This window comes from Pedobacter sp. AC402, assembly GCF_979252805.1.
In genome coordinates this window covers 230,687-288,357 of sequence record NZ_CEEDAI010000011.1, presented here as the reverse complement: position 1 = coordinate 288,357, position 57,671 = coordinate 230,687, and the positions used below count along the sequence as shown (strand labels likewise).

Annotated in this window: 49 protein-coding genes, 1 tRNA gene and 1 pseudogene (1 of these 51 cut by a window edge); 41 read left to right on the top strand and 10 right to left on the bottom strand. The window is 37.1% G+C overall.

Features of this window, described 5'->3' with window-relative positions; all coding sequences use genetic code 11:
- The 3 genes from AC0IWE_RS20005 to ruvX all read right to left on the bottom strand — a co-directional run.
- Window positions 1-35: the beginning of a glucosaminidase domain and LysM peptidoglycan-binding domain-containing protein gene (locus AC0IWE_RS20005; RefSeq protein ID WP_471794471.1), read on the bottom strand. 640 nt of this gene lie to the left of the window's left edge; the window shows 35 of its 675 coding nt (coding positions 1-35); its start codon is at window positions 33-35; its stop codon lies beyond the left edge, outside the window.
- An 82-nt stretch (window positions 36-117) separates the two neighbouring features.
- On the bottom strand, window positions 118-753 hold the full coding sequence (locus AC0IWE_RS20000) for an O-methyltransferase (protein ID WP_471794470.1): 636 nt from the start codon (window positions 751-753) through the stop codon (window positions 118-120).
- A gap of 7 nt (window positions 754-760) precedes the next feature.
- Window positions 761-1,177 carry a Holliday junction resolvase RuvX gene (gene ruvX, locus AC0IWE_RS19995; protein ID WP_055914188.1) on the bottom strand — a complete coding sequence of 139 codons (417 nt, stop codon included), beginning with the start codon at window positions 1,175-1,177 and terminating at the stop codon, window positions 761-763.
- A 228-nt stretch (window positions 1,178-1,405) separates the two neighbouring features.
- Between ruvX and AC0IWE_RS19990 the strand changes: the two genes are divergently transcribed.
- The 4 genes from AC0IWE_RS19990 (at window position 1,406) to AC0IWE_RS19975 (ending at window position 7,578) form a co-directional block, all read left to right on the top strand.
- A complete protein-coding gene (locus AC0IWE_RS19990; protein WP_471794469.1) occupies window positions 1,406-2,554 on the top strand; it encodes a DNA polymerase III subunit in 1,149 nt (382 codons plus the stop codon).
- Window position 2,555: 1 nt separating this feature from the next.
- Window positions 2,556-4,106 (top strand): regulatory iron-sulfur-containing complex subunit RicT, encoded by a 1,551-nt coding sequence (ricT, locus tag AC0IWE_RS19985; protein ID WP_471794468.1) that lies wholly within the window; start codon window positions 2,556-2,558, stop codon window positions 4,104-4,106.
- Window positions 4,075-4,566: a gliding motility lipoprotein GldH gene (locus AC0IWE_RS19980; RefSeq protein ID WP_471794467.1), complete on the top strand. Its 492-nt coding sequence runs from the start codon at window positions 4,075-4,077 to the stop codon at window positions 4,564-4,566. Before ricT ends, AC0IWE_RS19980 begins: the two co-directional genes overlap by 32 nt.
- A 153-nt stretch (window positions 4,567-4,719) precedes the next feature.
- Entirely contained in the window at window positions 4,720-7,578 is a 2,859-nt protein-coding gene (locus AC0IWE_RS19975) for a TonB-dependent receptor (protein ID WP_471794466.1), read from the top strand.
- Between the two features lie 140 nt (window positions 7,579-7,718).
- Here AC0IWE_RS19975 and AC0IWE_RS19970 read toward each other — a convergent pair whose 3' ends face one another.
- Complete coding sequence (locus AC0IWE_RS19970; RefSeq protein WP_471794465.1) at window positions 7,719-9,020, bottom strand: UDP-N-acetylmuramoyl-tripeptide--D-alanyl-D-alanine ligase; 1,302 nt, start codon at window positions 9,018-9,020, stop codon at window positions 7,719-7,721.
- A gap of 84 nt (window positions 9,021-9,104) precedes the next feature.
- On the opposite strand from AC0IWE_RS19970, the gene AC0IWE_RS19965 reads away from it, so the two are divergent.
- The 15 genes from AC0IWE_RS19965 (at window position 9,105) to AC0IWE_RS19895 (ending at window position 34,141) form a co-directional block, all read left to right on the top strand.
- Window positions 9,105-11,603, top strand: coding sequence for a M14 family metallopeptidase (locus tag AC0IWE_RS19965; RefSeq protein ID WP_471794464.1), 2,499 nt, complete (start codon window positions 9,105-9,107; stop codon window positions 11,601-11,603).
- 179 nt (window positions 11,604-11,782) lie between these two features.
- Window positions 11,783-15,019, top strand: coding sequence for a SusC/RagA family TonB-linked outer membrane protein (locus tag AC0IWE_RS19960; protein ID WP_471794463.1), 3,237 nt, complete (start codon window positions 11,783-11,785; stop codon window positions 15,017-15,019).
- Between the two features lie 12 nt (window positions 15,020-15,031).
- Complete coding sequence (locus AC0IWE_RS19955) at window positions 15,032-16,471, top strand: SusD/RagB family nutrient-binding outer membrane lipoprotein (protein ID WP_471794462.1); 1,440 nt, start codon at window positions 15,032-15,034, stop codon at window positions 16,469-16,471.
- A 592-nt stretch (window positions 16,472-17,063) separates the two neighbouring features.
- Entirely contained in the window at window positions 17,064-20,201 is a 3,138-nt protein-coding gene (locus AC0IWE_RS19950; RefSeq protein ID WP_471794461.1) for a SusC/RagA family TonB-linked outer membrane protein, read from the top strand.
- Window positions 20,202-20,211: 10 nt separating this feature from the next.
- Window positions 20,212-21,789, top strand: coding sequence for a SusD/RagB family nutrient-binding outer membrane lipoprotein (locus AC0IWE_RS19945; protein WP_471794460.1), 1,578 nt, complete (start codon window positions 20,212-20,214; stop codon window positions 21,787-21,789).
- A 25-nt stretch (window positions 21,790-21,814) separates the two neighbouring features.
- On the top strand, window positions 21,815-22,729 hold the full coding sequence (locus AC0IWE_RS19940; protein ID WP_471794459.1) for a DUF1735 domain-containing protein: 915 nt from the start codon (window positions 21,815-21,817) through the stop codon (window positions 22,727-22,729).
- Window positions 22,730-22,979: 250 nt separating this feature from the next.
- Complete coding sequence (locus tag AC0IWE_RS19935) at window positions 22,980-26,021, top strand: SusC/RagA family TonB-linked outer membrane protein (RefSeq protein ID WP_471794458.1); 3,042 nt, start codon at window positions 22,980-22,982, stop codon at window positions 26,019-26,021.
- Between the two features lie 10 nt (window positions 26,022-26,031).
- A complete protein-coding gene (locus AC0IWE_RS19930) occupies window positions 26,032-27,495 on the top strand; it encodes a RagB/SusD family nutrient uptake outer membrane protein (RefSeq protein WP_471794457.1) in 1,464 nt (487 codons plus the stop codon).
- 10 nt (window positions 27,496-27,505) lie between these two features.
- Window positions 27,506-27,952 carry a hypothetical protein gene (locus tag AC0IWE_RS19925; RefSeq protein WP_471794456.1) on the top strand — a complete coding sequence of 149 codons (447 nt, stop codon included), beginning with the start codon at window positions 27,506-27,508 and terminating at the stop codon, window positions 27,950-27,952.
- Window positions 27,953-28,002: 50 nt separating this feature from the next.
- Complete coding sequence (locus tag AC0IWE_RS19920) at window positions 28,003-28,674, top strand: hypothetical protein (protein WP_471794455.1); 672 nt, start codon at window positions 28,003-28,005, stop codon at window positions 28,672-28,674.
- Window positions 28,675-29,373: 699 nt separating this feature from the next.
- On the top strand, window positions 29,374-29,724 hold the full coding sequence (locus tag AC0IWE_RS19915; protein ID WP_471794454.1) for a carboxypeptidase-like regulatory domain-containing protein: 351 nt from the start codon (window positions 29,374-29,376) through the stop codon (window positions 29,722-29,724).
- 17 nt (window positions 29,725-29,741) lie between these two features.
- Entirely contained in the window at window positions 29,742-31,751 is a 2,010-nt protein-coding gene (locus AC0IWE_RS19910) for a SusC/RagA family TonB-linked outer membrane protein (protein ID WP_471794798.1), read from the top strand.
- A gap of 223 nt (window positions 31,752-31,974) precedes the next feature.
- Complete coding sequence (locus AC0IWE_RS19905; RefSeq protein WP_471794453.1) at window positions 31,975-32,490, top strand: hypothetical protein; 516 nt, start codon at window positions 31,975-31,977, stop codon at window positions 32,488-32,490.
- An 18-nt stretch (window positions 32,491-32,508) separates the two neighbouring features.
- Window positions 32,509-32,718, top strand: coding sequence for a hypothetical protein (locus tag AC0IWE_RS19900; RefSeq protein WP_471794452.1), 210 nt, complete (start codon window positions 32,509-32,511; stop codon window positions 32,716-32,718).
- A complete protein-coding gene (locus AC0IWE_RS19895) occupies window positions 32,684-34,141 on the top strand; it encodes a RagB/SusD family nutrient uptake outer membrane protein (protein WP_471794451.1) in 1,458 nt (485 codons plus the stop codon). The genes AC0IWE_RS19900 and AC0IWE_RS19895 overlap by 35 nt, the downstream gene beginning before the upstream one ends.
- Before the next feature lie 61 nt (window positions 34,142-34,202).
- On the opposite strand, the gene AC0IWE_RS19890 is transcribed toward AC0IWE_RS19895, so the two are convergent.
- From AC0IWE_RS19890 to AC0IWE_RS19880, 3 genes are read right to left on the bottom strand one after another with little or no spacing between them, the layout of a single operon-like run.
- On the bottom strand, window positions 34,203-34,610 hold the full coding sequence (locus AC0IWE_RS19890) for a DoxX family protein (protein WP_471794450.1): 408 nt from the start codon (window positions 34,608-34,610) through the stop codon (window positions 34,203-34,205).
- Between the two features lies 1 nt (window position 34,611).
- On the bottom strand, window positions 34,612-35,121 hold the full coding sequence (locus AC0IWE_RS19885) for a S66 peptidase family protein (protein ID WP_471794449.1): 510 nt from the start codon (window positions 35,119-35,121) through the stop codon (window positions 34,612-34,614).
- Complete coding sequence (locus AC0IWE_RS19880) at window positions 35,105-35,536, bottom strand: LD-carboxypeptidase (protein ID WP_471794448.1); 432 nt, start codon at window positions 35,534-35,536, stop codon at window positions 35,105-35,107. Before AC0IWE_RS19880 ends, AC0IWE_RS19885 begins: the two co-directional genes overlap by 17 nt.
- A gap of 16 nt (window positions 35,537-35,552) precedes the next feature.
- On the opposite strand from AC0IWE_RS19880, the pseudogene metG reads away from it, so the two are divergent.
- Window positions 35,553-37,662 (top strand): annotated as a pseudogene (metG, locus tag AC0IWE_RS19875) (methionine--tRNA ligase).
- 75 nt (window positions 37,663-37,737) lie between these two features.
- Here metG and AC0IWE_RS19870 read toward each other — a convergent pair.
- On the bottom strand, window positions 37,738-38,460 hold the full coding sequence (locus tag AC0IWE_RS19870) for an SDR family oxidoreductase (RefSeq protein ID WP_471794447.1): 723 nt from the start codon (window positions 38,458-38,460) through the stop codon (window positions 37,738-37,740).
- A gap of 213 nt (window positions 38,461-38,673) precedes the next feature.
- Here AC0IWE_RS19870 and AC0IWE_RS19865 point away from each other — a divergent pair.
- From AC0IWE_RS19865 to AC0IWE_RS19845, 5 genes are all read left to right on the top strand, one after another.
- Window positions 38,674-38,745: transfer RNA gene (locus tag AC0IWE_RS19865), tRNA-Arg, on the top strand.
- A 144-nt stretch (window positions 38,746-38,889) separates the two neighbouring features.
- Window positions 38,890-40,149, top strand: coding sequence for a site-specific integrase (locus AC0IWE_RS19860; RefSeq protein WP_471794446.1), 1,260 nt, complete (start codon window positions 38,890-38,892; stop codon window positions 40,147-40,149).
- Between the two features lie 77 nt (window positions 40,150-40,226).
- Window positions 40,227-41,048 (top strand): hypothetical protein, encoded by an 822-nt coding sequence (locus AC0IWE_RS19855; protein WP_471794445.1) that lies wholly within the window; start codon window positions 40,227-40,229, stop codon window positions 41,046-41,048.
- Between the two features lie 92 nt (window positions 41,049-41,140).
- Window positions 41,141-41,752 (top strand): hypothetical protein, encoded by a 612-nt coding sequence (locus AC0IWE_RS19850; RefSeq protein ID WP_471794444.1) that lies wholly within the window; start codon window positions 41,141-41,143, stop codon window positions 41,750-41,752.
- Between the two features lie 29 nt (window positions 41,753-41,781).
- Window positions 41,782-43,755, top strand: a complete 1,974-nt coding sequence (locus tag AC0IWE_RS19845; protein WP_471794443.1) for a hypothetical protein — start codon at window positions 41,782-41,784, stop codon at window positions 43,753-43,755.
- 74 nt (window positions 43,756-43,829) lie between these two features.
- Here AC0IWE_RS19845 and AC0IWE_RS19840 read toward each other — a convergent pair whose 3' ends face one another.
- Complete coding sequence (locus tag AC0IWE_RS19840) at window positions 43,830-44,459, bottom strand: helix-turn-helix domain-containing protein (RefSeq protein WP_471794442.1); 630 nt, start codon at window positions 44,457-44,459, stop codon at window positions 43,830-43,832.
- Between the two features lie 792 nt (window positions 44,460-45,251).
- Between AC0IWE_RS19840 and AC0IWE_RS19835 the strand changes: the two genes are divergently transcribed.
- The 9 genes from AC0IWE_RS19835 (at window position 45,252) to AC0IWE_RS19795 (ending at window position 51,919) form a co-directional block, all read left to right on the top strand.
- Entirely contained in the window at window positions 45,252-45,563 is a 312-nt protein-coding gene (locus AC0IWE_RS19835; RefSeq protein ID WP_471794441.1) for a hypothetical protein, read from the top strand.
- Between the two features lie 319 nt (window positions 45,564-45,882).
- Window positions 45,883-46,377, top strand: coding sequence for a hypothetical protein (locus tag AC0IWE_RS19830; RefSeq protein ID WP_471794440.1), 495 nt, complete (start codon window positions 45,883-45,885; stop codon window positions 46,375-46,377).
- A 119-nt stretch (window positions 46,378-46,496) separates the two neighbouring features.
- Entirely contained in the window at window positions 46,497-47,009 is a 513-nt protein-coding gene (locus AC0IWE_RS19825; RefSeq protein WP_471794439.1) for a hypothetical protein, read from the top strand.
- Between the two features lie 332 nt (window positions 47,010-47,341).
- Window positions 47,342-47,560, top strand: coding sequence for a hypothetical protein (locus AC0IWE_RS19820; protein ID WP_471794438.1), 219 nt, complete (start codon window positions 47,342-47,344; stop codon window positions 47,558-47,560).
- Between the two features lie 6 nt (window positions 47,561-47,566).
- Entirely contained in the window at window positions 47,567-48,007 is a 441-nt protein-coding gene (locus AC0IWE_RS19815; RefSeq protein ID WP_471794437.1) for a hypothetical protein, read from the top strand.
- Between the two features lie 20 nt (window positions 48,008-48,027).
- On the top strand, window positions 48,028-48,360 hold the full coding sequence (locus tag AC0IWE_RS19810) for a hypothetical protein (RefSeq protein ID WP_471794436.1): 333 nt from the start codon (window positions 48,028-48,030) through the stop codon (window positions 48,358-48,360).
- A 98-nt stretch (window positions 48,361-48,458) separates the two neighbouring features.
- Window positions 48,459-49,037: a hypothetical protein gene (locus AC0IWE_RS19805; RefSeq protein WP_471794435.1), complete on the top strand. Its 579-nt coding sequence runs from the start codon at window positions 48,459-48,461 to the stop codon at window positions 49,035-49,037.
- Window positions 49,038-49,565: 528 nt separating this feature from the next.
- The gene (locus AC0IWE_RS19800) at window positions 49,566-50,756 is read left to right on the top strand and encodes an adenine-specific methyltransferase EcoRI family protein (RefSeq protein ID WP_471794434.1); all 1,191 of its coding nucleotides are present in this window, start codon (window positions 49,566-49,568) and stop codon (window positions 50,754-50,756) included.
- A complete protein-coding gene (locus AC0IWE_RS19795; RefSeq protein WP_471794433.1) occupies window positions 50,756-51,919 on the top strand; it encodes an HNH endonuclease family protein in 1,164 nt (387 codons plus the stop codon). The genes AC0IWE_RS19800 and AC0IWE_RS19795 overlap by 1 nt, the downstream gene beginning before the upstream one ends.
- A 318-nt stretch (window positions 51,920-52,237) precedes the next feature.
- Here the strand turns inward: AC0IWE_RS19795 and AC0IWE_RS19790 are convergent, their stop codons facing one another.
- Window positions 52,238-52,363, bottom strand: a complete 126-nt coding sequence (locus AC0IWE_RS19790) for a hypothetical protein (RefSeq protein WP_471794432.1) — start codon at window positions 52,361-52,363, stop codon at window positions 52,238-52,240.
- Between the two features lie 181 nt (window positions 52,364-52,544).
- Between AC0IWE_RS19790 and AC0IWE_RS19785 the strand changes: the two genes are divergently transcribed.
- From AC0IWE_RS19785 to AC0IWE_RS19755, 7 genes are all read left to right on the top strand, one after another.
- Window positions 52,545-53,096 (top strand): DUF6932 family protein, encoded by a 552-nt coding sequence (locus tag AC0IWE_RS19785; protein ID WP_471794431.1) that lies wholly within the window; start codon window positions 52,545-52,547, stop codon window positions 53,094-53,096.
- Between the two features lies 1 nt (window position 53,097).
- The gene (locus AC0IWE_RS19780) at window positions 53,098-54,009 is read left to right on the top strand and encodes a hypothetical protein (protein WP_471794430.1); all 912 of its coding nucleotides are present in this window, start codon (window positions 53,098-53,100) and stop codon (window positions 54,007-54,009) included.
- A 242-nt stretch (window positions 54,010-54,251) separates the two neighbouring features.
- Complete coding sequence (locus tag AC0IWE_RS19775; RefSeq protein WP_471794429.1) at window positions 54,252-55,223, top strand: DUF3644 domain-containing protein; 972 nt, start codon at window positions 54,252-54,254, stop codon at window positions 55,221-55,223.
- Between the two features lie 13 nt (window positions 55,224-55,236).
- Complete coding sequence (locus AC0IWE_RS19770; RefSeq protein ID WP_471794428.1) at window positions 55,237-55,533, top strand: hypothetical protein; 297 nt, start codon at window positions 55,237-55,239, stop codon at window positions 55,531-55,533.
- A gap of 251 nt (window positions 55,534-55,784) precedes the next feature.
- The gene (locus tag AC0IWE_RS19765; RefSeq protein ID WP_471794427.1) at window positions 55,785-56,045 is read left to right on the top strand and encodes a hypothetical protein; all 261 of its coding nucleotides are present in this window, start codon (window positions 55,785-55,787) and stop codon (window positions 56,043-56,045) included.
- A 222-nt stretch (window positions 56,046-56,267) separates the two neighbouring features.
- Window positions 56,268-57,005 (top strand): hypothetical protein, encoded by a 738-nt coding sequence (locus AC0IWE_RS19760; RefSeq protein ID WP_471794426.1) that lies wholly within the window; start codon window positions 56,268-56,270, stop codon window positions 57,003-57,005.
- 191 nt (window positions 57,006-57,196) lie between these two features.
- The gene (locus AC0IWE_RS19755) at window positions 57,197-57,652 is read left to right on the top strand and encodes a JAB domain-containing protein (RefSeq protein ID WP_471794425.1); all 456 of its coding nucleotides are present in this window, start codon (window positions 57,197-57,199) and stop codon (window positions 57,650-57,652) included.
- Window positions 57,653-57,671 lie beyond the last annotated feature (19 nt).

The window sequence follows — 57,671 nt, the reverse complement described above, 5'->3', positions numbered from 1 at the left end:
AAAAGGAAAAGACAAAAAGTAAAGATTTTCTTCATTTCATTTTTGGTTAATAGACCATGGTTTAATAGGTAATAGCCTTGACTTATACGGCCAGGAGCCATTAACTATAGGCCATCATCAGTTCTTTCTAATCACAAACAAACCATCCCGAACGGGCAAAATCAGTTTTTCAACCCGTTCATCTGCAGCTATTTTGTCATTAAAACTAGTAATATTCCTGGTGTCTTTATCTTGTTTCTCTTGAAGTACTTTTCCACTCCACAATACATTATCCACAATGATAATTCCTCCGGGGCGAACACGATCGAAAATTAAATCATAATAAGTGCCATTGTTTTTTTTGTCGGCATCAATAAAAACAATATCAAAACTTTCATCCAGGTCAGCAATGGTAGCAGTGGCATCGCCAAGGATGTATTTAATCTGATCATTGAAGGCAGACTTTTTAAAATTGCTCCGTACCATGTCTTCCAGCTCCTCGTTAATATCCAAAGTATAAAGCAAGCCATCGCTGGATAAGCCTTCTGCTAAACATAAAGTTGCATAACCGGTAAAAGTGCCAATTTCTAAAATGCGTTTGGGCGAAACCATTTTGCTGAGCATACTCAAAACCCTGCCCTGGTAGTGGCCGGATAACATGCGTGGCATTAAAACTTTAAGGTTGGTTTCGCGGTCTATCTGTTGAAGCAGTTCGCTTTCAGGCGCGCAGTAGGAAATTAATAAATCTTGTAAATCGTCGTTTATCAGGCTCATTTGTTGGTTATAAACGGTTACTTTCCATAAAATATTGTAAAATGATGGTTGCGGCAATGGTATCTACCCTGTCTTTATCCCTTCTATCCATTTTTTTTAAACCACTTTGCATAATTGCTTCATGTGCAAGTTTGGAGGTAAAACGTTCATCCACCCAGTGCCTTGGAATATCGGGAAATGATTTTTTTAACAAGGTAGCAAAGCCCTTTACATGTTGTGCCGAATCAGATGGTGAACCATCCATTTGCTTAGGATCGCCGAGTACAAAAGCCTCAACCTGTTCATTAACCATATATTTTTTAACATATTCGATTACATCTTTCGGATGTACGGTATCCAATCCGGTTGCAATTATCTGCAAGGGATCGGTTACTGCAATACCGATGCGTTTTGTGCCATAATCAAATGCGAGGATTCTTGCCATAAATGTTAAGCGTTAGGTGTTGGCGTAAAGCGTTAACCCATCTTTTAATTTTAAAAAGTTCAAAGGTAAGGTTTTTGAAATAATCGATAAACCTCGCAGGTTTTTAAACCTCCGGGGTTTGTTAATGCAATACCGGAGCTTACTTTTCTTAAACCAGATTAACTTGACTTTGGTCAAATCTCAAATCTAATATCTAACTTCTCATATCTATTTCTTATTTTGCACCAAATGCAGTTTAAAGAAATCATCGGACAGGAAAGAGTAAAGCAACAATTGGTGCAAACGGTTAAAGAAAACCGCATTAGCCATGCGCAACTGTTTTTATCGCCGGCTGGTTCGGGTGCTTTGCCTTTGGCTATTGCCTATGCGCAATACATCAACTGCCTTAACAAAGGTGAAAATGATAGCTGTGGCGAATGCTCGAGCTGCAGAAAGTACGAACGTTTAATTCACCCTGATCTTCATTTTTCCTATCCTTTTTTTGCTTCGGCAAGTGTAAAAATTGCTGTAGATGTACTTGAAGAATGGCGCAGCATGGTAATGCATGATCCTTATTTTGATATTGATATCTGGCGGTCTAAACTTGATGCAGCCAATAAACAGGCCAATATCAACATTGCAGAATGCCACGATATTATTAAAAAACTGAGCTACAAAGCTTTTGAGGCCGAAACAAAGGTTTTAATTATGTGGCTGCCCGAATATTTGGATAAAGCCGGTAATGCCCTGTTAAAATTAATTGAAGAACCACCTGCAAATACCCTGTTTATCTTAATTGCGCAAAGCCAAGACCAAATTTTAACTACTATTTTATCGCGTACGCAGATTGTTAAGATTCCGAAATTATCATCAGAAGAGGTAACCGGGTATTTATTAAACGCAAGCGGATTAACCGAGCACCAGGCCATTGATTATTCCTTTTTAGCTGATGGGAATTTAATTGAAGCAAAAGCACTGGCTGCAGATACACAAAGCGATAGCTCGGGTACATTTACAGCCTGGTTAAGAATGGGTTTTGGCAACAAAGTACCCGATTTAGTGGAGTTTACCGATGAGGCGGCAAAGTGGGGAAGAGAAAACCAAAAGAATTTTTTAAAATATGGCGTAAATTATTTGCGCGAATGCTGTTTGATTTTAAGTGGTGCAGAAGAATTGGTAAAACTGCCACCATTAACCTTTGAAACAGCAAAAAAGCTCAGTACGCACGTACTTACACTGCCCATGGCAGAAGCCATAATTGGCGAACTGGAAAAGGCACATTACCACATTGAAAGAAACGCAAACCCGAAAATTCTGTTTTTAGATGTATCTTTACAATTGGTAAAAATTATCAAGTTTAAAACGCTCCCTGCGGGGACTCAATATATATACAATTAATATGGGATGTGGAAGTTGTTCAACAGGTGGTGGTTGCACCCCTAATGGATGCAAAAGTAATGGCTCATGTGGCACCGGTGGTTGCCAAACAATGGAAGTTCACGATTGGCTATCCAATTTGGATATGCCATCTAATTATAAACCTTTTCAGGTTACAGAAATTAAATTTAAAGGTTCGCGTAAGGAGTTTTTTCTTAATAACGACAATATTTATCTCGAAATTGGAGAACTTGTTGCTGTTGAGGGGCCTACAGGTGGCTTTGATGTGGGGCACGTTTCGCTAACAGGCGAATTGGTGCGCATTCAGATGAAACGCCGCAAAACTGCGCTTGATCAGGTAACCAAAAAAATATACCGCAAGGCCACAGAGGCTGATGTGGAAAAGTGGAACGCCGCCAAAGGGATGGAGTGGGAAACCATGCACAAAGCCCGTAAACTGGCACTTGATCTTCGGTTACAGATGAAAATCAGTGATGTTGATTACCAGGCAGATAAAACCAAGGCCACATTCTTTTATACTGCTGATGGCCGTGTCGATTTTCGCGAGCTGATAAAAAAAATGGCCGAAAGTTTCCGCATCAGGATCGAAATGCGTCAGATTGGAATGCGACAGGAAGCAGGCCGTTTAGGCGGAATCGGATCTTGCGGCCGCGAATTATGCTGCTCTACATGGTTAACCAATTTTAAAACCGTTTCTACAGCTGCTGCACGTTATCAAAACCTTTCGTTAAACACTTTAAAGCTTGCTGGCCAGTGCGGCAAATTAAAATGCTGCCTAAACTACGAGTTGGATACCTATTTAGATGCTTTAAAGGATATTCCGGATAGAATCGAAAACTTAGATACCGAAGCAGGTTATGCCCGCCACCAGAAAACAGATATTTTTAAAAAAATAATGTGGTTCATTTACCAGGGTGACGAAAACTGGATTCCGGTTAAAGCTGCCCGTGTAAAAGAAATTATGGCCATGAACAAGGCGGGTAAAAAAGCACCAAATCTTAAAGAAGAAGCGGTTCAAATTGCTGCGCCGGTTGTGATCGAAAAATCTTTCGATTATGAGAATGTGGTTGGTCAGGATAGTTTAACCCGGTTGGATGAACGATCAAGGGGTAAAAACAACCAGAACAAAAACAACAGCCAGAAAAATAACCGCAATAATAACCAGAATAGAAGAGATAGAGTGCCTGCTGGCGATAAAAATGCCGGTCCAAATAACAGGTCTCAACAGCCTGCGCAAGGCGGGCAGAAACCTCAGCAAGGGAACAAACCACAGCCTAACGGGCCGAAACAGCCACAAAATTCTGGGCAAAAGCCTCAGCAACAGGTTGTGCCTAAGCCACAGCATGTTAACGGGCCTAAGCCGCAAAATACCAATAAGCAAAAACCACAGCAGCCCCAGGTACAAAAACCTGTAGTAAAAGCTGAGGGTGAGGCTGGAGCAGATGGTTTAAAACCTGAGCAAAGTAAAAATAAGAGCAGAAATAACCGTAGGAAGAACAATAACCGCCGAAATAATAACAATGGCTCAGAAAATAAACCTGCTACAGAGTAAAAAGCAATTGTTTTTGCTTGGTTTTTTATTGGTGGTTTCGTTGTTTGTTGGCTGCACCACCAGTGTAATTGATAGTAATGTAGAAATTACCGATCGAAGGTGGAGCTACCGCAGGCATATTCTTACCTCGTTTGAAATTAAAGACAATACCAAAGCCTATAATATATACTTTAAACTTAGGCATACCGCTGATTATAAATATGCAAATATTTTTATTCTTGCACATTTTAAGGATGGTAAAAACACGGTAACCAGGCGGTATCAATACAAATTGGCCAAAAACGATGGTGAGTGGCTGGGCAGTGGATCGGGCAATTTATTTACCTATACCCTACCAATGCTTACCAACTATCATTTTCCTAAAACTGGCAAGTTTGAAATAGAAATTGAACAAAATATGCGTGATAATCCACTGTTGGAAGTAAGTGATGCAGGTGTTTTGGTTGATTTGGCTAAATAAACCCTGATTTCAAGAAATTTGCGCCATTAATTAGGCTTTCTGATTCGATTGTTTGCCTATTTTTGTCTTTTACGGAATTTTATTCTGATTTAATTGCTTAAAGCGTAATTATTTGTAATTTAATTGTTATTATTGTTTATAAACCTATGAACTATGATAAGAAAATTACTAAAAAGCGCGTTAATCATTCTCCCCTTTTTAATCTGTACCCAATTGTTTGCTCAAGGCTTGAAGGGTAAAGTTACCGACTCAACCGGCATGGCTATCCCTGGCGCAACCGTTCAGGTGGTAGGCTCGAAAGTGGGCACATCTTCTGACGGAAATGGACTTTATGCCTTAAAATTTCCGGCAGCAGGGCCTTATAAAATCCGCATCTCATTTACGGGTTATCAAACTGCAGAAGTAGCTGTAGAAATTGATAATACTGTAAAAACGATGGATTTTGCCCTGCAGGATACAAAGGAACTATTAAGTGATGTGGTGGTTATCGGATCGAGATCCACACCGCGAACCAATATTGAAAGTGTGGTTCCTGTTGATCTTATTTCTGCAAAAGATGTTAAGGTTTTTGCGCAAACGGATTTAACGCAGATTTTAAACTTCGTAGCACCTTCTTTTAGCTCCAACAGGCAAACAGTATCAGATGGAACAGATCATATTGATCCTGCATCGTTACGTGGTTTGGGGCCTGATCAGGTTTTGGTATTGGTAAACGGCAAACGCAGGCATACTACAGCACTGGTAAATATCAACGGTACTTTCGGTCGCGGATCTGTTGGCACAGATTTAAACTCCATTCCTGTTTCGGCAATTGAACGTATTGAGGTTTTGCGTGATGGTGCTGCGGCACAATATGGATCAGATGCAATTGCAGGCGTAATTAATATTGTATTGAAAAAAGTAACACCCTATAGTTTCTCAACCTCATTTGGGCAGTCTTCATCTAGTGCCTTAGGTCGCGATTTTAGCGATGGAAGAACCTTTCAGGTTGATTTTAGCAAAGGATGGGCATTTAAAAATGATAAAGGTTTTATCAATTTCGCCGCCCAATATCTGCAAAGAGGGTACACCAACCGAGGTGGTTTAGATACCCGGCCATTATTGTATTCTGCAAGCCCTACTAAAGGTGCAACAGAAACAGAAGCTGCTTTTCAGGCCCGTTTTGCAGGTTTAAAAGCTGCTGATGATGCAAGGGCTGCAGCAAATGGTTTAGATAGAAATAATATGCGTGTAGGGAACTCCGATTCCAAAAATGGCGGAGGTTTTTTAAACGGGCAGTTTAATTTCGGGAAAACCACTCAATTGTATTATGCAGCTGGCTTTACCCACAAAACAGGAAGTGCAGCAGGCTTTTATCGCTTGCCAACCCAAACCACTCAGATTGATTTATCCATCTATCCGAACGGGTTTTTGCCTTTTATTGATACCAAAATCAACGATTATTCATTATCTGCTGGTTTAAGAGGTAAAATAGGCACATGGGATTACGATTTGAGTAATACCAGTGGAGAAAATACTATCGAATTTAATATCAACAATACGGTGAATGCTTCTCTTCCTACAGGAACAAGCCCTACATCGTTTTATGCTGGGGAACTGCTTTTCAGACAAAACACCAGCAATCTTGATTTAAGTAAAAAACACATTTTTGATGGTGGGTTTCTAACGTCATTAAATACTGCATTTGGAGCCGAGTTTAGGGTAGATAACTATCAGATTAAGGAAGGTGAATTGCTATCCTACTCAAATGGTGGCAGGTTGATTGGTACTTCGCCAACGGCTTCTGGTGCGCAGGTATTTCCGGGCTTTAAACCTAGTAATGCTTTGGATAAATCGAGGCACAATGTGGGTGCTTATGCCGATTTTGAAGCTGAATTTGGGCCACGGGTAACGTTAGGAGCCGCTGGTCGTTATGAAAATTATAGTGATTTCGGCTCAAATTTTTCCTACAAATTTACGGGTAAGGTTAAGCTTTTTGGCGATGTTTCTTTGCGTGGTGCTTATGCCACCGGCTTTAGGGCTCCATCTTTACATCAACAGTATTTTAATAATGAAAGTACACAGTTTGTTGGCACAAATGCAACCCAGGTATTAACGGTGAATAATGCAAATCCAATTGTTGCACAATTTGGTGTTGGAGCATTAAAACCAGAAATTTCAAAATCGGGCAGTTTGGGTTTAGCGGGTAAAATTGCCAAAACCTTTACGTTTACAATAGATGCATATAACATTGATATCAGCGACAGAATTGTTTTCTCGAGTCAATATGCGCGCGAACGTTCTGGAGGTGTTTTAGTACCCACCGGCGTAGTGAACCAGATTTTAAATACGATAGATCCTTCAGCACAGATTAACAGTGTACAGTTTTTTACCAATGCAATTACCACCAACACTGCGGGTATTGATGTGGTTTTAACCAATAGGTTTAATTTAGGTGCAAAGAGTAGTTTAATATTAAGTGTAGCAGGAAACGTAAACAAAACTGTAGTGAGAAGTATTAAAGGTTCTGATAAAATTGAAAGCGACCCAACATTAAAAGCTAAATTATTCGACCGCTTGGAGCGTTCGCGTTTTGAAAGTTCTGTGCCTAAAAACAAGTTGAATATCACAGCAACCTATAATGTGAATAAATTATCGTTTGTGGCCAGAACAGTTCGTTTTGGTGAGGTTACCTTTTTAAATGCAATCGACCCTAATATTCCTACTAATGGCTTACCAACACAATTGGATCAAACCTTTGCGCCAAAGTGGGTAACCGATTTTTCTGTAAGCTATGCGGCAAATAAAACGTGGTCGGTAACTGTGGGCGCAAATAATATTTTTGATGTTTATCCTGATAAGTTATACATTGATCCCCGCAATAACCAGAATAACCTAAGCGGTGTATCTACTAGCAATTATTCGGGAGGTTTGGACAACACCTCGAACGGGCGATTTCTATATCCGAGGGCTGTGAGTCAGTTTGGTTTTAGCGGCCGCTATGTGTATGGCAAAATTGCCTGTACGTTTTAAGGGAATGTCATCAATTTCAGTATTTTAACCACAGATGCACACAGATAAACACGGATTTTATCTGTGTGCATCCTTTTTATCTGTGGTTAATAAGGTTGCGCTGTATAAAGTTGACGTATTTGGTCTAAGAAATTAATTAACTATAAATATTGCAGCAAACTTTCCAGTTTCATTCCGCGTGATCCTTTTAATAGTACTAAATGATTTTGCACAGGATTTGCTTGCAGATGGTTTGCTGCTTCGGCTGGGCTTTCGAAAAAAATGCCTTTTACATCGTTTTTAAACGTATAAAAATCTTTTCCGATAAAAATAATCTGATTCAGATCACTTTCAGCTGCCTGTTTTGCAATTAATTCATGCTGCGCAAGAGATTCAGGCCCAAGTTCGAACATATCGCCCAAAATAGCCGTTTTTTTATCTGCCGATAATGCCGCAATATTTTTTAAAGCTGCCGACATGCTACTGGGATTTGCATTGTAAAAATCGCAAATAACCGTATTATTTTCTGTTTTAGTAAGTTGTGAGCGGTTGTTTTTAGGTTGATAATTCGATAAACCCTTATTTATTGCTTCAGGGCTCATATCAAAAAAATCACCTATGCATATTGCTGCAAGAATATTTTCGAAATTGTAACTACCCGTTAAATTGGTTTTTACGGTAGACGATACATCATGATTTGTCCACTCCACTTCAATAAAAGGATCGCTGCTTTTTAATGTCCCTTTAATGGTATTGCCATTTTCTGTACCATAATAAATTAACTTACTTAGGCCAGCAACATTACTCATTTCGAGTAAATAAGCATTATCCCTATTAATAAAGGTGTAACCATGCGTTTCTTTTAAATAGGCATAAAGCTCGGCCTTTCCTTTTTTTACCCCTTCAAATCCACCAAAACCATCTAAATGCGCCATGCCTACATTGGTAATAATGCCATGCGTTGGCTGGGCAATGGTACAAAGCAGTTCTATTTCCTTTTGGTGGTTTGCCCCCATTTCAATTACCGCAATCTGAACATCATCATTGATGGATAATATAGATAAGGGAACGCCTATGTGGTTATTTAGGTTGCCAAAAGTAGCAAAGGTTTTATATTGCTCTGCTAAAACAGCATTTACCAGCTCTTTACTGGTTGTTTTTCCATTACTCCCGGTTAAACCGATCACTGGAATATTCAACTGTTTGCGGTGGTGGCGTGCAAGATCCTGTAAAGCAGTCAAAACATCATTTACCAATAGAAAATGCTCGTTTACGGCATATTTTTCTTCATCTACAACGGCAAAAGCTGCGCCTTTTTCAATGGCCTGGGCAGCAAACTCATTGGCGTTAAAAAGATCTCCTTTTAGGGCAAAAAAGATACAACCCGGACTAATATTTCTTGTATCGGTAGAAATAACGCGGCTTTGCAGGTAGTATTGGTATAATTTTTCAGTTGTGATCATGCTTATCGTAAAAAATATGATGTAAAATTAAGCTTTAGCAACAACAAAAAACAAAATTAGTACATTAGGTAAAATTATTTTCCTATGAAGAGACTCTTAACGTTCTGCCTAAGCTTTCTTAGTTCTGTATTATTGGTACATGCCCAGCTAAAATCTCCAGATGATTTTTTAGGCTATGAGCTTGGTTCGCACTTTACTCCTCACCATAAAGTAGCCGATTACTTTAGGCAAACTGCTGCGGCTTCTCCAAAAAACATTAAACTTATTGAGTATGGTAAAACCAATGAAGGAAGGCCTTTAATGGTTGCCATTGTTTCATCAGCAGAAAATATAACTAAGCTAGAGCAGATCAGAAATAACAATATCGTACTGTCAACAGGCACGAATAATAATAATATCGATTTAGCAAATCAACCTGCCATTCTATGGTTAAGCTACAATGTGCATGGGAACGAGGCAAACTCTACCGAAACCGCTATGAAGATGCTTTATACGCTTGTTTCGGGCATTAATAAGCCTGCCAATGAATGGCTAAAAAATACAGTTGTAGTAATTGATCCTTGTTTAAACCCGGATGGAAGAGACCGTTATGTTAATTACTTTAATAGTGTGGTGGGTAAAACGCCTAATTCCGATCCGTCATCAAGGGAGCATATTGAACCTTGGCCAGGTGGCAGACCCAACCATTATTATTTCGATCTGAACCGTGATTGGGCCTGGCAAACACAAATAGAAAGCGTGCAAAGATTGGCCCTCTATAACCAATGGATGCCACAAGTGCATGTAGATTTTCATGAACAGAGCTATAATGAGCCTTATTATTTTGCACCTGCAGCAGAACCTGTACATCAGGATATTACGCCTTGGCAGAAGAGCTTTCAGGTTGTGGTAGGAAAAAATAATGCAAAGTATTTTGATGCCGAAGGGTGGCAATACTTCACTAAAGAGCGTTTTGATTTGCTTTATCCCTCTTATGGCGATACCTATCCTTTATATAACGGATCAATTGGGATGACGTATGAGCAGGGCGGAATAAGGGCTGGATTATCAGTAGTAACAAATGATGGCGATACGCTTACCTTAAAAGACCGTATTGCACACCACTTTACCACAGGAATGTCTACGCTTGAAGTAACTTCCTTAAACCATCAAAAATTATTAGAAGAATATAAAAAATATTTTCAGCAAGAATTAACTACTGCTCCAGGCATTTATAAAAGTTACATCATTAAGCCCACCAATTTATCACGGTTGAAAAAATTGGCTGAGCTATTAACAAAAAACAAAATCGAATTTGCTTATGGAGGAGATAAAACAGGAAAAGCTTACGATTATGATACGCAAAAGGAGGAATCTTTTACGATAGGCCGTAATGATCTCATTGTAAATGTTCAGCAACCGCGTGCCGTTTTGGCTAATGTTTTATTGGAACCGCAAACATTTGTAACCGATTCTAACACATACGACATTACCGCCTGGGCCTTGCCTTATGTATATGGATTAAAAGGTTATGCAAGTAAAGAGAGCATCAGAGGTAAATTCTCATCCTTGGAAGAACCAAAAATTGTTAATAATGAAGTAGATAAACCGTTGGCATGGCTGTTTAGCTGGGGAACCAACGAAGATGCACGTCTTTTAATTGCACTGCAAAAGGAAAATATAAAAGTGCGCCAGGCCGATCAGCCTTTTTCAGTTGGCGGTAAAGATTATCCTGCCGGAACATTGATTGTATTGCGGGCAGAAAATGAGAAATCAACTAAAGGCATAAAGGAAAAAGTGGCTTTAATTACTAAAATGCTCGATAAACCCATTCAGGCAGTAAGCAGCGGTTTTGTAGAAAAAGGAAAGGATTTTGGATCTAATGTTTATCCGCTCCTAAAACAACCAAAAATCGCGATAGTATCTGGCATGGAAGTGTCATCTCTGGCTTTTGGAGAAGCCTGGTTTTATCTGGAGCACGATTTAAACCTTTCACCAAGTATCATTAATGCAAAAGACATCAATAATTTAGATATCAATAAAGTTAATACCCTTATAATGCCCGATGGAAGTTATAGTCCTTTTATTGGGGATGGTTTAACTGCATGGCTGAATAAAGGCGGTAAGCTTATTTTAATGGAAGATGCAATTGAAAGTGTAATGGAGAAAAAAGGCTTTGATATTAAAAAGAAAGAAGCCCCAGTAAAAAAAGATGAAAAACCGGAAGCCAATAAACTGCTTTTTAAGGATAAAGACCGTGACGACTTCGAAACAACTATACCAGGGGCAATTTATAGGATTAACCTCGATGCGAGCCATCCTTTTTCTTATGGCCTTGGTAAAGCCTATTATAGTTTAAAAACCGACCGCAAAATTTACGAACCCTTTGTTAAAGGCTGGAATGTTGGGTTAATTAACGAAAAAAGTTTAATGGCAGGTGTGGTAGGAAAAAAAGCACGGGAAGAACTAAAAGCTGGACTGCTAATTGGCGTACAGGATTTTGGCCGGGGTGAGGTTGTTTACCTGGCTAATGATCCCCTGTTCAGAAATTTTTGGGAAGGTGGAAAAACGCTTTTTGGGAATATTCTGTTCTGTAGTTATTGATTTTCTGTTTGGATTGTCGTATTTAAATTGTTTTTTGTAGTTGTAGTTTTACGTTTAATCAGCTATAAGGAGTGTTTTTAGTGGTTTTTGTTAAAAAATGTTAAAATAAATTTGGTGAAGCATCTAAGTAACTCTATTTTAGATGCATTATTTTAATACATTACTAACTTAAATCTACTATGAAAAAACTTCTACCTAGTTTGTTCATCTGTATGTTTTTTGCTCTAACGGCATTGGCACAAGATCGAACACTCAATGGAACAGTTACGTCTTCAGAAGACAAACTACCAATCCCTGGAGTAAGCGTAAAAATTCAGGGTGCCACAGGGGGCACCTCAACCGATGCAAATGGAAAGTTCTCCATTAAAGTGCCTTCGGATGCCAAAACTCTAATATTTTCATCTATTGGCTTCGCATCTCAGTCTAAGCCAATCGGAAGTTCAGATGTAATTAATGCGGTTTTATCTAGCGATTCGAAAACTCTTGGTGAAGTTGTTGTTACCGCATTGGGTATTCAGCGAAAAAGAAATGAGGTTGCTTATGCAGCTCAATCTCTTGATGGTGCAGCGGTAAGCGAAAACAGATCTCCTAACATCGGAAGTAGTTTATCCGGGAAAGTATCTGGTTTGGAAATCCGTCAGAATAATACCATGGGCGGTTCTACAAATATTGTTGTACGTGGTGTAAAATCAATTACGGGAAACAATCAGGCCTTATTTGTAATTGATGGGGTGCCTGTTGCTAATACGAGTATGAATACTACAGGCCAAACAAGTGGCGTTGGTGGATACGATTACGGTAACCCAGCCTCTGATATTAATCCGGATGATGTAGAGAATATTACAGTGTTAAAAGGGGCAGCAGCTTCCGCGCTATATGGCTCAAGAGGTAGTAATGGCGTAATTTTGATCACTACTAAAAAAGGTAAATCTGGATTGAACATTACAGTTAATGCCGGACTTAACTATTCCATAATTGATAAATCAACTTTTCCAAAATATCAAAAAGCCTATGGCGGTGGTTATGGTCCCTATTATGGTCCAAATGAGGATTCTTATTTTAATTTAGCTGACATTAATGGTGATGGCACGCCGGATTTGGTAGCTCCTTTAACAGAGGATGCATCGTATGGTGGTAAGTTTGATCCTAGTCTATTGGTTTATCAATGGGATGCTTTTGATCCTTCTTCTCCAAATTATAAAAAAGCAACACCATGGGTTGCTGCAGCAAATGATCCAACAAGCTTTTTTGAAAGACCTGTTTCTAATAATCAGAGTATCTTGCTTACAAATAGTTATGATAAAGGGACTTATAAATTAGGTTTCAATAGGGATGATCAGAATGGGATTTTACCTAATTCAAGTATCAAAAAAAATGTATTTAACTTTGGTGCGACTTATAATATTACCAGTAAACTAACAGCAGGTGCCGAAGTTAATTATTTCAATGTTGAAGGTAAGGGCAGATATGGTACAGGTTATAACGGAAACGGTGTTTATAATCCGGCTACAAATTTTAGGCAGTGGTGGCAAACAAACGTAGATGTAAAAGAGCTTGAACAAGCATATTTACGAACAGGAAAAAATGTAACATGGAACTGGTCTGATCTTACAGGAACAAAACCTATTTATTGGGATAACCCATATTTTTCAAGGTATGAAAATTATGAAACGGATGCTCGTAATCGTTATTTGGGGAATGTTAATTTAAATTATAAGGTAACCGACTGGTTAAATTTATTAGGCCGTTATTCAATGGATACCTACAACCAGGTGCAGGAAGAGAGGCAGGCAATTGGAAGTTTGGATGTTCCATTCTATTCTAAATATTTAGAAGATTATAAAGAAAGTAATGTTGATTTCCTTGCAAATTTTGATAAAAATATTTCTACTGATTTGAATTTTAAAGGTCTACTAGGATTAAACATCAGAAAGCAACGGACACAATCTATTTTTGCAATTACAAATGGTGGTTTGGGTATACCGGGTATTTATTCATTAAGTAACTCTTCAAATCCAATAGAAGCGCCAGTAGAGCTTGATCAAAATAGAGAAGTTCATGGTTTATTCGCTGGGGCATCATTCACCTATAAAAATATGCTAACTATTGACGGAACAATCAGAAGAGATGTTTCTTCTACCCTTCCAAAAGGAAATAATGTTTATTATTATCCTTCCGTTTCTTTAGGTTATGTATTTTCAGAAATGCTTAAAGATTATAAATGGCTTTCTTATGGAAAATTAAGAGCGAATTATGCAGAGGTTGGTTCTGATGTTCCTGTATATAGCCTTTTAGATACTTATTCATTAATTACACCAATTGATGGACGTGCGCAAACAGCCGTTCCAACTACAAAAAATAATCCAAACTTAAAGCCTGAGAAAACAAAAAGTAAAGAAATCGGATTGGAAGCATCTTTCCTTAATAACCGTGTTGGAATAGATTTTACCTATTACAATACCAAAACTGTAAATCAGATTATTCCAGTAAGTTTATCAACATCAACCGGTTACAACTCCCAGTATTTAAATTCTGGTAGTGTTGTAAATAAGGGTATAGAACTATCTTTAAATGGTACGCCATTTAAAACCAGTGATTTCGAATGGAAAATTAATGTAAACTTTACTAAGAATAACAATAAAGTAACGGAGCTATTTAAAGATGCAACCGGCAACGAGGCGCAAAATTTATTAATTCAAAGCTTTCAGGGTGGTGTAAGTGTTAATGCTACGCTTGGCCAGCCTTATGGAACCATAAGAGGTAAGAACTTTGTATACCTAAATGGAGAAAAAGTTGTATTGGCAAATGGAAGATATGCACAATCAGAAACCTCAAATGAGGTAATCGGTAATATGAATCCTAAATGGATTGGTGGCATCAATAATAGCTTTAAATACAAAGATTTCAACTTGAGCTTTTTAATTGATATGAGGCATGGTGGAAGTGTTTTTTCTTTAGATCAATATTATGGTTTGGCGACTGGAGGCTATGTTGAAACAGCGGGTTTAAATGATTTAGGCAATCCATCACGTAATGAGATTGCTCAGGGTGGTGGTTTCATTAATCCTGGAGTTCATGCAGATGGAACCCCAAATACAACAAAGGTTACAAATTCAGAATTTGGATCTTACGGCTACAGACGTTTACCAGCCGCGGCATTCGTATATGATGCCAGTTTTATAAAATTGAGAGAAGTCGTTTTAGGATATTCATTACCTAAAACATTTGTAAGTAAACTGGGCCCTGTTAAAGGGGTTGATCTTTCTTTAATTGGAAGGAATTTATGGATTATCCATAAGAATTTGCCAAACGCTGATCCTGAAGATGGATTAAGTTTTGGCAATGTTCAGGGTTATCAGGTAGGTTCTTATCCGAGTGTTAGGAGTTTTGCCTTCAATTTAAAAGTTAGATTTTAATTACAAACAGTTATGAAAAAGATATTATTAACCCTAATCGCAGTGCTACTTGTTGGAGCGTGTAAAAAAGATGTAACCAGTGTTAACATCGATCCTAAGCGTCCTTTGAATGTATCCTCTGCCTCATTATTTACAAATGCTCAGCGAAGATTTGTAAACACAATCACTTCATCTAATGTTAATTTAAATATATTTAGGTTAATTGAGCAACAATGGCAGGAAACAACCTACATAGATGAAAGTCAATACGATCTGCAAACCAGAACAATACCTGATAATTTGTGGAATGCCTTTTACAGGGATGTATTAAAGAATTTTAAAGAATCAAAAAGCATTGCTGCTACAGAAGGGAAGTCAGCTGCAGATCTCAAAAATCAGCTGGCCATCACAGATGTTATGGAGGTATATACCTGGTATTATCTGTTAACTACTTATGGAGATGTACCGTATGCTGAAGCATTGAATATTGATAATGCATTCCCAAAATATGATGACGGATTAACTGCTTTTAAAGATCTGCTGAAACGATTGGATCTTGATATTGCAGCTTTCGATCCATCATCAACTTCATTAGGAGCTGCTGATGCAATTTATAGCGGAAACCCTCAAAACTGGAAAAAGCTTGCTAACTCACTAAAACTCAAAATTGCTTTAACCATTGCTGATGCAGATAATCTTACAGCAAAGGCAGCTGTCGAATCAGCAGTAACTTCTGGCGTTTTTGTATATAATGCAGGAAGCCCCAATGTAGATAATGCCAGATATCCATTTACGACGATTACTCCAAATACAAATCCTATATGGGTTGACCTTGTACAAAGTGGCCGGCTGGATTTTGTTGCCAATAATACCATTACTACCCAAATGAACACCCTTAATGATCCAAGAAGGCCATTTTTCTTTACGCTCGATGCCGATGGTCTTTATTCGGGTGGTAATCCAGGTGAAAGCAGTCCTTATGCAAATTTTTCTGCCCCAGCAGTTAATATTACCAAAGCTGATTTTCCTGGTTCTTTAATTGATATTGCCGAAGTTCAATTTTTGTTAGCAGAAGCGGCAGAAAGGGGATATGCGGTTGGTGGCACAGCAGGTTCATTTTATGCCAATGCGATTACAGCGTCAATATTAGATTGGGGCGGCACATTAACAAGTGCAGCAGCATATTTGGCGCAGCCCTCGGTTGCTTATGCTACTGCAGCAGGCACTTGGAAACAAAAAATTGGTACACAAAAATGGTTAGCCTTGTATAATAGAGGTATAGATGCCTGGATAGAGACTAGAAGATTAGATTATCCTCAATTACCTGAAGCAACTGATGCATTAACTGCTTTTCCTGTACGCTTTACGTACCCGGTTAAAGAACAGAATGTTAATAATGTAAACAGAACTGCAGCTTCGGCAAAAATTGGTGGGGATAAAGTAACCACAAAATTATTTTGGGATAAATTTTAATATATAAACAACACTTTGATATCTAATTTCTCAAAATATGAGTAATTACCATCTAAGAGAATTACTCATATTAATAATTTTGAAAAAAAAGAGGCCAATTGGTCTCTTTTTTTTGTTTATATAAGTTATCATTTACTTATTACCTGATGCTTTCGTCCCTTGCTACTGATAACTCTTAAGATTTCAATAGTATATAGTCCTATAATTTTATGCATTTCGCAAATATTCACTATACTCTATTTTAGCAAATTAGCTATAATGAGATCATTTGAATTTTATTAGGTTGAAAATAAGTGTAAATCAAAAAAATGTTTTTGTTGGTGTATTATGTGTTTTTTGGCATAGTTTTTTTTCTATGAACTCGGCGTTTTTGTGTCATTAATTGCGTAATTTGTAATAAATTTTGACTACAAGTGTGTAATTATTTCACAGTTTGTATATGTTTTTTCTCAAAAAGCCTTTTTAGTCAGACAGCAATATTGTCAAAATAAAGTCATTATGTATTTAGGTTTTGTTAAATTTTGTTAAAGTTTAGCTTATCTCTACTATATTTAGCGTTTCAAAAAATCATTAACTAACCTATTTTCAAATTATGAAAAAACTTCTACAAAGTTTGTTCATACTTATGTTCGTTGCAATTTCTGCATTGGCACAAGAAAGAACAATCACTGGTACAGTTACATCTTCGGACGATAAATTGCCGATTCCTGGTGTAAGTGTAAGAGTAAAAGGCACACAAACAGGTGCCGTAACTGATGCTAACGGAAAGTATTCGGTTAAAGTTCCTTCCGGTACATCTGTTCTGGAATTCTCATTTATTGGTTATACTGCACAAAGCAGAGCAATTGGTTCAGCTAGTTCTTTAAACGTTGCTTTAGAATCTGATTCTAAATCATTAAATGAAGTTGTAGTTTCGGCTGCTGGTTTAACTGCCCGTAAAAAAGAATTAGGTAGTGCTCAAACTACTTTAAAAAATGATCAGTTAACACAGGCAAGACCATCTAATATTGCCTCTGGATTAACTGGTAAAGTTGCCGGTTTAACTATTCAAGGTGTTGGTAGTGGCGTAAATCCTAACTACCGCGTTGTTTTGCGTGGTATGCGCTCATTAACTGGTAATAACCAGGCTTTAATTGTGGTGGATAATGTTATCGTTCCAAACTCTATTCTTGGAAACCTTAATCCAGATGACATTGAAGATTTGACAGTACTTAATGGATCTAGCTCAGCAGCACTTTATGGCTCTGCTGCATCTAACGGGGCCTTAATTATTACAACAAAAAGAGGAAAAAGAGGTGGAGGATTAGATATTAAAATCACCAACACTACAACATTAGAGCAAGTAGCGTTTTTACCTCAAATTCAAAAAGAATTTGGTTCAGGATCAGATAACGATCTTCAAATTTATCTTCCATATGAAAACCAACAATATGGCCCACGTTTTGATGGTGTTGTAAGACCTATTGGACGTAAATTAGCAGATGGTTCAATTCAGTCAGTTCCATATTCTTATACTACTGGTAAAGATGACTTCTGGGATACAGGTGTAACTAACATGACAGATTTCTCTGTTAACTCTGGAAACGAAAGAAGCTCACTTTATGCTGCTGGCCAATATTTGAAAGCTTCTGGTACTACTCCTGGTGATGAATATAACAGAGCAACAGTACGTATTGGTGGAAATCAAAAAGTTTCTGACAAAATAAATTTTAATTATTCTGCGTATTATGCGCAAAACCGTTATGATAGAACAACCCAAACAGGTTCTATTTTAAATAATATATTAAACGCACCAAGTCAGGCTTATCTTCCTGACTATGCTGACTGGAAAAATAATCCCTTCGCTAATCCAAACGGTTATTATAATGCATATTATACCAACCCTTATTTCTCTGCTGATAATTATAGAGAATTAGTAAGAAATGATTATTTCATTGGGACGGCAGAAATTAAGTATAAGCCACTAGAATGGTTAGACTTTACAGGTCGTATTGGTTTAACTACACAAAATAATTCGTCTAAATCATATTCTGATGTTTTCATTTATTCAGATTACACCAAAAGTATTGTAGGATCTAGTGAGTACAAGAATCAGGATATTTTAGGTAATGTAACTGATGGATCAGGGTATAATACTAGTATTGTAACTGATTTTATTGCACATGGCCAGAAAAAAATCGAAGATTTTAAATTTGATTTAACCGTATTGGCTCAACTGAAACAAAATCAGTCTAAATCAGTATCTGCGTCTGTTAATGGCTTGGTAACACCTGGACTTTTCAACTTATCAAACAGTACTAATCCTCCAACTGCTGGTGAAGCAAATTATTTAGCTCGTACAAATGGTTTGTCTGCCAAATTAGATATTGGATTTAAAGATTATTTGTTTTTAACAGCTACTGGAAGAAATGAATGGACTTCAATTTTATCAGCAAAAAACCGTTCATTCTTTTATCCAAGCGTGTCCCTATCATTCGTTGCTACTGATGCTATTGAAGCATTAAAAAACATTCAAGAGATCGATTTTATTAAATTGAGAGGTGGATGGTCTAAAGTTGGACAGGTTAACTTAGGTAATACAACTACTTTTGGCGCGTACTCTTTAGATCCGACATTCGGTCAAGGTGCAGGCTACCCATATAACAGTAAAGGTGGTTTAACTATAAGTAATACTTTAATTTCTCCAGACTTGAAACCGGAAATAACTCAGGGTTTTGAAACGGGTATTGAATTTAGTTTATTAAAATCTAGAATCTCTGGAACTTTCAACTATTACAATACCAAAACTAAAAACCAAACCGTTACAACTGGTATTTCTAATGCCACTGGATTCTCTGGATTTTTAGTTAACTCTGGTCAAACCAGCTCAAAAGGTATTGAGGCTGCTTTAACACTAGTTCCTGTAAGAACTGCAGATTGGGAAGTAACATTTAATGGAACTTATGCACATTACGACAATAAAGTTGATGCAATTGGTTCTGGCCTAACTCAATTAACTCTTGGTGCTTACGGCGGTTCTGTTGGTTCATATGCAGTTGAAGGACAACAATTCCCAGTTATTATGGGTAAAACTCACGTTCGTGATCCTCAGGGAAGAATTATTGTTGATCCAATTACCGGTTATCCTTCAGCAACTCAGGGATTGAGCGTTTTGGGTCAAGCATCTGCACCAGATCAATTGGGATTAAACCTGAATATTAAATATAAAGGAATTAGCCTTTACGGATCTGCTGAATACCGTACTGGTAACGTAATTTTTAATAATGGTGGCGGTACTTTTGATTTCAGTGGTGCTGGTATTAATACTGTAGCTTATAACCGAGATCGTTTTGTGATACCAAATTCATCATATTTATTAAATGGACAGTATGTTGCAAACACAAATATTACTGTCCGTGATGGTGGGCCAGGTTATTGGACGATAGCTGGACCAAGAACAGGTATTGATGAAAATTATGTTACTTCTGGAGCATTCTGGAAAATTAGAGAGTTATCATTGGCATATGATATCCCAGCTTCATTCCTGGCGAAATCGAAATTTGTTAAATCAGCAAGAATCAGCGTACAAGGAAGAAACTTGTGGATTTTCTTGCCAAAAACTAACGTTTATACCGATCCAGAATATAGTGATGGAGATGCTTCAAGCAGTGGTAACGCTATCGGTTTAACGAGTTTGAATCAATCGCCACCGTCAAGATATTACGGAGCTACTTTATCTATAACCCTATAATATTTTAGTCATGAAAAAAAGTTTTAAATATATATTTGGATTATTATTGGTTTCTTCAGTTATTTCGTGTAAGAAAGACTTGGATATTAATGTTAATCCCAATCAGCCATTAGAGGCAACAGTAAATACTGTATTGCCACAAGCAATCGTTGCTACGGCGAATAACATAGCTCAATTTAATTTCTACGGCGGTCAGGTTGCAGGTTACTTTGCAAATGGTGGTGGTGTTAGTGGATGGGGATCTATTGTTTCTTATAATTACCAAAACGATGAGTTTTCTGGGCTTTGGGCTAACACTTATGATATCTTAACTGATGTTAAGTATGTAGCAGATCAGTCAAATGGTGATGCTACTAAGTTAGAATTTAACGCTGCTGCGAAGGTTTTGAAAGCATATAATTTTGAATTATTAGTTGATACCTATAATGACGTTCCTTATTCTGAAGCTAACCTTGGCCTAGCTAATGTACAGCCAAAATATGATAAGGCGACCGATATATATAAAAATTTAGCTGATTTGTGCGATCAAGCAATTACGAGTTTTAAAACTGTTACAAAGGCTTCACCAGCTTTCGTTTCTTCGGATCCACTTTTTGGTGGTAGCGCAACCAAATGGGCTCAATTCGCTAATACAATCAAGTTAAAGTTGGTTTTAAAAGGACGTGGGAAAGTAACTTTTACTAATACAACCTTTGATACTGCGGTTGGTTTTATTGATGCAGATGCATCTGTGCAGCCAGGTTATACTAAAATTGACGGTAAACAAAACCCGGCGTGGAACAGATGGGCTTATGCAGCTTCTGGAACTGCAGTTGGTGCAGCTAGTCAGTATGCCGTTACACCTTGGATTATGAGTTTTTACAACGGTACTAAGCTAAAAGATGCTACACGTGCTAATTTAACTTTTAAATCCGGTGTTACCACTGCAACAAATCAATTGGGTTATCAGTTATCCGACGCTGGACGTGGTGCATCGCCTAGTTCTTGGTACAGAGGTACTGATGCTACAACTTATGAGCACGTTGGGATTTTAAAAGGTCCAGATGCTAGTCAGCCGATTATGTTAGCTGCTGAAAGTTATTTTTTGCAAGCGGAGGCAAACTTATCTGGTCTTGTACCTGGTACTGCAGCAACAAACTTCGATTCTGGAGTAAAAGCATCCTACAGATATTTAGCAACCAATAATGCTGGTACAGTTACTGTAACTGAGCAACAAATTACAGATTGGCTAGCTTCTTATAAAACTTCAAATATTAATGCTGTCACCAATGTAGGAAATCCTTTAGTTGATTTCAGTGTTGCTACAACAGATGAACAAAGACTTGCTGCTATCATCACTCAAAAGTATTTAGCATTTAATATGACTTTTGGGCATGAAGCCTGGAACGAATTTAGGAGAACTGGTTATCCAGCGATTGTAACATCTGGAGCAAATTCAAGCCAAACATTTGTTTCTATTACATCGCAGGCAACTGCTGCAAACAAATTGCCAACAAGAATTCTTTATCCAATAACGGAGTTTAAATATAATGCAGCTAATATTCCTGCTGCTGATAAATATACTTCTAAGATATTTTGGGCTAAATAGGTTGTTAACTATTAATTTATAGAAAATGAAAAAAATTATTAATCTGTTCTTATTAGGATGCTTAGCTACAGGATTGACTTCTTGTTTAAAAGATAAGTCCCTTACATTACCAGACGCAGATGGCGCAATTAAAAATATCATCGAATTTAAAAATGTTGATTATATTTCTTCGCCAGTAAGTAGTCCGTATCCTGTTTACATTAAATCATTTGATATTCTCCCTACAGGTTCGCTTACCATAGAAGTTAACTATGCAGGTGTGGATGCAGCTCCAGAAAATATCAATGTTAAAGTGGCTCTTGATCCAACAATTATAACAAAATACAATGCAAAAATAGTAGCTGACGCAAGAGCTGCCGCTGTTATTTTGGGTCAGGATCCAGATGATGCTGAAGATGATGTGTCTGGTGATTTATTTGAGCCACTAGATCCGGCCCTATATTCAATAGGATCTATGGACTTAACTATTCCGGCTGGTCAAAGATCTGCGTCTTTTACTATTGCACTTAAACCAAATTTGTTTGACTTTGCTAAAAACACAGCATTGGCATTTAAAATATTATCTGCATCTACCGGAACTATTAGTGGGAATTTTGGTAATATCATTGTTAAAATTGGTGCTAAGAACGCTGTTGATGGTCTTTATGATTATACAACTAGTGCTACAACCGCTTTGGTTCCAAACGCATCCTTTACAGATGTGCCATTAGTAACCGCAAGTGCTAATACTGTAACTACCAATTTGTTAAATACATATTCTAATATCATGACATATCGTATTGATTTTGCAACAAATAAAGTTACAGTAGTAAGTGGTTTAGGAACACCTATTACCAATCCTATTAGTAGTTGGGATCCTGCAAAAAAAGTACTTCATGCAGTGTGGACCGCTGGTACTCGTTCTTTTGATGAGACTTATACCTTTAAAAAATCAAGGTAGTTTAATTCAAATTATTTAATGCAGGCTAGCCATATTTATGGCTAGCCTTTTTTATTTAATTATCCCTATCAGGAACATTAATAACTTTTCTCGTTAACTATTTTATTAGTTAAAATAATATTTATAAAAGTAATTTTATTGTCATAATTTAAAATTATGTATGTATTATTTGTATCATTTTGAAGACATAAAGTTTTTTTCTGTAGATTAGTTTTAATTAATCAAACAAATAAACAACTAATTTAAATTCATGAAAAAACTTCTACAAAGTTTGTTCGTGTTGCTGTTTATTGCATTTTCTGCAATGGCACAAAACCGAACAATTACAGGGACAGTTACAAGTAAAGGTGATGGACAGCCCCTTCCTGGTGTTAGCGTAAAGGTGGTTGGCACTGAAGGTGCTACTATAACCGGAGCTAATGGTCAGTTTACCGTTAAGGTAGCAGCAGGTACAAAAACATTATTATTTTCTTCCATTGGATATGCTGCTAAAACAGTCTCCATCGGCGCGTCAAATACTTTAAATGTAGTATTGGACGATGACTCGAAGCTATTGGAAGAAGTTGTAGTAACAGGTTTCGGGTTAAGGCAGGCCAAAAAGGATGTTACAGGTTCTACGAGTACAATTTCTGGAAAGGATATTGAAAACATGCCGGTTCAAAGTGTTGATAGAGCAATGCAAGGAAAACTCGCCGGTGTTCAGGTAACATCAACAAGTGGTATTCCTGGTGCAGCAATCAATGTACGTATCCGGGGTATAGGGTCAATTAATGCAGGAAATAGCCCATTATACGTAGTTGATGGTGTTCAGGTAAACTCAGGTGATTTTACAAGTTCTACTACGAGTGCAAACGCACTTAGCGCACTAAACCCTGACGATATTGAATCTCTAACTGTATTAAAGGATGCTTCTGCAGCGGCAATTTATGGTGCATCTGGTGCAAACGGTGTAGTAATTATTACAACGAAAAGAGGTAAATCTGGTAAAACTCAAATCAATGTAAGTTCTTACGTAGGTTATAACGACTTTATTTCAAAACCTAAATTGCTCAATTCGCCACAGTGGATTCAGCTATCATTGGAGGCCTATGCTAATCGTTACGGAGCAACATCAACACAGTATACAAATTTTTATAATACTTATGTAACACCTTTTGGCTCAATTGATAATGTTCCCACTTATGATTGGCTGGATGCAGTATCTCAGAAAGGCCGTACCCAGAATTATGATGCAAGTGCGCGTGGCGGTAATGAGAAAACGCAATTCTATTTAGGAGGAAATTACAGTACACAAAAGGGCCAAGTAATAGGTACCGATTTCTCGAGAGGAAGTTTAAAGGTTAATCTAGATCATAAAGCTACAGATAGATTGGATTTCTCTACTTCTATGAACCTGAGTACCATTACTCAGAATACAACATCTGGCGGTGGAGCATTTGCAAACATTAGTAGAACAGCTCAGTTACAGTCTCCAAATAATCCAATTTATAATCCAGATGGGACTTACAATACAATTTTACCGGGTGCTTATGATGGATATAATGTGCTTCAAGTAGCCTCTATCAATTTGCAAAAAGCCACAACCAACCAGTTTACAGGAAGTGGTATTGCTAAATATAAAATTTTTAACGATTTAAACTTTAGATCAAGCTATGGTGTTGATTATTTAGAGATTGTTGAAAATACTTTTAATGATCCTCGTTTTGGCGATGGAAGATCTGTTAATGGTTCAGCATCTGCCGGAAATACAAGAAATACCAACTTTCAAACAGATCAAACTTTAAATTACACCAAAACGTTTGATGGCGTACATAATTTAAATGCTATTGTAGGTTTCAATTACCGTAGTGAAGTTCGCACCTACTCTTTGGCTGCATCACAAGGTTTTCCTTCTTATCAATTCACTCAGGTTTCTTCAGGAAGTACACCAACAACAACTTCTGGTACTTATACTACTTTTAGAACTGCAGGGTACTTCGCAAAGGTGGATTACAATTATAAAAGCAAATATTATTTGTCTGGAACGGTAAGGTATGATGGCTCATCCAGATTTGGTAATGAGCATACTTTTGGATGGTTCCCTGCGGGTGCAGTTTCTTATCGTATTTCTCAAGAGGATTTTATGAAGAATGTTAACTTCGTTTCTGATTTAAAATTAAGAGCCAGTTATGGTACTACGGGTAATCAAGCTATTGGAAATTTCGATTCACGCGCACTTTATGCAAAATCCGGAGATTATGTTACTTCAGGTACAGGTTCAACCCTAGGTTCTGGTTTAGCACCTTCTAATTTAGCAAATCCTTCATTGGCATGGGAGCGTGCTACAACATTAGATGTAGCGCTAGAATTTAACTTATTCAGAGATCGTGTTAGTGGTACAATTGGCTATTACAATAAGGTAAACTCTAATTTATTGTTAGATCAACCACTTCCATTAACATCTGGTTTTACTTCTATTCGACAAAATGTGGGTAAAATGCGTAATCGTGGTTTTGAATTCGAGTTGTCTACACTGAATATTAAAACCGACAACTTCTCTTGGAAAACAGATGCAAATATTGCATTAAACAGAAATAAAATAGTTTCATTACTTGATGGTCAGACTTTATTGGGTGGTAACTTTGGTATTGCAGTAGGGCGTCCGATTAACTCTATTTATACTTATACTTCTGCTGGTGTTAACCCTGCTGATGGTAGAGCAATGTGGTACGATGGAAATGGTAACATTACTTATACTCAAAACCCAGCAACTGACAGAAGTTATATTGGTGATCTAAATCCTAAATACACTGGTGGTTTAACGAATACAATTAATTATAAAGGTATTTCACTAAGTGCTTTCTTTCAATTTAGTTATGGAAATTTAGTGTTAAATCAAGATAAGTTCTTCTTTGAACGTGCAGGCTCAACAGTAGATAGAAATCAATACGCAACCAATTTAGACCGCTGGACAACCCCTGGTCAGTTTACTGGAATACCAAAACCTTACTTCGGAGGAACAGTATTGAACGTTGGTGGCATTAACCACTCATCTTCTTACGCAACATCAGATCGCTTTTATGAGGACGGATCTTATATCCGTTTAAAAACGATTAGTGTAGGATATGATTTACCTAAAGAGTGGCTATCCGCAGTAAAACTTCGTTCGGTTAAAGTTTATGCCCAAGGTCTTAACCTTTGGACAATAACAAAATACCAAGGTGTGGATCCAGAGTTTGTAAATACAAGTGGTGATTTTGGTCAATATCCTCAGTTTAAAAATTATACTGTTGGTATTAATATTGGATTATAATAATAAAATAATGAAAAATAAATATATCATGTTTATGACAGCTGTCACTTTATTTGCAGCGTCATCTTGCAAAAAGACACTTCAAACCGAACCTAAAAATTCTATTTCATCATCAGTAGCTTTAAAAGAGGCAGCTGGTGTTGAAGGATTGGTTAATAGTTTGTACGAATCGTTACAGGCAACTACTTATTATGGAAGGAACTATATTGTTATTCCAGAGCTGTTATCAGATAATATGCGTATTGTAAATACAAATTCGAATCGCTTCGTATCTGAATCTAATAATACAATCGCTGCTACTGTTGATTTATGGGCCGCGAGTTATAGTATTATTAACCGCGCAAATGGGGTTATTAAATATTCTGAATTGGTGACTGGTTTAACTCCATTAAGAAAAAAACAGCTTCAGGGAGAAGCCTATTTTGTTCGTGCTTTAGCTTATTTTGATTTGGTTAAAAGTTATGGATACAATCCGCAACAAATTGTGTCGAACAGGAATTTAGGAGTGCCAATTACACTTGATTTCGTTGAAAATTATCCTGCAGATATCAAATATCCGTCCAGAAATACAGTATCAGAGGTTTATGCACAAATTAAAACAGATCTTAACACAGCAATAGGATTATTAGATAATTCATTTGCTCCAAAAAGAGTAAGCTTAGCTGCAGCAAATGCTTTAAGGGCGCGTGTTGCTTTGTTTAATGGTGATTGGGCAGATGCAGCTACTTTTGCGAATACGGCTATCAATTCAGGCGTTGGTACTTTTGTAGATCCAGCAACTGCAATTACACCAGCTTTAAAATCCGCAGCATATGCAAGTATTTTTACTTCACCAAGTTCTCCTGAATCAATATTTGAATTGAATTTCGAAGTTACAGAAAGTGCAGGTTCAGATGGTTTAAGTTCAATTTATACTAGAAGTAGTGTTGGTTTGCCACCATCTCTTGCTGGGGCTGGTTATGGTGATGCTGCTCCTCAGGCAAACCTTGTTGCAGCTTATGAAACAGGCGATGTACGTAAGGATATGCTTTTTGCTATTACTAAGGGTTCGGAAGCAATTCTTTGGAATCAAAAATATCCATCAGCAAAAGGGCCTCAATATGATAACATTAAATTGATAAGAGTTAGTGAAATGTATTTAACTAGAGCTGAGGCTAATTTTAGAAATAGTTCCGCCATCGGCGCTACACCCCAAGCAGATTTAGATAAAATTCGCTTAAGGGCAGGCCTAATTTCTACACCAGTTACTTTAGATGCAATCCTTAAAGAAAGAAGAATTGAATTGGCTTATGAAGGTTTTAGATATTGGGATTTATTGAGAACAGGTTCATCGATTAATAAATCTACAACAACATTGCCAGCAAATTCAACTCCTAACTCTACTATTCCATATACAGATTTTAGATTATTGGCTAGAATACCATTAACGGAAGTTCAGAATAATCCTAATATTGCACAAAACTTCGGATACTAAAAAGATAATTATGAAAGCGAAAATATATTTATTACTACTAACTTTAATCAGTATATCTTCTGTTTCTTGTATGAAGAACAGAGATAATATTTATACTGGACCTGATGTTGTTGAGTTTGTGCCTTTAACCGCAAGTGTTAAAAAAGGCACAGCTGCAGCCCCCGGAACGGCAGTTGCAACTATACAGTTGGTTGGACACCAGCAAACGGCTGATACGGAAATCATGTATGAGGTAGCTAGCACAAGCACAGGTACAGTTGGCACTCATTTTAGCTTAAGTGGAACAGCTGGAAAAGTAATTATTCCTGCAAATAGTAGCTCTGCCACTATTACCATTACGGCTATTCCTGGAAATATTGCTACAGGAACAAAAACTGTGGTACTTAATTTAATTGGCAATGGTGCTATTGTAGCAAGTGCAAACTATAAAACTTATACCCTTACAATTACACAATAAAATAAAAGGGAGGAACTTTTTCCTCCCATTTATTTTAAAAATTAAACTAAATGACTAGTAAATTAAAGGCCTGCCTACTTTTTTCTCTTTGTTTCTTTTCTTTCTTAAATGCCAATGCGCAAATTCTTCAGGATATTGCAGGAAAACCACTTATCTCAAATAAATATGCTGAAGTTATTGGTAATATTTATTTCAATGAGGCTTGGTCTAAAGGGTATGTTATAACTGTTACCGGTAAAAAAAATGATGAATATCTTTTGAAGTATGATGAAGTTGAGGATATGCCCATATATTTTTTCAAAGAAGAGGCTTATTCATTTTCAGATCCGATAACTGAATTCTCTCTGATTAATGGTAAGGGAGCTCCTGTAGTTTTTAAAAATGGATTTAAACAAAGTTCTAGAACCACGGAAAAGTCCTTTTTTGAGGTAATTTACGATGGAGATATTAAATTCCTAAAAAAAGACCTTAAAAATATCATTGAATTTCGTGAATATAATTCTGCTACACTAACGAAAAAAATCACATCAAGTACACTTTACTTTTTGGTAGATCGGTTAAATAATATAACTCAAGTTAAAAGAGAAGCCAAGTCAATTATAATGGCATTAGATAAAAAGGAATCTGTTGGAAATTATATCAAAGAAAACAAACTTGATTTAATGAAGGATTCAGATTTGATAAAATTTTTAGCTTTTTATTCATCTTTGCCAAAGAAATAATACGTATTCCAAAAATGCTGTTATTGAGTGTTATCGCTGTAGTATTTATACAGGCTTCACAAAAACTTAGTATTTTCTTCCCTTTAATATAATGCAAATTAGTATTATGTATGTAAAATACTCGCTAATTTTGAATTATAATGCTCTGCTTGTCCTATAAGAGCAAAATTTTTGTATTGATTTTATATATAATACACATTTATAGTTGTTATTATTTTCTTTTTTGTTTATTTAGTTTATCTAATGGTAATTTCTTGAATTATTGAGTTCTTTTTGTTATCTATTTTGATTTTAGACAAAAATTTTTCTTAGTAATTTTGATAGTTAAGTTCGTTTCTCGTATATTGGGTTGTAAACCGAAACTAAAACTACTTATTATGAAAAAACTTCTGCTAAGTTTGTTCTTGGTGTTGCTTATTACCATTTTGGCGATACCACAACATAGGAACTTCCCGCGCAGTGTAATGGTAACAGAATGCCATACGCTCTCATCAGTAAATATCGAATACATAATTCATTTCATAAGAACAGGCAACTGCTGAATTTGAGCATAACTTCGAAAAGTCTGTCAGAAAATCTGCTTTTCTATATTATTTAATGTTTAATGAAAATTATGATAGCATATTTTTTGTAAAATTTGTATTACAATATAATAATCATATATTGGCCAATATTAACTAAATCTAAACTAAATTTTTTATGAAAAAACTTCTACAAAGTTTGTTCATATTGCTTTTTATTGCAACTTCAGCAATAGCGCAAGAAAGAACATTCACTGGAACAGTTACAGCGCAGGAGGACGGAAAGCCGCTCCCTGGTGTAAGTGTTAAAATTAAAGGTACATCTGGCGGAACCACCACGGGATCAGATGGAAAATTTTCCCTAAAGGCCAATTCAGGATCAACTCTAGAATTCTCTTTTATTGGCTATATTTCTCAATCAAAAGTATTAAGCAATGCTAGCAATGTTAATATTGTATTGGTGAGCGATTCGCGCTCTTTAACTGATGTTGTTGTTGTTGGATATGGATCTGTAAGTAGAAAGATGTAACAGGATCACAATCTAGTATATCTCCAGACGAATTTGCAAATAGATCTATCCCATCATTTGATAAAGCTCTTGCGGGTAAAGCTCCTGGTGTACAGGTAATTACAGCAAATGGTTTACTTGGGCAACCAGCACAAGTGCGCATACGTGGTACAAACACAATTACTTCTGGCCAAGGGCCGCTTTATGTGGTTGATGGTGTGCCAATATTTTCTAATGATGTTGGTGGTTTTACTTCATCGAACTCATTAGCAGATATTAATCCTTCTGATATTGAATCATTTGAGGTGCTTAAAGATGGTGCTTCAACAGCGATATATGGATCAAGAGCTGCCGGTGGTGTAATTTTAATTACGACTAAAAAAGGTAAAGCAGGCCAAACTAATTTTACGTACGATGGATACTATGCGGTTGGTAAAGTTTCTAAACGATATGATCAATTAGATGCGAATCAGTTTATTGAGATTGCCAATGAGCGTTTGGTTGCTGCAGGTAATGCGCCGCAGGCATTTCCTCTTTCGGATGGGAATGGTGGTTTTGTAGATACAGATTGGCAAGATTACCTTTTCCGTACGGCAACGCAACAGAATCATAATGTTTCAGCATCTGGCGGTACCGAAAAAGCAAAATATTATTTCTCTCTTGGATATAGCGATCAAGAAGGAGTAATTATTTCCAATTCATTAAAAAGATATTCTATTAAGGCCAATTTCGATCAAAAAGTAAATAAAGTATTTAGTTTTGGCTTAACCTCTGGCTTCACTTATCAGGATAATACAGGGCCACAAACTGGAAGTAATACACTTTCAGGAAATATATTTGGAGGGTTAAGGATGTTGCCTAACGTACCTGTTTACGATGCAACAAACGTAACGGGTTATAATATCGCTCCAAATAAAACCGCATTGGGAAGAGGTGCTAACTTGATTACAATATCGGATAACATCGGTAATCAACGTTTTGTATTGGATAATAATATCAGGAGATCTCAAACTTACCGTTTACTAGCAACAGCTTATGCCGAGGTTAATCTTTTTGATGGTTTGAAATTTAGAACACAAGTTGGTGTTGATAATCAAAATGTTGATGATTTCAGTTATACCGATCCACGTGCAGGTGATGGGGTAAGTAGTAATGGCAGTATGTCTCAGGCTTATAGTCCGAGCATCAGACTGGATCTTCAGAATGTATTGTCTTATAACAAATCAATTGCTGGCGATCATAATTTAAGTGTAACCTTGGTTCAGGAATTTCAAAACGACAGAGCATCTTTCTATCAGGCATCAGTTTCTAACTTAACAGATATTTATTGGAATCAGAATATTATAACAGGAACATTTGTTACACCAACTGCTTCCGGTAGTTTAGTAAGAACAGCTCTAGAATCTTACCTGGCACGTGTTAATTATAATTACAAAAACAGATATTACATTGGCGGATCAATTCGTTCAGATAAAAACTCTAATCTGCCTGAGGCTAACCGTATTGGTTATTTTCCAGGTATATCTGCTGCATATCGTATTTCTGAAGAACCCTTCTTTAAAAATTCAACAGGTTTAAGTTTTGTATCTGATCTCCGTTTACGTGGTTCATTTGCCGAGGTTGGTAATGTGAGTATCGGGAATTTTAAATACCTGGGTCAATATAGTGCGGCAGTTTATGGTGCTCAACCAGGTATCGGTTTCAGTAATATCGGTAACTATAATTTGCAATGGGAATCACAAAAGAAATTCGATTTTGGTTTAGAACTGGGTTTGTTTGCTGGTCGGATAAACGTTTCTGCTGATTATTTCAGACAAAATACAGATAAATTGGTTCAAAGCGCACCAACAGCACCATCTTTAGGTGTACCTACTAATACTATCACACAAAATATTGGAAATATTCTCAACTCCGGTTTTGAATTATCGATTGGTGGCGATGTGGTAAAAAATGCAGATTTTACTTATAATGTGAATTTAAGTTTAACGACTCTAAAAAAATATAATCGAATCTTTAAGAGAAGCACAGGATCAAATTACTACTTATAACATTAACCGTGTTGGCGAATCGTTAAATGCATTTTATGGCTATGAGTACGCAGGTGTTAATCCGACAAATGGTAATCCTTTATATGTAAAAGGTAATGGTCAGATAATTCAGGGAAATGTTACCAACCAAACCTATAACGTTTACGATCCGGCCAATCCATCAGCAACGGGTGCCAATGCAACATTATCGGCAACTACAGATAAAAAAGTTTTAGGCAGTTCATTGCCAAAATGGTTTGGTGGGTTTAACAATACTTTAACCTACAAAAACTTTGATCTAAATGTATTTTTTAGGTTTCAAGGCGGTAATAAAATCTTTAACAGAACACGTGTTGATCAGTTAAACCAAAACTTCGTTAATAATGGTACTGAAATTTTAGGAAGATGGCAAAGTGCTGCCAATCCGGGAGATGGTGTAACACCAAGACAGTGGTTTGGTAGATCTACATTTATTAATAGAGATGGTGATGTAACCACTCGTTTTCTTGAAGATGGTAAATTTTTGCGCTTGGATAACGTAGCGTTGGGTTATAAAGTTCCGGCAAATATTGTTAGTAAATTAAAGGTTAGCGGAATCAGATTGTATGCATCTGCACAAAATTTATTTGTACTTACAGGTTATAAAGGACTTGATCCAGAAACCAATACCCTTGGATCTGCAACAACTGGTTACGGTACCGATTTTAATGGTAACCCACAACAACGTACGTTTACATTTGGAGCTAACGTAAGATTTTAACTGAATAAAGATTTAAAGATGAAAAATAGATATTTTAACAATAAAAAAGCCTGGGTACTTCCCTTATTGGGCTTGATGTTATTCGCAGGATCCTGCAAAAAATATACAGATATTGTACCTGATAATACATTTGCAGAAGATGATGCCTATTCAAACCCTCAGCGTGCAGCTTTAGCCATCTCAGGAGTTTATAGTGCAGCTTCAATCCAGTCCATATACAGATGGTAACAATCGTGGCTATCCGTTTGGAGCAGCAAATACCATTCAAGGTGATATGCGAGGGGAAGACATGATGGCTATTCCGTCATTCTTTCTTGTTACTTATGAAAATAGTTATGATGCAACAACAGCAAACAATACTGCAATGTGGACTAGCTTATATGCTACAATCAATCGTGCAAATATTGTAATTACAAAGCTGAAAGAAGCTGCTGGTGCGGGTACAATAACTGCAGATGTGGCTACGGCTGGTGAGGCAGAATGCCGTTTTTTAAGGGCATTAAGCTATCATGAATTATTAATTCACTTTGCGCGTCCGTACAACCATACTGCAGGTGCAGCACATCAAGGTGTAGTGTTGAGAACAGTTGGTATTAATACTCCCGAATTAGTAGATCAGTATAAAAATGAGGGCAGAAGTACAGTTAAACAAGGTTACGATTTAATTTTATCGGATCTTGATTTTGCTGAGACCAATCTTCCTACGCAAACAAGTGCCTCTTTAAAAATTACCAGAGGTACAAAAGGTGCTGCTATTGCACTTAAAACCCGCGTAAAATTACATATGGGCGATTATGCAGGCGTAATTACTGAAGGTGCCAAATTAGGAACATCAGCTTTGGGTACCAGTTTTACGGCCCCGGCAGCCATTGGCGGATATGCTTTAACTGCAACACCTGATGGACCTTTTGCTAGTGTTGGTGCCAACTATGGAAATACTGAATCTATTTTTTCAATAGAAAATTCAACAATACGTAACGCTGGTACAAACGGATCGCTAAGTACGATGTATTCTAAAGCACCTGGTAGAGCACTTGCTGTAATTTCTCCAATTATCTGGAATGATCCGTCTTGGAAAGCGACTGATTTACGTAGATCTTTATTAACTACTACAGATGCAGCAACCGGAGTAGCAGCTAAATATTATTTTAGCGCAAAATATAAAGACCCGGCAACATGGACTGATGCCAACCCTATTATCAGGTATGCAGAGGTTTTATTAAATGTTTCTGAAGCATATGCAAGATCAGGCAATGCAGTTCAGGCGTTAGCCTTATTAAACGCAGTTAGAAACAGATCTGTTGCGTTGGCTGATAGATATACAGCTGCGAACTTTTTAACAGATGCAAGTTTGATACAGGCAATCATTAATGAACGTAGAATAGAATTTTTGGGTGAGGGTAAACGTTGGATGGATATTCATCGCCTTGCGAAAGAAAATTTATATGGTCCGAACGGAATTCCTGCAAAAACGAGTTCAACTGTTGCTTTCTCTGCATACAATGCAGCAGCTGGTTACACAGGAGCAAGATCCATTGCTGCAATTCCTTATGATGGCGCAGCAACAAGTTTCAGGTTTATATGGCCTATTCCAACTGTAGAAACACAAGCCAACCCAGTATTGGCAGGACAACAGAATCCTTCTTACTAAGATAAAAACTAAAAAGCCGGGCCAGGAAATTTTCCTGGCCCGGCTTTTTTTTCATGTTTGTTTACTTCTTATCCACACTATATTTTCCAGGGCCTATAAAGATCAATCCGAAAAATACAATAGCCAGTTCAATCGCATGGCTAGCACCCGCTAATCCATCGCCTTTTCCAAAATGTACCAATGATGCGATAATCATAGTAAAAATCAATAAGATTAAAGCCGGACGAAAGAACAAGCCTACGATTAAAAGAAAACCACCAAAGGTTTCAGTTGCCGCCGCCATAAAGCCCCAAAATATTGGCAAGAAGTTTATGCCGATTACTTTCATACTACCGCCAAGTCCGGTCCAGCCATCAGTGCCGCCAGCAAGTTTTGGGAAACCATGGATAATAAACATTACCCCTAAGCCAATACGTAATATTAACAATCCGGTATTACGGTATTTTCCTAAATTGTCTAAAATTGCCATCTTATAAATATTTAAATTGAACGTTATTTGTTTCTACTTTTAAGTTTACCTCTGCACCTAATGTCATGCAAAGATTGTTGTTAATATGTCCTGTGGGGAAATTAAAGCAAACAGGATAATCGTATTCCTTTACAATTTCCCAAATTACCTCATCAGCGGTTTGACCAAAAGAAATTTTTTCTTCTTCAATTTCATTAAATGCGCCCACAATCAGTCCTTTTAAACGGCTGAGTTTACCTGCCCGCTTTAACATGCGTAACATGCGGTCGATACTATATTCGTGCTCTCCAACATCCTCAATAAATAAAATTTTATCTTTAAAGTCCATTTCTGAAACCGAACCTTGTAACATGGCCAGTAAAGTTAAATTGCCTCCAATTAAAATTCCGTTTACCTCTCCTGCCCTGTTTTTAAATGTACTTTCAAATTCATAAGTCTGTTTCTGCCCAAATAAAGCTTTCTGTAAAGAAATTAATGCTTCATCGGTTGATTCATCAAATGTATAAGGCATTTGAGCTGTGCAGGCATTGTGTATTGCATTGTGCAATAAGATGCGAAAGGATAACTGTTATATCACTAAAGCCTACAAACCATTTTGGGTGTTTGTCGAATTCGGTAAAATTTAATCCGTCAATTATGCGGATGGCCCCATAACCTCCCCGACCGGAAATTATCGCTTTTATAGATGGATCATCCAGAAATCTTTGAATATCCCTGGTTCTTAAATCATCATTTCCGGCAAACTGGTGGTGGCTGGCGTATACACTATCGCCAATAACGACCTCAAGTTCCCAGCTTTTTAATATTTCAATAGCATGGTTTATAGGTTTGGGTAATTTCTTTGCCGGACAAACCAGGGCAATCTTATCTCCTTTTTTTAAATATGGGGGCTGCTTAATCATCTTCAAAACACTTATCTTTGCCAAATTAATAAAAATTGTTTTGGATAATAGTAAAATAAAAAGATATACCGTAACTGCAGCACTTCCGTATACCAACGGGACCGGTTCATATTGGACACCTTGCCGGTGTTTACATTCCTGCAGATATTTATGCGCGTTACCTGAGGTCGAATAAACGTGATGTGAAATTCATCTGTGGATCTGACGAGAACGGTGTGCCCATTACTTTAAAGGCCAAAAGAGAAGGAATTACGCCTCAGGAGGTGGTAGATAAATACCATAAAATTATTGGTGATTCTTTTAAAGAGTTTGGTGTTTCTTTTGATATTTATCACCGTACATCTTCACAAACGCACCATCAAACAGCTGCTGATTTTTTCGAAACTTTGTACGATAAAGGTGTTTTTACCGAAGAAATTACTGAGCAGTATTATGATGCTACAGCAAAGCAATTTTTAGCCGATCGTTATATTACCGGTACCTGCCCAAAATGTGGCAATGAAAATGCTTATGGCGATCAGTGCGAAAATTGCGGTTCAACTTTAAATGCTACTGATTTAATCAATCCTAAATCTACATTATCTGGCGATAAGCCAATTTTAAAAGAAACTAAAAACTGGTTCTTACCGCTTGATAAATATGAAGATAGGTTAAGAACTTATATCGAAAGTCATAAAGAATGGCGGCCGAATGTTTATGGGCAATGTCAGAGCTGGTTAAATGCAGGTTTGCAGCCAAGGGCGATGACGCGTGATTTAGATTGGGGCGTACGTGTTCCATTGCGCGATGCAGAAGGAAAAGTACTTTATGTATGGTTTGATGCCCCTATTGGCTATATTTCTGCTACAAAAGAGCTTTGTAATTACGCCAAGCTAGATGTATGGAACCCGAAGGCTGAGGAATACTACATCAGCAGCTATGAGAGTGATAAATGCGGTTGGGAAGAGTACTGGAAAAGCGACGAAACCAAATTGGTACATTTTATCGGTAAAGATAATATTGTTTTCCACTGTATTATTTTCCCGGCGATGTTAATGGCTCATGGCGAATATACTTTAGCGGATAATGTACCTGCAAATGAGTTTTTAAACCTAGAGGGACAAAAAATCTCGACGTCTAAAAACTGGGCAGTTTGGCTGAATGAATATTTGAGAGAATTTGAAGGAAAACAGGATGTACTGCGTTATGTATTAACTGCAACCGCCCCTGAAACGAAGGATAATGATTTTACATGGAAAGATTTTCAAGCAAGAAATAACAATGAGCTTGTTGCAATATTGGGAAATTTTGTAAACCGTGTAGTGGTGCTTACGCATAAATATTTTGGAGGGACGGTACCAACCTGTATGCAGATAACCGATGTAGACCAGGTAGTTATTGATGAATTGGCTGGCTATCCTGCAAAAATTTCAGCATCGATTGAAAATTACCGTTTCAGAGAAGCTTTATCCGAAGTGATGAATGTTGCCCGTTTGGGAAATAAGTACCTGGCAGAAACTGAGCCTTGGAAATTGATTAAAACTGACGAAGACCGGGTTAGAACGATTTTGCATCTTGCGCTACAAATTGCAGCCAATATTCAGATTCTAATTGAACCTTTTCTGCCTTTCACAGCTGAAAAATTAATGAAAATGTTGATAAACGGTGGCCATGACTGGGAAAATGCAGGTGGTGTTAACTTGTTAAAACGTGGTCATCAAATTGGTGAAGCTGTGCTCCTGTTCGATAAAATTGAAGATGCAGAGATCGACTATCAAATTGAAAAACTTAATCAAAGCAAGGCAAGTAATGCAGCCAGTAATGTAGTTGCTGTTCCGGCAAAAGAGAACATACAGTTTGACGATTTTTCTGCGATGGATATCCGTGTAGCCACAATAATTGCAGCTGAAAAAGTTGAAAAAACCAAGAAACTATTAAAACTTACGGTAAATACGGGTATTGATGAAAGAACAGTAGTTTCTGGCATTGCTGAATACTATAAACCTGAAGATATTATAGGTAAACAGGTAAGCATGATTGTAAACCTGGCACCAAGAGAAATCAAGGGGATTTTATCTCAAGGAATGATCTTAATGGCTGAAAATTCGGAAGGAAAACTGACTTTTGTTGCGCCTGCAGAAAAATTCCAGGAAGGTAGTGTAATCAGGTAGTACTTAGTTTAACAAAAAAGCCATTTGATGCAAATCAGATGGCTTTTTTTTGTTAAAATTACGACTCCATTTTAATTAAGGGTTCATACGGTTGAAATAATCAGCAATTACCTCATTGTTTGCTTTTGCACGATCGCCGCTTGTTCCAAATGTTAATTCTGTTTTACCTTCCTTCATCTGTTCAAAAACTGATTCTACAAAATCACTAACAGCAGGATGTACATTATGGATGCCTTTACCACCTAAATCGGTATCCAAAGCTGGCGGGATCATTTCGATAACTTCAATTTTTGAATTTTTGAGGCTATGCCGTAAAGAGAGTGTAAATGAGCGCAAAAATGCTTTTGTGCCACAATAAACGGGAACTGCCGATAGCGGTACAAAAGCCAGTCCAGAAGTTACATTAATAATTGTATCCAATGAATCCAAACCTGTAAAAAGTTTTGTTAAATGGAGCGGAGCTAAAATATTAGTGGTAATTTCATCTTCAGCTTTTTGATAAAAATCATTATCGTTAATATCCATCCAGTTCTGAATGCCAGCATTATTTACCAATACATTTAAGTCGTTATGATTTTCGGCAATCCAGTTATAAAGTTCATTTCGGTTGGCTTCAGTGCTTAAATCACAAACCTTAGTAATTACTGAGGGTAATTTTTTGGCAGCTTCTTCCAATGCCGACTCACGCCTTCCGCAAATAATTACTGTATTATTTTCCTGTATAAATCTTTCCGCTAGTCCGAAGCCTATACCACTGGCGCCTCCGGTTATAAGTATTTTATTGTTTGCTAATTTCATATTCTAAATCATTTTGTTAAAACAAAGATCAAGCTATTTTGAAGATTATTATGGTGAGTAGTACAGTTTTTTAACCATAACTTAAAGTATATTGTTTATTGCTGAATATGGCTTTTGATAAGGCTTTTTATTGATTTTCTTTCTGTAGAGTTGTTTAAAATGAATTCTCTTGCGACAAAACTTTTGCTATATTTGCCGGAGTAAAAATAAAACGGTCCCGTAGTTCAACGGATAGAATAGAAGTTTCCTAAACTTTAGATATGAGTTCGATTCTCGTCGGGACCACTTGGAGAGGTAAATCTCCGCACTAAACGGCTTTTCTGCAACAGGAAGGCCGTTTTTGTTTTTACTGATCTTCTTATATAGTGTGTTTCCGACAACCAAAACGACAACCGATTTTCCGTTGTCATGGTTGCTTAACTCATTGATATGGCAGAGATTAAATTAAACTTACGAGAGCCTAACGCAGCAAAAGAAACACCAATTAATGTGGTCATTAGATACAATGGTCAAAAGCTAGTTTACTCAAGTGGCAAACGAATTCATCCCAGTATGTGGGACAACCTCTCGCAGAAAGCAAAAAGGTCGAAGGACTCTACAAGTTCAGAACTTTTGAATGGAAATCTGCGTTTCATCACTCAAGGTGTATATGAAGAAATAGAACGCTATCAGAAAAACAATCAGCAACGGTTTCCAGAACCAAAAGAACTAAAGGCAATACTTGATTTACGGTTTTCAAGGGCAATTGATGCAAAAAAGCAAAACTTCTTCGAGTTCATTGAATGGTTCAGTATGATATACGCTCCAAAGAAGCAGCTAATTAAGAATAACGAAACAAGTGCCACTAGTCCAAATACACTAAAGACCTATGTCACTACTCTTAGGCTATTAAAGGTATTTGCGAAAGCCAAAGGTAGTTTTGACTTTAAAGACATCAATTTGGAATGGTACCAAAGCTTTACGGAATGGTGTAACTCAACTAAGAATTATAACCCGAGTACGATTGGAAAGCATATTAAAGTAATTAAAACTTGGCTAAGAAAAGCCGAGGATGATGGTTTGCATACGTCTACCTTTTATAAACATCAAGATTTTAGGAAGCCATCCTATTTATCAGAAACCATTTACTTAAATAGGGATGAATTAGCATTAATACAGAAGCTAGACCTTTCTAATCACGTCGAACTAGATCGCGTTCGCGATTTGTTTTTAGTTGGCGCATGGACAGGCTTAAGATTCAGTGACTTTAATCGTTTAAGCGCAGATAATATCTCTGATGGTTTTATAAGGATGAAGACAAGTAAAACCAGCTCTCAGGCTGTTATTCCGATTAATTCAATCGTTAGCGATATACTATTAAAATATGATAACAACATACCAAATGGTTACGCTAACCAGTATATGAATAGACAACTAAAGGTTATCTGCAACATGGCTAAAATACAGTCCTCAGAAATAAAAGTCGATTTTGTAAATGGCAAGAAAAGAGTAAGCAAAGTTCAAAAGTGGCAACTGGTTAGCACACATACAGCTAGAAGGTCATTTGCTACAAATCTCTATGGGCTAGTCCCAAATAACACTATCATGGCTATTACTACGCATAAAACAGAGGCTGCTTTTCTGCGCTATTTACGAAAGAGCAATGATGAACATGCTCAGATCCTAAAACAGGTGTTGGATAGAATGTAAAAATTCATGTACTACCTTGGAACTTATCCATAGTTCAATAACTTAGCGGAGTTAAATCTGGCTCCGCTAATATAATCATGTTTACGACTACCCTGTTACCCAACTTCAGAAAACTTAGTGACTACTTCGTAAATTTAACAGAGGAGCAAATAACTACCGTTGAATCTGATGGTGGAGTTGTGGTAAATCTTGAATATCTTGACAATACTAGCTTTGAACGACTTCAGCTTCATTTAGCTTCGATATCAGAACGTTACGGTCTTAAAGACCACTACAAAGAACTCTTATACCTGATCTTACGCAAGAACGAAGAAATCGGAGAAAGGCATACTACATTCTGGCACCAATACAACGAAGAAAAGAAACTTAAAGAGGTAGCAATATTTTTGCTTGGCTTTAAAAATCTTAAGCAACATGAAAAAGTACAACTTGCGATAAAACCATCATTAAGCCCGACACTAAATATAAATAACAGTGAAATTGCAGAGTGGATGATTCAAAGCATAGTAGATAAGCTAGAAAAGCAGGAATTTCCATTGAGCTTGTTTGGATCGCAAATCTACAAGCTGTTTGATGGCTTTGAAGACGACCAACATATTTCATTGGATAAACTCACGGCTGCAAGCAAGTTAAAGTTACAGAACCCTAAATTTAAACTCCGCCCACTATATGTTGAATTGTGCTTGTATTTACAAGGCTACCTTGTAAACCAGACACATTTAACATTACCAACCAACGCAAAACTTTCTGACAAGCAAGCAAACTTCTTCTTTGATATACTTCAAATGCTTGACTATATCACCATTGATGATTTTGATTCAGAACCTAAAGACTACATCTACGCACTTTTTCAGAACAACAAGCAAGTATCTGTTTATCAAGGCAATAAAACAGATTGATTTCAGTATAATAGTATTGCCTTTTGCCTAGGCTAGTAGCCGCACCTTTGTATTGTAATTCAATAACAACATTGAATTTAACACAAGCAAAGATGAATAATAGACAATTTCAAATCAGACAGAAACAGCATCAGTACGACTTATTGAAGCCTGTTAACATGTCCAACCTTGCACCACGACAAGGTTTCTATCTAATAATGAATATTTCCGTGCAAGTTATCGCTGGCGTAAACTGCAAGATTGCAAGATGTCTTTGGAAACACAACGAATCGGAAGATTTCGACTTAGATTTTCATGTGACCATCCAACTCAAATCTCTTGAAGGCATCCATGCAATAGGCCCGAAACATAAGCTAACAGGTTACCTTCTGAAAAGCGTTATCCACATTATGAAAGCAAATGTAGTGGCTATCAAAGAAGAAAGAGTTTTTTATGTTGAATGGGATTTGCTCAATAATGCAATGTCATTTCCTACAGGTAGTTTCAATGATGATAATGAGCATGATAACGAACTGTCAGCAGCAATTGCGAACAGTACTGATGAAGACATAGAATTGATTAATGCTATTCATGCACAACTCGATATGAATGATGAAGTTATGCAAGCAATACTTCGGCAAGAGGACAATGAATTGGAAGAGTATGATGCCACAAACCAATGGATCTTTACGCTTCAGGCACAGAATCTAGAACACAACAAATAACCATAGCAACCATTTAATACATACTATAGATGATACATCCATTCCAAGATTACCAAGAATACATCAATACAGGCGCTAAAACCTTTTCAGACGAGCCTAGGTTAAATCCAATACCATCAAATGTAATAATCAACAAAGTGATTACCGGTTGGGGGGCTACATGGGCAGAAATAAAATGTAAACGACATAGCATTATCCTCCTACCCCATAAAAGCCAGATAGCAAGCAAACATCTAAAACATTTAAAGGAAGACTACACTCAGGATGTTACAGAGGCGATTAGCGTAGAAAAGTTAAAAAAGTACATCGATGCACGAGGCATTAAGCATCTAAAGTTTCTTTCAACCCCTGAGGGACTTGGTAAGATTATAACAGCTTTAAAACAATCCGGCATTGACCCTTACCAAGAAATCTTTCTCTTATGCGATGAGTCTCACAAAATAACTACAGATGTAAAATACAGGGTAAATATTTCAAGCTTCACAGACCATTTCTTTCAGTTCAAGAACAAAGCCATGATATCTGCTACACCTTTTAAACCATCACATCCAAAGCTAGCTGAGCAAGGCTTCAAAATGATTAAAGTGAATCATGAGAGGGATGTTAAAAAGGATATCACCTTACTCTGCATCAACAACTTGGGAGCTGCATTCAAAGATTATGTAGATCAGTACGATGGTGAAATGTTATTTGTGTTCTTCAATTCCTTGAATGGTATCGAAACACTCATCACCAAGAATGAACTAAAATCGAAAGCCCATATCTATTGCTCAGAAGACGGAGTCAAAGACTTCAGCTTGAAAGATGGATTCAATTCCTTCTCAAAGATTGATAGCGCTCATCTTGCGAAATTTAACTTCCTTACAAGCAGCTTTTACAATGGTCTTGACATCGATGGGTTCGAGCAAATGCCCGATATAGTAATCTTATCAGATCCATTATATGCCGAATGGAGCATTGTGGATCCTAACACTGATGTTTATCAAATTCTTGGCAGGTTCAGACAGCCCTATGGCACTATCGAGGTGAAAGATCGATACCGAACAGCCACGCATATAGTTAACAACCATCATAAATCCGTAGTTAGACTTGGGGAGAATGCACAATCAGATATAGGCTATTCTTACATGGGCTACAAAGCTTTGAATGATCTTCAAGAGACTGTGGTCAGCGAATCTGTAGCCAGGATTTACGAAGAATCAAAGCAAAGGCTTCGTCCATACGCCAACCTTATAAACACAAGACAGGAACTAGATCCCTTCAAAGTTGACAACTATTTTTATGGCTGGAAACTGAATGAGTGTTATGGCCACCCCATTGCATTACCACTAGCATATGAGTTCTCAGAGCTTTTTAATGTAATTGAAGAGCAAAAGGTTTATCTGTCTGAAGATTTTGTGGCGATGTCCAAAACTATGAGCCGTTATAGCAGTGCCAACATTAAGTGGTGCTGTGCTGAAATAATCCAAAACCAATTTGTAAGTGATGAGCAACAAAGAGCAAACATTAGGAATGATCTGAAAAGTAGGTTTCCCTTAATTATTAGAGCTGAAGAGATCTTAGGTATGGCAAAAATACAAGAACTACGACATAAAAAGTCTGCAATCGAAAGGGCACTACTAATGTATGATATAGAGAACGGGCTCAACCATCACGGATTGATAGATGCTATTATCAAATTGTTTAAAGTAGGCATCAGCTACCCAATATCAGAAGTTAAACTTAAGATCCAAAAGGTCTATGATGATTTCAACATAAAGAAAACTGCCAAGGCTACTGACATCGAAACCTACTTTTGTATCCACCTATTCACAGGCCACGTAGCTCTAAAAAAGAAAGAGCTTAAACAACTCGAGGAAGATTCTCTCTCTACAGAGGTATTTGTCGATACAAAGGGAGTCAAGAAGACATCAGTCAGAATGTATAAGATATTGGAACGAAAGCTTAATCCATTGAGTTTGAACTCGACACGTGAAAAACCATCGTTGACGTCAACTGAATAGTTTAACATGGCTTGCACATTTAATTTGAATACTGGTTTTATTAACCCCGATGTTAAGAAAATGTGCAAGCCTCTTTAGCTTACTCTCAACAATAAACCGAGGCCATTCGTTAGATTAAGCTTGCTTCGATCCCAAATCCAGTTAACTTGGCTGCTCAACTCATACTTGTAACTGAAGCGCAGATTTCTGCGTGGCACTTTTAACTTGACTATGTAACCGAGTTCGATCAGTGATCTGAACCTTTGCTGAACGACTTTAGTGGACAGTTTCAATTCTTTGGCAATTCTAGCTAGGGTATATAATGGTCTGATCTTGACATCATAAAAAAACTGGCGCAAGCTCAAAAGCATTGCTTTATCGTGCAACGTAAGTGTAGCTTCGAATATGTCATAAGGGATGGGATCAAATAGATCGAAGTGTTTAAACCTATATTCGTTAACAGGTAAGCGATCTCTTACAATACGCTTTCTAGTTCTTTTGACCATAATCAGTCCTGATCTTTCAAGACGTTTTACTGAGGCCACGATGAAATCTCTTGAACAGTTTGCTCTAGCTGAAATGGATTCATAAGAGGGAAAACAGCCTTCATCACCATCAAATGATCTCAATGCTGTATAAGTAAGTATATCTGTGTATTTAAGTTTTAGGGTGTTAAGGTTGGTTATCCTTGGTAAGGCCACAAACTGGCCTGATACATAATTCATTGTTCATTATCATTTGACTATACTGATCTTGCACCTAGATAAAGGGCATTGATGGAGGTTCATCTTATACTTGATTGAATTGCCAATCGACACATAAAGATACGAAAATCGAGGCACTTAAAGAAGTAAAAAGTTACCTGACACGTACTGGAACTAAGGGGAATGAATATACTGTTATAGTTACAGTATGCCTGAGGTAACCTGCTCAAAACAAAAGCTACCTGTGACGTACTATTACTAAACTATTTGATAAAAACAAAAATATAAATTTAAGCCAAGGCAAGTAAATGATGCCCCCTACATCATCCATATGTAATCTCATTCGCACAACAAGGCTATTCTCAGACACTAAACACTTGCCTTTTTTAAAAGGTAAGGAGTTCTTGTTAACGCCTATTTTAATAGCACTTTATATTCTTAATAGAAGTTTGCCTGTCGATTATATTGTCAGGCATCCTGCCTTTTATAAGCTATATCAAATCAGAGGATAACAATCAATTCTAGAACACTAAAAAATCATTACAAAACCCTGTTTATCAGGTTCTTAAAATAGGTTTTGGCATCTGAAATATTCTTGAAAGTGCATGCTTTTTCGTATCTTTGTATCAACAAGTCGGTAGGAGGTTTTCATATTTCGATTCCTCATTTTTCTCCTACCGACTTTCTAGATCCACCTACATGCGGTATTAGATTCCGCAATCAAAATTTTATCACAACATTAAATAGGTGGACGTTTCTTTTTAAAAAACTTGAGTGTAATCGTCACCTACTTAATGGTAATACGAATAACACATGAATAATGATTATGAAACCCTAGTAAATGAACTCTTAGAAGTTCAAAATCAGTTAGTAGCTACTATTGAAAAATGTTCAATTATTGAACCCAAGTTGTCTGAACTGAAGAATGAATTGAATCATATTTCTGAGCTACTTAAATTGGATTTATCTGATGAAGATATACAAGCCTTGAAACTTAGAAGTGATGAGATAGATCAAACCCAAAGGCACTTGGAGTCAGAAGTTTCTCAATTACAAAAGGATGCTCTAGCCAATTTTGAAACAGTGGCTGAAATTAGATATCAGCTTGCAAAATTTGAACTATAGCAACGCGCCTAAAATACCATTTGCCCCACCAGATTAATACCTTGTGGGGCATTTTATTGTGTTACCTTTTCAGAGTGACTACTGTCTTCAGCTTTAAAATGCTTGGGTTTATAAGGTAGGATTTTTCAAATAATACCTATAGGAATAGTGCTTTGAAAATTGATTTTCGATCTGTGGTATGAGAGCCAAGGTAGTTCCAATACAAGCCCCCCTCATGGTTCCGACGAGAGATCAAAAGATTTAAGCCTAGCTATAGCTACATACAGGCTTTGATTTCATACACAGATGAACCACGATTTTCAACCTGACATACAAGAATATGAAGCTATTTGAAGCAGCTGACTCAAAAAACGAACAGCAAAATGAACCACAACTGCCAGCATTAAAGAATCACAAACTGGCGCGACGAGCATTCCCACGAGAAAAATCCATTAACGAGGGAGTAGAATATATGTACCATGACCTACTTAAACGCTTTAAAAAGATGTACTCAACTTTACCAAATGCAAGTGATAGAACAGTGGCAGAAATCAATGGCAAGATTGATCCATATGATCCAGAGGGTTTACACACCTTTATCACACCTTATTTTTACTACCATGTGCGATGTAGCTACCTCGAAAAGTACGAGGTATTTTACCAGTTCCACAACTGCCCATTTGAGGCTGAAATACGTGAATGGTTTAAAAGGGTGCATAGCCCAATGTGGGCATTTGAAATAAAGAGGCATCAAGACTTTCCGAAGTTTTACCAAGGTGTACTTGCTTACCAACCAAAAGAAAGGATTCACATCCTTGAATATGTTCCGGTGTAACTGCCTAAACAAACGCAGTACCTTTTAAAACAGACACTTCAAACTAAGCTATTCTAACAATCTACAGACACTCTTGACAGGGTGCCTTTTCCATTTAATCACTTTTAATTCTTAAAACAATGAAAACACAAACCAAAGCGAAAGCACAATCTAAGACACAGTACGTTGCCATTACAACTGATGTGCAACAAGTAAACCAGCAAGTAGAAAAAGCATACACCTTAATGGTTGATGCAGCTAAAGAGCTTCTGAAGCGATTTGATGTTGCCAAGTTCAGAACGTATGCTTTAATGGATCATACCAAGAATGAGCAGAACACCAATCTGGTAAAAGAATTTATCTGTTACCACTGGAACATTACATTATCTATGAGCCCGAAGGATGGCCGTTGCTACATATTTGTAGATCTTGGAGAAGAAGCATTACAGAAATTTGGAAGTGCATTAACCAACAATCTACTTAGAGAGTGCTATCAATTAACCCAATCGAACGACAATACTGGCGGCATTGAATATTCGCTTAGAGTAAACTATACACCTGCTGAGCAACTTCATAATTTTTATTATCGCAGAGTTGTAGAGGGTGAAACTGGTTACGTCTCCATTGCCACGGTAGAGAAAGAAGCAGCATAAATAAAAAATATGGGTGCAGGAATGCACCTACATTCATTTCTCCTTATTATCTTTACGGTTGAACTAAAAACGGAGGATGAACCAACGATTTAAAGGAATACAGTAGAATTAACATATTAAAATATTAGCGTAAGCTATCAGTTCTTGTCTAAGGAATCGGCAAAATAACAAAGACAACAAGAGCAGATAAGTTCACGCCTATGCTGAAAAAGCGTAGGCTGACTTGTTTGTTGTTGTCAGGTTTTTGCCGAACCTCTTAGACGCAGACATAGCTCAGTCCTGCGCTTTTTGCATTAACCACCAGCTCGGACTACTGGATAAAAACAATCTAGATGTCTGCAATCTCCAACTATGCTCAGCAGAGCAAAAAAACCAAACGCTTCATTTGGCTTGGTTACCTTTTATCACAAGTCTATATTTGGCTACTTCATGGATTTGATGATCTAATAGAGAACATAACGCCTACTGATAATCCATTCGTACTACTGGCTGTAGCATTCGGTCTGTACTGGTTAATTGTGTTTTTGATTTTATGGGCAACTGATAACTAAAACATCATGAAAACAACTATCTTAACATTATTCGCCTCCTTATTAGTGGGCTTTTCATATGGTCAATGCAGATATGAATTTAAAATCAATGGAACAAGCTATCAGGCAAGTGAACAGCTCCTAAATGACACGTTCGGTAAAGCCTTTGAGCAAATGAAATCAGAGCGTTCAGTAAAAGACAAAGACTTTGAGCTTTGGTTAGGAACTTATAGTATATTTAAAGCTATGTCCTGCTCAAATGCCTTCACTTGGGATTTATACTATAATAAGCTAGTTAATATGAAGTATGAGGGACAAGCATCGAATAGAGATTTGGGATTAGCTGACAATGGCTCTAAAGCAACAGGAAATCCCAGTAAGAAAGAAAATTTAGGTAGACGTATGGCTATGCTCAACTACATAATGACAAAATATCTTACAAACCACTTCTTAAATACAACATTGTAACAATTTAAAGAGCAATATTAATGGACTATAACCGAAGAATAATAACTCTATGGGAGCGTTTAACTGTTTATATGCTCCAACTTGATAATAAGATTAATAGTGGTATGCTCAAAAGAGAGAAAGCTATCAAGTTACTAAACGAGCTTAGGCAGATTCGGGGCTTGATATTAAGTAATCAGAATCATGATTCATTTGATTTGTCACTACGACTTAAACTTGAAGATGGAAAGCAAGCTTCGGTTGAAGAGGCAGTCGCTATTGCCAAATCTAAGATAGATAAATTAGCTGAAAATATAAAAACCCTAAATAGTAGAGAAAGCGCATGGCAGAAATTCATTAAAAGATGGACATAGTAATCATTAAGAATGTATATCATGTCCCCCCCATCTTATGAAAGGGTCATAGCAACTATGGCTCTTTTTTTATTATACTTGAAATTCAAACAATGCAAATGCGCTCCAGAAACAATACTGACTTAATAATACTTGTCATTGTGGCATGCGTCGGATTTTTAATACTCAATTGGCAGCCATATATAGCGTTGTTAGATACGAATACTCCACCTTTTTACGGTGAAGCAAACAATGCATCTGAAACCTATTTAAAGTATGATAAGAAATATTATGATGCATACCTGAAACCCGGAGATTTTGGCGGTGAGCCACACAAATTAGATCAAATTGTAGAGGAATCAATGTTGGCCGATAAGATTGATTACACAGTATATATGCTTGGAGTTTGTTTCGTACTCTTCATAATTCACAGATTGAACAAACTTTCAACTTCTCAGGCTTTACAATATCCCGACTCGTTTATAAACCGGAAATTAAAAAGATACCTAGAGCTAAATAGAATTATTTCATATGTAATGATTGCTGGCTATGGGTTTTGGTGGCTCTTATGTTTGAACAACATATACCCCCTAAATTCACTGTCATTCCTATTTATTTTATTTGGTTATTGGGCAGGCACTTCTATACTATTTTGGATTTATGATGAGCTTATCACATCTATGTCTCGACGTTCCTAAACTTAGCCTTTCCTCAAAAGGAGTGGCTTAAGCGAGGAAAGGCTCAGTCTAGTCATTGATTCTGTGGAAGATGACATTTGTAGTGCTTGCTTTATAAGGTACTGCGTTCACTTTCGAGTCTGTAATGCTTCGGTTGGGACACTGCTTTAAGGTAGGTAGATAGGCATTCGGTGAGGTTAATGCCACTTAAAACACACGCCAGTCACTTCGTTTGTGTCATGGTTTTAATTTTGGCAAAGCAGTCACCTCATGAATGCTTTCTCTGTACTTATCTAGGATTTGCTTCGCTTTATCCTGGATAAGTCCACACGCATTCCACTTTTCAGCTCACCTGCGTAATCGAAAATGCTGCGTTCACGCTTGTGTTAAAACATAGATCGAACCTCGCTGCTTTGCAGCTACCAGTTCTCACACATTTTCTCAGTTCGCAGGCGGTGAGCGAGGTTAATTGTATTATGTGAAGGATTATTGCTATTTTCAGCGGTTAAATATACAAAGGTGCCTTTTAAATGCTCTTCAGGTTAAAATATGGCTAATAGTAATCTCACAAATGCGAAAAATGCGAAGAACGACGAATTTTATACACAATACCATGATATAGAGAAAGAGATTAACGCTTATTTAGATTATAGCCCTGATGTGTTCCGTGGAAAGTCAGTGCTGCTACCCTGTGATGACCCTGAGTGGAGTAACTTTACCAAATTCTTTGCGCAGAATTTCGAGAGGCTTGGTCTGAAGCGATTGGTAAGTACAAGTTATGCCCAAGACAGCAAAAAGTACAAAAGCAAATATCAACCTACACTTTTTGAACTCAACGATCCTCAATTTGACGAGGACAAGACTATTAAGAACGGCAAGATCTTCACATTGGAACGCGATAAATCTGGCGATGGGAAGATTGATGTAAATGATTTGGAGTGGCAATATTTGGAGGGCAATGGGGATTTCAAAAGTGATGAGATTAAAAAGCTTAGGGACCAAGCCGACTTCGTTATTACAAATCCACCATTCTCTTTGTTCCGAGAATTTTTAGCTTGGCTTAAAGAGGCAGACAAGCAATTTGTAATCATTGGTAGTATGAATGCAATTACATACAAAGAAGTTTTTACACTTATTAAAGAAAACAAGGTGTGGTTGGGAGCAACAGGTAATGGAAGTGATATGGTTTTCGCTGTTCCAAAAGATACTGAAGTTGGAGAAAAGGATAGGCAGAAAGCTGCCAAGCTTGGATATGTAGGCGATTATACTAGACTTGGTAATTCATGTTGGTTTACGAATATTGATCACGGTCGTCGACATCAGCCACTCCAACTTATGAATGAGCAGGACATCATAAAGTTTGGATCTAAAAAGCCGTTTGAGCAATACGATAATTACGATGCAATTGAGGTTCCTACAGTTAAGTTTATCCCTCAGGATTACGAGGGTGTAATGGGTGTTCCGATAAGCTTTCTTGATAAATACAGCCCAGAGCAATTTGAGATTGTAGGCTTAACATCAGGAAGAGACGAATTTGAATGTCGACCATCTAAGAAATACAAAAACCCAAAACAAAATAATCCAAATGGAACAATTGGCAATGGAAGCAAGGCCAATACCCGAGCTACATTGCGCCTAAAGCAAACCCCATCTGATATTTATTACACTGCGGACAATGCTGATGGACCCCTTGCAATTGTCTACGCAAGAATTTTAATACAGCATAAGAAATCTAAGTAATGGAAACAACACTCATCACCAAACTTACTATTGAGGACGTATGTAAAGGCTTCGTCTATAATGAGCTAGAGGGTAAAGGCCTATTTGGTCTTTCTGGTAAACTCACAATCCAACCAGAGTATCAAAGAAACTATATATATGCTGATGGCAAAAGGGACGTTGCAGTTATAGAGTCACTATTAAAAGGATATCCTATAGGGTTAATTTACTTAAATAAGGTTGGAGCTGACAAGCTTGAAGTTTTAGATGGCCAACAAAGGATTACCAGTTTCGGACGTTTCGTAACAAATAAATTCGCCATCAAAGATGAGAATGGAATGGAACAGTATTTCAGTGGCATAGCAAGTGATAAGCAGTCTAAAATACTGAATAGCAAACTTCTGATATATGAATGCGAAGGCGAAGAGAGTGAAATCAAAGAATGGTTCAAGACTATTAATATAGCAGGTGTCCCTCTGAACGATCAAGAATTACTCAATGCCGTGTATTCAGGCCCTTTTGTAACAATTGCGAAAGCTGAATTTAGCAATTCTCAAAATGCTAATATACAGAAATGGAGCGCATACGTATCTGGAAGCGCTTTGCGTCAAGACTTCTTACAGTGTGCTTTGAATTGGGTTAGTAAAGGGACTGTAGGAGAATATATGAGCCGGCATCGTTACGACTCAAATATATCAGAACTTAAAACCTATTTCAATAGTGTGATAGATTGGGTCTCTGGGGTTTTTAACAGTGTTGAGAACGAGATGAAAGGTCTGGAATGGGGCAGATTATATGAAACATATCATGACCAGCCATACGACCCAAACGCTGTCTCCAATAAAGTGCAAGAGCTATATTCTGATTACTATATAAAAAACCGTCGAGGCGTATATGAATATATCCTTGGTGGTTGTACCGATACCAAACTACTTGATGTCAGAGTTTTTGATGAAGCTACTAAGCGGGACGTTTATAGCAAGCAGACTAAGGAAGCAGAAACGAATCGAACTTCGAACTGCCCATACTGCGCTATTGGGCATGATGTAAACAAAACCAAAATCTGGAAGTTGAATGAGATGGATGCAGATCATGTTGCTGCATGGAGTAAAGGCGGTGGTACTGCGATAAATAATTGCCAAATGCTTTGTAAGTCACATAATAGAGCTAAAGGTAATCGCTAGTTGCCATTGAACAGTGACAATGACGTCTAACAGTAGGCTGCACATTTTCCTATCATATCTAGTTTATTAACCCCTTCAAAATAAAAATGTGCAACGACCAGTTATGTTTGTAATTGTCATTCTAAAAGCCAAACAGGCAGTTGATATGCGCTTGGCCTTATTGAAACAAGTAGTCGACCACATGACTATGAGGTAGTGCACTGGGAATATTTTTTAGGCAACCGCAAATGCCGATTAAGCCATATAGAAATATGTGGCTTTTTTATACCATGCGGTGCATCATAAATGATATCTTATCCCTTTGATTAATAACCATTATCATCTCTTATCTCCTTTTAACATCAGATATTGGTTCCCCAGTATGTTGTAAATACACCACATACGCACAATTTCTTTTTTATTCCCCGTGTTTAAGCCAAGTTGTGCAGAGTATAAGATGAACATTAACAATGTTGTTAACTCGGTTTCCAATTTGAAGAAATAAATTACTACTGTAAGTTTTTACTGCCGCTAAATACTGATGAATAGGTATTGTAGGTCTATCGAAAACTTATTACATTTGATAAGCTTCTCAAGCTAAGCGATATGTTAATACTTACTTGAGGTTATAGTATGCTCTCAATCTATGCCTATACCAAATTTCGATCATAACTATGTTTTACCTCCGCATTTAGGTAATCCCACAGAACAAAATGACCTATCTCCATACTCTTGTACTACTTTAGAGCTTTGTCAGCATTTTGCAACATCACCTGAAAGAGTTACCATTCTGAAAGGACTTATCTCTTTTAGAATAAGGATGAATGATTATGGCATTGTTCATGGATTTCAGTGGATAGACGGAAGCTTTACTGAGAATGTAGAGACAAGTCAAGGAAGACCGCCAAATGATTTGGATCTTGTGACATTTGTTGGTAACTTAACAGATGATCAAACTAATGACATACTAGTTAACTTTAGAGAGTTTGTCTCTTCAATTTCTTCTAAGGCAAATTACAAGTTAGATCATTATCCTGTTGTTTACAGTACCCACCCTTTAGTGCTAATTGAGCAAACAAGGTACTGGCTACAATTGTTCAGTCATAACCGATTAGGTGTATGGAAAGGGATGCTTAGAGTTGAGCTGAATACACCTTTGGAAGATCAACAAGCACTTGACTATTTAAACTCAATCTGATATGAGCCTATATAGAAAAATACAAAACGTAAAGGCACAGATAGTTGAGACTGAAAAACTGTTAGGAATTGTTGCGGGACACCCTTTAATGTCTGTAGGACTTGAAGAAAGACTAAATAACTTAAGAAGCGAGTTAGAGCAAATACCTGAGAATAAATCAGAATCACGAATACAACTGCTTTTCAGTGGTCGAGCGGTCGTTGGCTCTCTTGGAATCAAATCGACGTTTATATCTAAAACGATTTCACCATTCCAAGAGATGGTTAAAACGCAATTTGCATTTCTAAGGTTTGGAAATGTCGGTAAAAGAGGACAAGCAAAAAGTAAACAAAGCACTGAACTCTACCTGACGGCACTACCAACCGGTTCTTTTGGAGTGGAACTAAGTCAACTCGAAGGAACCGATCTTTTTGCAGAAACCGATGTGGCGAACGCAATAAAAGATGTCATTAGCTTGGTATCTAGTGCATCATCTACTGATGACATATTCGAAAAAACAATTTCAAATGTGCCAGTTCGAAACTTAGTAAATCTTAAAAAATTCTTACATGAAATCGCATCAGAGGACTCTATGCTAAAAATGGAAAGTGGCGATGTAGGCATAGAGATAACAAGCGGACAAGTTAAAGAGGCATACGAGCGAGTAGCTTCTGCTGAGATTCAGGAAAATGAAGCTTTTCTCCAAGGAACACTACGCGGTCTATTACTGGATTCAGGTAGATTCGAGTTTCAGGATGAGCTAGGTATTAAATATTCAGGTGGCATTAGTTCTGAAGTTAGTGAAGAGCAGCTCATTGCATATAAGTCCCTAATCAATGAATCATGTAAGGTGCACTTATTGATTAATAAAACCATATTTAAAACTCATAATGAGAAGATAGATTACGAGTTATTAGAAATCTTATCTATTTAATATAGCTTTGGAATGCGTATGATAAGCAAATTAACCTACGTGTTTCCGTTAGCTATTAACGTTGTACTTTCTTGAAGATTAATTACTACAATTCACTTTTGTGTGCCTTGCTTATTCTTCTACCTTTGTTATTCTAAATTATCAGTTTAAACTCTCTATGAATCGATTAATTCTTTTATTCTTTGCAGACGCACTCATAACAAGTGATAGAATCCCATTTTTTTTACTAAATACCAATGATCATGGCCATTAGAAAAACATGGTCGGTAAAAGAAGAACTACTGGTGAAGTCTAGAGAAGCAATGTTAAGTGCTGTCCAAATTTTCAACAATCCTAATATTCATTTCAAATCGGAAACTTATATCGTTTTGTCAACCATCGCGTGGACCTATCTCCTTCACGCTTACTACAGATCAAAACATATCGAGTACCGATACCATACTATAAAGAATGGTAGGAAGTGGTATGATCGAACTAAGCGTAAAGCTTACAAGTTTTTCGAGCTTGAGCGTTGTCTAGACTGTGCAGAATCACCAATTGAGTCAATTGTAGCTTCTAATTTAAAATTCCTTATTGGACTAAGGCACGAGATCGAGCATCAGATGACCAATAAGATTGATGAATACCTGAGTGCCAGATTCCAAGCTTGCTGTCTAAATTACAATGATTGTATAAAAGCACTGTTTGATCCAAAATATGGTATAGATAAACATCTTTCATTTTCCCTACAATTCTCATCTATCAAAGATGAACATGCCGCTCAACTTAGACAATTCACTGATCTACCTCAAAATATTTCTGCTTACATCAATGCCTTTGATGAAGCTTTGACTGAGCAAGAATTTAATGATAGTAGATTTGCATATAGAGTTCTCTATGTACCTAAGATAGTGAATAAAAAGGGACAGGCAGATAAAGTGATTGAGTTTCTTAAAGCGGACTCCCCAGAGGCACAACATATTAACAAAGAATATGTTGTTATCAAAGACCGTGAAATGAAAAAACATTTGCCAACTCAAATATGGAAAGCGATGCAAGCAAAGGGTTATATTAAGTTCGGTGTACACCAACATACCCAACTTTGGAAATCGTTAAATGCTAAGGCCGAAGGAAAGGGTTATGGAGTACAAGTAGAAAATGCTTGGTATTGGTATGACAAATGGATTGCCATTGTAGAGAATCATTGCAAAGAGCATAAAGAACTATATAGATAAAAATAGTAACTGAATGGGGTTAGAAGATAGAATAATGTCTCTTATAGAGGAAGGAAATCAAGTCACCTTTCTTAAAAATTCATTTGTTGGCGATTATGGTAGATATGGTTCACTATCTGTTAGCTCTGATCGTAAAATGTATCAAGTTAAGTTTGACAAGTGTAAGTATTATTCCATTTGGAGAACTGATAATGGCGATATAGAACTTTCAATTGAGCATAATAGTGTAACGAGTTGCATTGTTAAGTTAACATACTTAGATAAAATCAATGGTAATATCATAAGAGCCAAAGCAAATGACGACTTATAGAGTAGAAGGGAGATGAATCGTAGGTTATAGCACTAGGTAAACCCATATCCAACTTATCCACCATCTGCAAGCTAAGAGATCAACAACTAAATCTACTTGTTCGTAAGTGGGAACTGTGCAATGTAAAAGGTTATACTCGTAAAGATGGAAACATACGTTAGCCACACACTAGATCAGCACCAAGAAGACACTGATCATATCAATGAGAAACAGTATAATCATTAACTATTACTTATTAATCCAAACAAACGATGCCGAGAGCAATATTACTTAAAGACAATGAAAATGAAAGAATCTACCAAATAGCTGACGGTAGACACATAACAATTAGAATAGACGATTACGAAGCCATAACCTATTGGGAAGATGGTGAACAAATAGGAGATGATGAGGATTTTGTTTTCATTCAGAATGATCAAGAAGAAGACTATATATCTAACAGGTATCTACTAGCCCGTATGTATGTTCCTGTTTCTTTGAAAGGCCAGGGATTAGCTGAGAGCAACTATTGAAATGTTTAAAGAGTACTTCGATGCAACTATATGGGTTCGCCCAGTTGATGGAATCACTTATGAAGATGGTAGCTATCTTACAGAGGATGGTCCATCGTTTGCTTCAGTACATGATGAGCATAGGCTTAATAGAGAATAATCTTTTAGATCCAAATGATGATTATCTTAACTCTGAAGATGAATAACGAATATGAGCAATAGATATTCAATCCCACCACTTATATGACAGAAATAACAAATATTGAAAACAGCCTTGAAGCATCAACAGCTAAAGATAACCTTGTTGATATTATAGGTGGGGCTGCTGATTATTCAATCGAAAAGTTCCTTGATATGGGAGATGGTATACCAATAGTATCTTACTTCACTAAAGGAGTCAAAGCAACGCTAGCAATTCGGGATTTTCTGTTTATGGAGAAGGTAATCGAGTTTTTAAGAGAAGTCGGTAAGGAACCAAGTGCAAGCAGACAGAAGATGATAGATAAAATTCAAGACGATTCGGAGTATAGTCAAAAGTTTGGTAAGGTATCTTTAGTTGCTATCGAACGCTTTGATGATATTGAGAAAGCAAGACTTTTGGGACAAGCGGCGAGGTACTTAGCTAGAGAAAACATAGCATTCTCATTATACAAGCGATTGGCATTTGTCATTGATAGAATGTATATAACTGATATAGCTCGTTTGGCCACTACTTCAGTAAATGATTTACCTGAATATCTTAAGGCTGAACTTTCATCCTTGGGATTATTGAAGAGTTCAACTGTGGTTAAAAATACTTCTAGTGATACGCATTCCAGAGGCAATTCAGAATTAATTAAATTGAATACGAGGTGGAGTCTCACAGAAATAGGTCAGGCATTCAAGGATATCGTAAGAGAAAAACCTCTTGCATATCTTGAATACGCCAGAGATGGTGAACCTTTAGAGTTTGCCGAGATTAGTAGGTATAGCAGGCAGTAATTAGATGGATATTTGACAAAGGGAGTATCTATACAATAACACACAAATTTAAGCTTCTCCCCTCAACACATTTCAAGAAATTCCGGCATAAACGCTCATGCAGCCACTACACAGGCTATTTATATCCGTTGCTTCTTGATTTAGTTGAGTTGAAAGCTTGGTACAAGTGCCATATTTAAATAGATAAAACTATGGTACAAGAACAATTTAAAGTAGCTGAAGTTCAGGTAAGCTACAAGCCAGATTACAACATCAGTGAACGCCCAAAGATAAGCTCGTCTCAACAAACGTATTGCCTTTTAAAACAACGATGGGATATGGGCAGGATTGCATTCCTTGAAGAGTTTAAAGTAATACTCCTTAACCGAAGTAACCATGTGTTGGGGATTGTTGATATATCAATGGGTGGTGTCAGTGGTACTTATGTTGATCCAAAGGTAGTGTTTGCTGTCGCTTTAAAAGGTAATGCGTCTGGAATAATACTCACACATAACCATCCTAGTGGATCAGTTAAACCAAGTGAGGCAGACATCAAATTAACGAAACGATTGGTAGAATGTGGCAAATTGCTTGATATTAATGTCTGGGATCACATCATTTTAAGCGAAAACAGCTACTATAGCTTTGCTGATGATGGTATGATGTAGCTTAGAAAATTTTAACTTA

What these genes read in the sequence shown, in the direction of transcription:
- AC0IWE_RS19805 (WP_471794435.1), top strand. Translation starts at nt 48,459, where the DNA reads ATGCGCTCCAGAAACAATACTGACTTAATAATACTTGTCATTGTGGCA.
- AC0IWE_RS19785 (WP_471794431.1), top strand. Translation starts at nt 52,545, where the DNA reads ATGCCTATACCAAATTTCGATCATAACTATGTTTTACCTCCGCATTTA.
- AC0IWE_RS19975 (WP_471794466.1), top strand. Translation starts at nt 4,720, where the DNA reads ATGATAAGAAAATTACTAAAAAGCGCGTTAATCATTCTCCCCTTTTTA.
- AC0IWE_RS19965 (WP_471794464.1), top strand. Translation starts at nt 9,105, where the DNA reads ATGAAGAGACTCTTAACGTTCTGCCTAAGCTTTCTTAGTTCTGTATTA.
- AC0IWE_RS19925 (WP_471794456.1), top strand. Translation starts at nt 27,506, where the DNA reads ATGAAAGCGAAAATATATTTATTACTACTAACTTTAATCAGTATATCT.
- AC0IWE_RS19810 (WP_471794436.1), top strand. Translation starts at nt 48,028, where the DNA reads ATGGACTATAACCGAAGAATAATAACTCTATGGGAGCGTTTAACTGTT.
- AC0IWE_RS19775 (WP_471794429.1), top strand. Translation starts at nt 54,252, where the DNA reads ATGGCCATTAGAAAAACATGGTCGGTAAAAGAAGAACTACTGGTGAAG.
- AC0IWE_RS20000 (WP_471794470.1), bottom strand. Translation starts at nt 753, where the DNA reads ATGAGCCTGATAAACGACGATTTACAAGATTTATTAATTTCCTACTGC.
- AC0IWE_RS19855 (WP_471794445.1), top strand. Translation starts at nt 40,227, where the DNA reads ATGTTTACGACTACCCTGTTACCCAACTTCAGAAAACTTAGTGACTAC.
- AC0IWE_RS19915 (WP_471794454.1), top strand. Translation starts at nt 29,374, where the DNA reads ATGAAAAAACTTCTACAAAGTTTGTTCATATTGCTTTTTATTGCAACT.
- AC0IWE_RS19935 (WP_471794458.1), top strand. Translation starts at nt 22,980, where the DNA reads ATGAAAAAACTTCTACAAAGTTTGTTCGTGTTGCTGTTTATTGCATTT.
- AC0IWE_RS19845 (WP_471794443.1), top strand. Translation starts at nt 41,782, where the DNA reads ATGATACATCCATTCCAAGATTACCAAGAATACATCAATACAGGCGCT.
- AC0IWE_RS19815 (WP_471794437.1), top strand. Translation starts at nt 47,567, where the DNA reads ATGAAAACAACTATCTTAACATTATTCGCCTCCTTATTAGTGGGCTTT.
- AC0IWE_RS19800 (WP_471794434.1), top strand. Translation starts at nt 49,566, where the DNA reads ATGGCTAATAGTAATCTCACAAATGCGAAAAATGCGAAGAACGACGAA.
- AC0IWE_RS19930 (WP_471794457.1), top strand. Translation starts at nt 26,032, where the DNA reads ATGAAAAATAAATATATCATGTTTATGACAGCTGTCACTTTATTTGCA.
- AC0IWE_RS19945 (WP_471794460.1), top strand. Translation starts at nt 20,212, where the DNA reads ATGAAAAAAAGTTTTAAATATATATTTGGATTATTATTGGTTTCTTCA.
- AC0IWE_RS19920 (WP_471794455.1), top strand. Translation starts at nt 28,003, where the DNA reads ATGACTAGTAAATTAAAGGCCTGCCTACTTTTTTCTCTTTGTTTCTTT.
- AC0IWE_RS19760 (WP_471794426.1), top strand. Translation starts at nt 56,268, where the DNA reads ATGACAGAAATAACAAATATTGAAAACAGCCTTGAAGCATCAACAGCT.
- AC0IWE_RS19795 (WP_471794433.1), top strand. Translation starts at nt 50,756, where the DNA reads ATGGAAACAACACTCATCACCAAACTTACTATTGAGGACGTATGTAAA.
- AC0IWE_RS19900 (WP_471794452.1), top strand. Translation starts at nt 32,509, where the DNA reads ATGAAAAATAGATATTTTAACAATAAAAAAGCCTGGGTACTTCCCTTA.
- AC0IWE_RS19755 (WP_471794425.1), top strand. Translation starts at nt 57,197, where the DNA reads ATGGTACAAGAACAATTTAAAGTAGCTGAAGTTCAGGTAAGCTACAAG.
- AC0IWE_RS19955 (WP_471794462.1), top strand. Translation starts at nt 15,032, where the DNA reads ATGAAAAAGATATTATTAACCCTAATCGCAGTGCTACTTGTTGGAGCG.
- AC0IWE_RS19860 (WP_471794446.1), top strand. Translation starts at nt 38,890, where the DNA reads ATGGCAGAGATTAAATTAAACTTACGAGAGCCTAACGCAGCAAAAGAA.
- AC0IWE_RS19950 (WP_471794461.1), top strand. Translation starts at nt 17,064, where the DNA reads ATGAAAAAACTTCTACAAAGTTTGTTCATACTTATGTTCGTTGCAATT.
- AC0IWE_RS19840 (WP_471794442.1), bottom strand. Translation starts at nt 44,459, where the DNA reads ATGAATTATGTATCAGGCCAGTTTGTGGCCTTACCAAGGATAACCAAC.
- AC0IWE_RS19825 (WP_471794439.1), top strand. Translation starts at nt 46,497, where the DNA reads ATGAAAACACAAACCAAAGCGAAAGCACAATCTAAGACACAGTACGTT.
- AC0IWE_RS19765 (WP_471794427.1), top strand. Translation starts at nt 55,785, where the DNA reads ATGCCGAGAGCAATATTACTTAAAGACAATGAAAATGAAAGAATCTAC.
- AC0IWE_RS19960 (WP_471794463.1), top strand. Translation starts at nt 11,783, where the DNA reads ATGAAAAAACTTCTACCTAGTTTGTTCATCTGTATGTTTTTTGCTCTA.
- AC0IWE_RS19780 (WP_471794430.1), top strand. Translation starts at nt 53,098, where the DNA reads ATGAGCCTATATAGAAAAATACAAAACGTAAAGGCACAGATAGTTGAG.
- AC0IWE_RS19835 (WP_471794441.1), top strand. Translation starts at nt 45,252, where the DNA reads ATGAATAATGATTATGAAACCCTAGTAAATGAACTCTTAGAAGTTCAA.
- AC0IWE_RS19990 (WP_471794469.1), top strand. Translation starts at nt 1,406, where the DNA reads ATGCAGTTTAAAGAAATCATCGGACAGGAAAGAGTAAAGCAACAATTG.
- AC0IWE_RS19830 (WP_471794440.1), top strand. Translation starts at nt 45,883, where the DNA reads ATGAAGCTATTTGAAGCAGCTGACTCAAAAAACGAACAGCAAAATGAA.
- AC0IWE_RS19940 (WP_471794459.1), top strand. Translation starts at nt 21,815, where the DNA reads ATGAAAAAAATTATTAATCTGTTCTTATTAGGATGCTTAGCTACAGGA.
- AC0IWE_RS19790 (WP_471794432.1), bottom strand. Translation starts at nt 52,363, where the DNA reads ATGTTCATCTTATACTCTGCACAACTTGGCTTAAACACGGGGAATAAA.
- AC0IWE_RS19890 (WP_471794450.1), bottom strand. Translation starts at nt 34,610, where the DNA reads ATGGCAATTTTAGACAATTTAGGAAAATACCGTAATACCGGATTGTTA.
- AC0IWE_RS19980 (WP_471794467.1), top strand. Translation starts at nt 4,075, where the DNA reads ATGGCTCAGAAAATAAACCTGCTACAGAGTAAAAAGCAATTGTTTTTG.
- AC0IWE_RS19885 (WP_471794449.1), bottom strand. Translation starts at nt 35,121, where the DNA reads ATGCCTTATACATTTGATGAATCAACCGATGAAGCATTAATTTCTTTA.
- AC0IWE_RS19870 (WP_471794447.1), bottom strand. Translation starts at nt 38,460, where the DNA reads ATGAAATTAGCAAACAATAAAATACTTATAACCGGAGGCGCCAGTGGT.
- AC0IWE_RS19770 (WP_471794428.1), top strand. Translation starts at nt 55,237, where the DNA reads ATGGGGTTAGAAGATAGAATAATGTCTCTTATAGAGGAAGGAAATCAA.
- AC0IWE_RS19820 (WP_471794438.1), top strand. Translation starts at nt 47,342, where the DNA reads ATGTCTGCAATCTCCAACTATGCTCAGCAGAGCAAAAAAACCAAACGC.
- AC0IWE_RS19850 (WP_471794444.1), top strand. Translation starts at nt 41,141, where the DNA reads ATGAATAATAGACAATTTCAAATCAGACAGAAACAGCATCAGTACGAC.
- ruvX (WP_055914188.1), bottom strand. Translation starts at nt 1,177, where the DNA reads ATGGCAAGAATCCTCGCATTTGATTATGGCACAAAACGCATCGGTATT.
- ricT (WP_471794468.1), top strand. Translation starts at nt 2,556, where the DNA reads ATGGGATGTGGAAGTTGTTCAACAGGTGGTGGTTGCACCCCTAATGGA.
- AC0IWE_RS19970 (WP_471794465.1), bottom strand. Translation starts at nt 9,020, where the DNA reads ATGATCACAACTGAAAAATTATACCAATACTACCTGCAAAGCCGCGTT.